Raw genomic sequence first — 44,266 nt, forward strand, 5'->3', positions numbered from 1 at the left:
CACCCATGTCGTGCTTTCGAGGGTTCGCGGACGGATGGTTGCTTCGACACCACCCATCTTACCGCGGCTCAAGAAGATGCGACATGGGTTCTTTCGTTCTATGCCCTCCAATGCTGATTTCAGGCGAATAACCAAGGATCAGAGCAGAGTTTATCGTGCATAAGTACCTAACGCTCTGCTCAATTGCATCGAACTCCAGACGCCAGACGTCTGAACCATCGATAGAAGGCAAAATTGTCTGTTCAAACCAGCTTCTCCATTCCAATAGATCTCCCTGCCCAGAGCTATTCAATAGGGAAACTCCGAGACGAGTGAAGGACCGTAGCAATGGAGTGACCACCATCTGCGCATTTGTGGCATCAACGAACAGGCGACTCGCAGCCGGCCTTATGCCTCCGCCACGAACGTCGACCGCGAACCCTCCGCGCCCCAAGAAAAATTCTTCTCGCTCGGCTGTCCCGGTCATAGGATCCCAGGAAACAATACCCGCTGGCAATCGAATCCCGTATAGGGCTAGTGCTTCAGTTGAATGGAAAAAACTAAACTCTCTCGCTAGGTCAACTTCGCGATCTGCCCATTCCATCCCCCCACGTAGTAGCGCCTCAGCGGCCACCTTATCAGCATACCAAGGGATGGAATTCCGAGTGTCGTTCTTCAGCGATCTAAGGATCGCGAGTTGCTCGTCAGATGAGAAATTGCTCCAAGCATGTGAAAAATATGGACTATCGAGCCCGTCGAAGGGGTTAGTCAATGTCGCAATCCCATCAGCAATCCTGGCAATTAAATCGGAACGAGTTATCTTCAAATTAGATCTTCGGGCGCGATAGAGTTGGTTCACCTCCCCAACAAAAGAGGCAGCGCCTGAACAACTAAGATAACGTCCGATCTCCAGGTAACCACTTGATAGGCGAGCTTCGCCGGCCTCTCCGCGTAATAACCAGACCCATGCTTGTCCATCCAAATGTGAAGCGAACTCATATTGATCCAGCGGTACACGCACAGGGACAAGGAGGGAATCTAATACTTTCGTAACACCCTGCTCATCAGTGTGTATCCGCATATCCCTGCCGAACTTGTCCAGTGCGCTGGGCTTGAGCTCTTCGTTACGCCATCTCCGTGTTGTAATCACGTTAACTTCACCGGAACTGCCGCGATATATACGCGTTTCGTATTCCACGTTTACAGCGAACAGATCAAGCACCTTCAATACATCGATTTCGATGTCGGGGCGCAGATGCACGGTGATCCTCGTCCCCGGAAATCTCGGCGGCCCTTCTTCGGCGTCGCTGACAGGGCGTGCGGGAAAGTCGGTGCGCTCGGGCTCGGGGAGTTGCTGGATAGTGGAGTACTTTGTCGGGCCCTCAATCTCAATGTGGAGCGGCTGGCTTCCTACGCGGTAGGTCTCCACCTTGAACCTGTCCGCGACCATAAAGCAGGAGAGGATACCGATGCCAAACTGTGAGGTTGCCTCCAACTCGACGCCGGCTTCCGCGAGCCGCTGTCGCTCCACGTCGAACTCGGGGGATTTGTAGTAACTGCGGCCGACGCGCATGAAGTAGTTCTCGACGATCCGCCGCGACATCCCCATTCCGTTGTCTTGGAACACGATGCGCGGGTCCTTTGAATTGTCGGAGTAATCCCACACCGCGATGCGGGCCTCGTACGGCGCGCCGGCGGCCTTCGCGTGCGCCTCGCGGGTACGACAGGCGTCGAGGGCGTTCTGGAGCAACTCGCGGAGGAAGAGACTGGGGTCCGGGTACAGGCTCTTGTCCATCAGCAGCTGCATGATCCGCTCGTAGTCCAGCTGGAAGCGGAACGCGCCCGCCAAGTAGCTCCGGTCCTCCATCTCCACCTGCCGCCGGTCCACCACCGGCGGCAGGTTCAGCTCGTAGCGCTCGGCGACGGGCTTCGGCGCCTCCCTGACCAGCACGCGGCAATCGCGCAGTTCGGCGTCGATCCAGTCCAGGAACTCCATCACGGCCACGTAGAACGCCGGGTGTGTGCACGGAGCCGCGTACCTCACCTCGTGCTCGTCCACGTGCCAGCCCTTCACCTGAAGGTGCTTGTTCCACTCCTCCCACGACTTCTCTTCGGTGAAGGCCAGGTGCTGGAAGACGGACACAGGCGTGCGTGACCGGTCGAAGTCCATGATGTCGGCCAGCCGGAGACAGCACGCCAGATATTGTTCGTTCACCGGGACGCCGGGGAGTGGGCGGTTGGTCGCTAGACGGGCGACCGCCTTCTCCGGATTGCGCGGGTCGTTGCTCTCCAGCACACCCCACCCGTGGCTCTCGCAGACGCGCAGCACGGCGGGCGTTAGGTCCGTTCCGCGGAACTCCAACTTTCCCGCCAAGTGCTTCCTGACCACGTCCGCCGCGCGCTCCGGGTGCAGGCGGCGGAAGTATTCCGCCAGCAGCGCATCTTGGAGCGTGGCGGCGCGCAGGTGCTCGCCAGCCGCACGAGCCTTTGCCAGCAGCGCTGCGCGCTCTCCCTGTCCCGCCTCGAACCGTCGGTACCCGTCCGACACGAGCGCTGCCGTCTTCTCCGCGTCCGAAACGTACATCCCGGAGTCGTGGAGGAGCGCAGAGAGCGCCAGGATTGTTAGTTCTACCGCGTTCAGCCGCTTTAGCGTCTTCACGGGGATGAACCTCCCCATCAGGTCGATCAGGTTGCGGCTGTGCTGGATGTCGTGCTCCGTATATTGCCTGAACGTCTGCGGTATCTGCTTGAGTAGCGGTCCGATCGTCTCTGCCGCGCCGAGCACCATCGCGACGAGCTGCTCTACCTCAGCCTTCGAGATGTCGTCCCGCCCCGCGCTTCGGCGAAGGTGGTTGAGCAGCGGGAGATTGGCGATCTGGTCGGCGTAGTGGGCCATGAGGGGCTGAATCAACACAAGGATGTTAGGGGAGGCGACTGAGAACCGCTCGGATGGAACGAGAAAAGCTAGAGCGAGTCCTCGCGAGGAGCAACAATTGAGAGCGTGGCTCATGCTACTACGCTCGTGTGCCGACCGCCTCGCCGCTCACGCGCTTCTTCACAGCCCCCGCCCCGCCCACGGCTCGTTCGCCTCCAGGCAGTCCATCAACTCGATGTAGATGCGGCGCGCGGCCTCGGTGAAGTCCTCGTCGCTGGCGTCGGCGAAGGGGAGGAGGGCGGCGCGGATGCGCTCGGAGAGGGTGCCGGTCTCGATCACCCGCTCCACCAGGTCCAGGTACGGCGCCTCGGCCGGCTGGACGACCGTGCGCGCGCCCTCCAGCAGCCGGCGCAATACGTCGCGCACGTCGGCGCGCCCCGTCTCGTCGCGCTCCACCTCCAGGTGCGGGGCGGCGACCACGGCCGCGCTCCCGCGGTGGATCGACTCGCGGAAGTCCTCCACCAGCACCTCGTGCGGCGGCAGCCGGGTCCGCCCGGCGAGGAGCTCCCCGGTGAGGTGCTGCAGCGCGGAGCGCACGAAGGCGGCGACCGCCACGTCCATCTTCACGCACTCCTGCGTGTCCAGCACCCGCACCTCCATCGCCCGGCGGCTGAAGCGCAGGATGGCGCCGCGCGTGTTGAAGAACTCGTGGCGGATGTGCTCCGTCCCCGGCTTCTTCAGCCGGTCGAGCGCGGCGTACATCGGCTGCAGGACGTCGCGCCGGTACGCGGCGAAGCTGTCCACGTACTCCGGCACGATCTGGCCGCAGCTCTCGGGGATGCGCGCCTGGTGCCGGAGGATCCACGCCATGCGCGCGTCCGCCGCCTCCTGCAGGTCTCCGTCGTGCATCGGGCTGCTGGCGGCCAGGGCGGGGAGGTAGGGGACGAGGAGCGCGGCCGCCGTGTGCATCGCCATCGTCTCGCGCTCGCTCCCGAAGGGGAGGTTCAGGTGCGCGGCGTGCACGTTCATCCACCCGTGCGTGCGCACGTCGAAGAGCTGCGCGTAGGTGGTGTAGATGCGCAGCCCCGAGCGCGTCCACAGCCGCCCCTTCCGCGGGTCGAACCAGGGGTGCATCCCCGTGGGCATCAGGCGCGCGTCGAACTCGTCGCGCAGCACCGCGGCGAAGCGCTGCAGCCCCTCCACCAGCGCGGCCTCGGCGTCCGCCAGCGAGCGCACCGGCTCCATCGTCTTCACCTCGAAGACGTGGTCGGCGATCTCGTTGGAGAAGCCCACCGCCCCCAGGTCCACGTCGCTCACCCCGCGCCCCGCCAGCACGCGGAAGGCGGGCTCCACCAGGGCAACCACGTTCAGGTCGCGGTCCACCGTGGGGTACTCCAGCTCCATCCCCGCCACCTCGAAGGCCCGCCACCTCCCCCCGCCGCCCGAAGCCGGCGCCACGCGGATCGGCGCGCGCATCCGCCGGAGCGCGGGCTCCGGCTCGTCGTCCCCCGGCGCGTCCGGCGCGGCGGGGGACACCTCCTCCACGCGGCGGACGAAGTACTCCACCAGGTCCTCGTAGACGGCGTTGCCGTCGGCCGTGTCCTCGTAGCCCACGTCGAGGTTGGGGTTGTCGTTGACCTCGATCACCACCGGCCCGCGCGGCGTCTCCTTGAGGTCCACCCCGTAGAGCCCGTCGCCGATCAGCCGCGCCGCCCGGAGCGCCGTCTCCACCACCTCGGGCGGCGCCTCCCCGCGCGGCACGGCCTGCACCTTCCCGTAGCGCTCCGTCCCCCGCGTCTCGGTGCGGATCTGCCAGTGCCCGCGCGCCATGTGGTAGCGCGCCGCGAAGAGGAGCCGCCCCCCCAGCACGGTGACCCGCCAGTCGAACTCCGTGGGCAGCCACTCCTGCGCGATCAGCAGCGGCGAGCGGCGCAGCATCTCCCGCGCGCGCTCGAGGTACACCTCGCGCGACTCGCACTTGTGCACCGCCGCCGAGAACGAGCCGTCGGGGAGCTTGAGCACGAACGGCAGCCCCAGCTCCTCCACCTGCTCCCACGGCGTGTGGGCGGTGAGGATGAGCGTCCGGGGCGTCGGCACCTCCTCGCGGCGGAGCAGCTCTTCCAGGAACACCTTGTTGGAGCAGCGGATGATCGACTGCGAGTCGTCGACCACCGGCATGTCGAGCGCCTCGGCGCGCAGCGCGAACTGGAACGCCGGCTGGCTGACGCCGGTGAGCGCGCGGATGAAGAGCGCGTCGTACTCGGGGAGCTTGCGCAGGTCGCCCAGCCCGATGCGGTGCGCGTGCACGTTCATCCGCGCCGCCACGCGCTCCAGCCGGTCGATCGTCTCGGGGGACGAGGGGCTGAACGGGTCGCCGGGGTCCACGAGGACGGCCAGCGAGGCGCGCACCGTCTCGCGCGGGGCCTCTCTCCCGCGGCGGAGCACGCGCTGCTGGTCGGCCAGCGCCCCGCCCAGCCTCACCCGCTCCTCGGGGTGGAGGTGGTGCGGCGGCACGGCGGCCACCCGCGTCACCTTCCAGCACTCCTCCTCGTGCACCAGCTGCAGCCGCAGCACCGGCGCCGGCCACTCGCGGTAGACGGCCAGCGCCGCCCGCCCGAAGCGCGCGTCCGGGCAGCCGCCCAGGTACACCAGCGTCTCCACCACCTCGTCGGGCCGCGCCTCGCGGTAGCGCTCCTCCCCCTCCTCGCGCCAGCACACCAGCGGCGCGGGGAAAGGGCGCCGCGTCGTCTCCTCCTCGCCGCAGTCCGGGTCCGGCTCGGCGGGCGGCGGCAGGCCCAGGGCGCGGCGGCGCGCGCGCATGTCGCCCGCGTCGACCGTGTCCACCCCCGCCTCCTGCAGGGCGCGGAAGCAGCCGTACGGCTCGGCCAGCCCCTGGATCGTCTCCACGGTGGGGATCACCGGCTGCCCGCGCGCGTCGGCCAGGAGCGAGACGTAGTAGCCCTTGCTCCCGTAGCGGGTGGAGCGGCAGAGGTTCACCACCACCGTGCGGCGGTCGGCCAGCTCCTCGCCGCCCTCCAGGTAGCGGTCGGCGTCGACGACGGACTCGGGCGGAAGGGCGGCGGCGTCCTGCGGATGGGAGACCACGACGAGCACGCGCCTGCGGCTCACGCGCGCACCTCCGCCGGCCACACCTCCAGCAGCACGGCGTCGTAGGTGACGTCGCCCAGCAGGATCGAGTTGATGAGCCGCTCGGCGTTCACCCAGATGCGCGCCTCGGCCGCGTCGGGGAAGTACTCGAACGGGTCGAGGACGACGAGCCGCCGCCCCCACTGGTCGTAGCCGCTGATCACCACGAAGTGGCCGGTGGGGTCGCCGCGCACGTCGTCGTCCACCGACCGGTCGAGCATCTCGTCCCAGCGCTCGCGGGGGTGGCGGTAGAGGTAGGTGGCCGAGAGCCCGGCCAGGATCGGGTGCTCGCGGTCGATGATGCGCTTCAGCAGCGAGGGCGTCAGCTCGTCGAACGCCAGCTCGCCTCCCATCTCCAGGAAGCGGATGTAGGCGCGGGCGGCGCGCAGGCGCTTGGCGTCCTGCAAAAAGGGGAAGCGCGCGTGGATCTTTTCCGCCAGCTGGTCGCGCGGCAGCTGCTCCCAGGTGGGGTCGAAGATGCGCAGGTCGTACGAGTAGATGCGCGCGCGGAAGCCCCGCTTGAGCGCCGCGATGCCCAGGAAGACGGCCAGCGTCCCCCCGTCCTCGTTGCGCTCCAGCGCGTTGACGATCTCGTCCATGTCCACCTGCAGCCCGTAGAAGTCGTAGACCTTCCGCAGGCAGGTGGGCCCGCACGACACGTCGTCGGGCTGCACGAAGCGCCGCACGGGGAGCTCGTGCGAGCTGCGCGAGTCCCGCGTGGCGCGCTCGTCCGGGGCGAGCACCGGGGGCGCGAACGCCATCTTCCCTCTCCTAAGACCGATCCAACCGGCGAAGGCGCTTCCACTTGCGCCGCGAAGCCCCGGCGAGCGGAGCAACGCCCGTACCAGCGGGCGTCTCCGGACACGGGCGCCACCCCGCGTCTCTCCCGATCACGAAAGCCTCACACGGAGGAAACGGAGTCAACGGAGAACAGCAGGGGTTCTCCGTTGACTCCGTGTGAGGCTTTTCGGTAGAGGTTCGAATCACACCCCGCAGCCGGCGGTGGCGAGCACCTGCTTGCGCAGCCCCGACAGCCGGTACACGGTGGTCCAGCCGCCCTCGTAGTACTGGCCGCGCGCGACGATCTCGTAGACGCCGTCGCCGTCCAGGTCCAGCACGGCGGCCAGGGAGTAGCGGTTGAGGATCTCCTCGTCGCTCGTTTTGGGGTGGTACTCCTCCTCCAGCATCACCGTGCGGACGGCGCCCGCGACCACCTTGCGGACGAAGAGGAGCGAGTAGTCGCCCGCCTCCACCCGGATCCCGCGGTCGGTGCGGCCCGAGTGCGCGGAGATGATCATCTCGTCGGTGCCGTCGCCCTCCAGGTCCACACGCGTGGCCCCGGTCATCCGCACGCTCGGGTCGGCGATGCCGTGGCGGGCCAGCATCTGGCGGACGGACGCGACCCAGGGGTCCGAGGCCGGGTACACCTGCCGGGCCGGGCGGGGGAGCGCGTCCCCGGCCCCGCCGACGGCCACCTCGCCGCCCTGGCGCGCCGGCGAGAGCCCCACCGAGTAGGTGTCGGGGCAGGGGTCCTCGATCGACTTCGGCCGGCTCCCCGCCGACTCGCCCAGCAGCCGGCCGGCGCCGTAGACGCGGTAGCGCTCCCGCCCGCGCAGCAGGCGGGCCACCTGCTCCCCCGGCCGCCAGGCGCCGTTCACCGTGCCGCCCAGCAGGTAGCCGCTCTTCGCGTCCACCACCGGCCGCACCCGCGGCTGCGGCGCGCCGCCCACCCCCGCCGCCAGCAGCACCGCGCACCCCGCCAGCCGCACCGCGACGCAGGATCGCCGCATTCTCCACCTCCGTCCCAGGACCACCGCCCAAGATAAAAGTGCGTGGATGCCTCCGCACCCACGCACTTCGCACTTCGCACTTCGCACTGCAGTTCAGGCCTTCGGCGTCTCCTTCGCCGGCACCGTGCGCAGGTACATCCACAGCGCGCGGATCTCGTCGTCGGTCATCCGGCCGCTGGAGGCCCAGGGCATGGAGGCGTCGATCGCGGTGCCGCTGGGGCGGACCCCGGTGCGCAGGGCGCGGAAGAAGTCGGCCTCGCTCCAGTTCCCGAGCGCGGCCGGGGCCGGCGTCAGGTTGGCGGCCGGCGGACCATTCGGGTCGTGCGAGGGCGCGCCCGCCAGGTCGGCGCCGTGGCACCCGGTGCACCCGCCCACCGTCGCCAGGTACCTGCCGTACTCGACGGTGACGCCCGGGGCGGCGGGCAGGCGCGGCGCGGAGTGGTCCATCTTCTCCGCCGGGACCAGCGGGAGCTGGCCGGCCATGTAGAGGGCGCGGCCCAGCGTGCGGATCTCCGAGGCCGGCAGCTCGTTGTCCACCGGCGGCACCGTGCGCAGGTAGGCGATGATGGCGGCCACGTCCTGGTCGGAGAAGTGGTAGAACTCGGTGGACGGCATGATGAAGAGCCCGCGCCCGTCCTGCCCGACGCCGTGGCGGATGGCGCGCTCCAGCGCCGCGTCGTCGTACTTCGCCAGCACGCCGCCCCGGCCTGAGGTGAGGTTGCTGGCGATGACCGTCCCCAGCGGGCCGGCATCGAGGAACCGCGTCCCGCCCAGGTTCGCCCCGTGGCAGTCGCCGCACTTGCCCACCGCGGTGGCCAGGTGCCGCCCGCGCTCCACCAGTCCCGGCGCGGGCTGCACGGAAAGCGGCGCGGCGGCGATCTGCAGCTCGCGCCGGAAGCGCATCTCGCTGGCGGCGTACACCACCGCGACGGCGGCGAGCACCACCGCGACCAGGCCGCCGACGCCGATGCCGGTTCGTTTGATCCACTTGCGCATGAAGGTCGTCTCCGTCGGGGAAAGCGGGAGGGGGAAGCGAAGCGCCGCGGCCCGGGAGGTCGAGCCGGCGCGCGGAGGAGCGGGTGTCGGTGCGGGGCGATGCCCGGAGCGGGCCGGAGCTGCGGAAGCCGGAGCGGCCGGTGGACGCGCTCCGGAGCGCTACAGGGTAAACGGCCGGTGGCGGCGCGTCAAGGAATTCGTGCGGATCTCGAAGCGGCGCGCGGACTTGCGCCCATTCCGCGCCTCCGCGTGCGGCGGCCCGACGAGGGGGAGTGGGACGTGGATGTCCCATGCAGAGCAGCAGAGCCGGCAGAGGAACCCTGGTTCTCTGCTGACTCTGCTGCTCTGCGTGAGACAGGCAGTTTCCCGCCTAGCCCGGTTTCGGCGCCAGCTTGAGGGTCCAGTCGGCCAGCGCCTCCAGGAGCCTGCGGACCCAGGTGCGCGTGGCCTCGTCGGTCAGGCGGCCCTCGGCGTCGAACTTCTCGTGGGCGCGGAAGACGAGCACCTCGGGCTGCGGCAGCGCGGGGGAATTGGTGAAGACGAACGCCTGGCGGAGCTGCGACTGCGCCCGCGCCGTCCCCGTCTGCCCCGGGCTGGCGCCGAAGAGCGCGGCCGGCTTCCCCGCCAGGGGCGAGCGCAGCGGCGGGCGCGACGCCCAGTCGATGGCGTTCTTGAGCACGCCGGGGACGCCGTGGTTGTACTCGGGCGTGGCCACCAGGATGGCGTCCGCCCGCCGGATCGCCTCGCGGAAGCGCTCCACCGGCTCGGGGATCCCCGCGCGCTCCACGTCCTCGTCGAAGAGCGGGATGTCCTTCAGGTCGTGGATCTCGATGGTCATCCCCTCCGGTGCCAGTTCCCGTGCCGCGCGCAGCAGCATCCGGTTGTACGACCCCTCGCGCAGGCTCCCCGCGAACCCCAGCACCGTCAGTGGCCGGCGGGCGACGTTGGTGGTCTCGGACATCTGTCCCCGTCCCTTCTTTTTCAGGTGTCGCCAACGACGAAACGGCGAACTGCTCGAACCACCGGTTTGGGCGTGTCCCTCCGCTGCGCTCCGGGCCGGGCTGCGCGCGCGGTAGGGCACGATACGACCGTGCCCAACCGCGCCGGGCCACCGCCGCCACATAACCCCGTGGCGGCGGCGTCCCGGCCCTCCGGGCGCGCATCCCTCACGCGGGTTTATCGTCGCGCGATTCCTCTCCCGCGACGACTTCGGTAGGGGCGAGCCTGCGAGTCCGTACGATGGCAGCCCCGGCACGTTGGCCCGCCTTCCGCGCACCCGCCGCCATCCTCCGGTCGAAGCATGCCTCGCCCCCGCGAGACCTCGCTCCGCACGTCACGAGCGAAGCGAGGAGGTCCCTCTCCCGCGCAGCGGGGGAGGGACAGGCGTGCCAGGCGCCAGGGAGGGGGCCCCCGCCTCGCGCCGCTCCCCGCCGAAGCGCGTTCGACCTTCCGCACTTCGCACTTCAGTGCAAAGGCGCCAGCCCCGCCTCGATCTCCTCCCGCTGCCCCTCCAGCCACGCCGGCAGCTGCAGCGCAGTCCCCAGCTCCGCCTCGCCCTCGTCCACCGTGAAGCCGGGGCCGTCGGTGGCGATCTCCAGCAGCAGCCCGTCCGGCGCGCGGAAGTAGATGCTGGTGAAGTAGTCGCGGTCCAGCACCGGCGAGACCTCCACCCCCAGCCCCAGCAGGTGGTCGCGCCACTCCATCTGCTGCTCGGCGCTCGCCGCGCGGAACGCCACGTGGTGCGTCTGCCCCACCCCGCCGCGCGCCCGGCGCCCGTTCGGCGGGAAGCCGAAGAGCGTGAACGAGCTGTGCGGCGCCACCGCGTGCCCGTCGTACGCGCCCCAGAACCAGTGCGGCATCGACGGGTCGTCCTGATTCACCGTGCGCTTGATCAGCCGCATCCCCAGCGCCTGCGAATAGAAGTCGTTCGCGCGCTCCACGTCGCCGGTGATGGCGCTCACGTGGTGGATGCCGTCCAGCGCCATGTCGGGGGTGATCGCCGGCACCGGCTCGGGCCAGGTGCGCGCCAGGATCGCCGCCTCGTCGCGGGTCCCCGCCAGGTTCTCCGCCCCCGGCACGATCTCCCGCCGCCCCAGCGCGTCCGCCGGCTCGTCGAGCGTGTAGCCGGGGCCCTTCGTGGCGATCTCCAGGATCTGCCCGTCGGGGTCGGTGAAGTAGATGCTGTGGAACCAGCGCCGGTCGTACGGCCCGCTCACCCGCACCCCGTGGTCGGCGAGGCGCCGCTTCCACTTCAGCAGCCCTGCTTCCGCCTCCACCCCCATCGCCACGTGGTGCACGCCGCCGACCCCCGGGTTCCCCCGCGGCGCGCCGCCCCAGTCGAAGAAGGTGAGCAGCGTCCCCGGGCGCCCCGTGCGGTCGCCGAAGTACAGGTGGTAGGCGCCCGGGTCGTCGAAGTTGACCGTGCGCTTCACCAGCCCCAGCCCCAGCACCCCGCGGTAGAAGTCCAGCGTGCGCTGCGCGTCCCCCGACACCATGGTCACGTGGTGCAGCCCCTGCGTCGCGAGCGGCGTCATCGTATTCTCTCCATCAATGTTTCACTACTGAGATATCCGACCAAAACGAAAGCGGATCACCCCTCCGCCTTCTCCCCCGCCGCCGGCGCCGCGCCCCCGGCCAGGGCGCGCAGCAGGCGGATGGCCTCGCGCTTCTCCTTCTTCCCCAGCCCCGAAACGGCCTGCTTGATGCGCGCGGCGTGCTCGGGGAAGATCCGGCGCACCAGCGCCTCGCCCGCGGACGTGAGCGCGGCGATGCGGGCGCGGCGGTCGCCGGGGCAGTCGCGGCGCTCCACCAGCCCCCGCTTCTCCAGCCGGTCCACCAGGTAGGTGATGCCGCCGCTGGAGACCAGGATGCGCCGCTGCACCTCGCCCAGCAGCATGGGGCCCTTGTGGAAGAGCGCCTCCAGCACCCCGAACTCGGCCGGCGTGAGCCCGTGCCGGGCCACGTCGTCCGCCACCTGCGCGGCGACCGCGTTGTAGGCCCGCGCCAGCGCGACCCACGTCCGCAGCGCCAGCGTCTGCCCCTCCTCGCGGGTCTCCCCGCCCTCGGCCGGTTCGATGCGCGTATTCATCTCAGGACTAAGATATACGCCGTGTCAAGGGAGTCAAGGCTTTCGGCCGGCGCTTCCTCGCAAGTCGATACGCTCCGGGTACAGCGCCGGGTGATGCCATTTGCGGAGGACTGTTCGAGCCCGAAGTCCGTAATTGAATGTCTCACACGGAGTCAGCAAGCGAATCCGCTGGAGCGCGGCACGTCGTTGTAAATACTTGATGTTTCGGTAGAGTCCGCGAAGTGAGCACCAGCTGCAGGGCACCGTGGCCGCGCTGCCTCGTGCGCGTGCAGACGGCCCGAAACCTGCCAGAACCCTGCGCCTACCCCCACGAGCCGCCGGAGCATTCGCGGCTGGAGGCCCAATGCGGCTGCTGACGCTGAAATCGGTACTCGTCGCCACGGACCTCGGTGAGTCTTCCCCATCCGCACTCCGGAGCGCTGCCCGCCTGGCGACCCTCGCCGAGGCCAGGCTCCACCTGGTGCACGTCGCGGATCAGCCGGTCCCCGGTGACGAGTCCAGGCTGAGGGAGCTGTTCGAGGAGACCGCGCCGGACGCTCCTGGACTCGAGAGCGCCCAGGTCGTGGTTGGCACGCCAGCCGAGGCGATCCTGGACCGGGCCGCCCGCGTCGATGCGGACGTGGTGATCCTCGGGCCTCACCGTCGCGGCACCGGCCAGAAGGGAGAGCTGGGGGGCACGGCGGCGAGCGTCGTCCGTGCGGCCCCGTGTCCGTGCCTCGTCACGGCCATGGAGGTGCGCCTGCCGTTGGAGCGGGTCATCGCCGCGATCGACCTGTCGGAGGCAACCAGCGGGGTGCTGTCGGTCGCCCTGTCGTGGGCGTCGGCATTGCGCCCGCGGGGTGGGAAGGCGCGGCTCACCGCGCTGCACGTCACCTCGAGCCCCGGCGAGGACACCGTGCGGCGGGTGCGCGAGGAGGTCGAGCGGGCTCGCGCGCGTGCCCGGGGTGCCGCCTTCGTGGAAATCGACGAGCGGTTGGGTCCTGGCTCCGACCCGGCCGAGGAGATCCTGCGGCGTGCCGCCTCGGAATCCGCCGATCTGCTGGCGGTCGGAACCCGTGGCGTGGAGCACGCGTCGTCGGGTCTGGGCAGTGTGTCGGCGGCCGTCGCGCGCGCGACGCCGTGCCCCCTGCTGCTGGTGCCGCCCGCGACCTGGATGGACCAGGACAGCAGGCGAGCCTGAACTCGTCCCCCTGTAGCCGACCAGCCCTCCAGCTGATGAAGCGCCGTATGCGGTTCGGGGCCGTTCACCGGAGCCGCGTCGATGCTGCCCGTCCGGGTGTCCGTCACCGCGGGCGCGTCGCTCGTCTGCCGCGCCGGGCGGCGGCTCCTCCCCCGGGTCGCGGTGTGTCGCGGGGCCGAGCGGCCCCTACCTTCCCCGCCCACGAGGGCGGATCACTCGCCGGGAACGAGTCGTCCAGCGTGTCGTCGATCGGGTCAGGGTACGGCCGGGGCTGGCGCGGCCCCCGCCGCGGGGCGGCCTTGCGATCGTCGGTCCGCTCCGCGCTCTCCTCGTCCCGCCTCGGCGCGTCGGGGCTCTGCTTCCTGCGGGAGGTCATGGTCTTGCCCATCTCTCGGAGGTAGACCGCCAGCGGAGGGCGCTGCCGACCGCAAGTGCGTTCCGGACTTGCGGTTGGACGTGCACACACCGCCCGGGCCTGCGCGCTGCATGAACCAGACCCCGGGGAGCGGCGCGGCGCGCCGGCGCGGAAGCCCGGCCGGCGCCCGCGAAGCCGGTACGCATCTCGGTCTCGTCGCGGTTCTCGCCGTGCGCCGCCCCGTGCGCGGGCCGCACGTCGGGCGGGCCGCCAGGTCCGAGGACCCGGTCCCCGGCCACGGCCGCCAGCGCGAAAGCCGCCTCCGGGTATCCATCGCGGCCGTCGTCGGGCAGTGGGGATACGAGGTCGAGACGGGCATCGGCGAGCACGGGATCGTCGCCTCGACGACGGTCGGAGACAGCGGCAGGGCCACCGGGTCGCGCGGATTTCGACGCGGTGCCGATCCAGGAGGACGACTTCCTTTCCGGGTCAGCATGCTTCACTACGTGTTCGATCTGATGGGGGTGGCGGTCTTCGCCGTCAGCGGCGCGCTCGCCGCCAGTCGCAAGGGGCTCGACCTGTTCGGCATCGTGGTGGTCGCGACGATCACCGGCATCGGCGGGGGCACACTGCGAGATCTGCTCCTGGACCGTCACCCGATCTTCTGGATGCTCGACCCCACCTACCTCGCCGTCACCTGTGTCGCCGCGTTGCTCACGGTGGCCTACGTGCGCCGTCGGCCCGCCCCGGGTCGCGCCCTCCTCGTCGCGGATGCGCTGGGCCTCGCCCTGTTCGCCATCTCCGGAGCGCGAATCGCGGAGGCCGCCGGATTCGCGCCGGTCATCGTCGTACTGCTGGGAACCATGACGGGAGTGGCGGGCGGGATTCTGCGAGACGTGCTGAGCGCCGAGGTCCCGCTCATCCTCCAGCGCGACATCTACGCGACCGCGGCGATCGCGGGGATCTCGGTCTACCTGCTGCTGCAGACGCTCGGCTTGCCACGGCCTGCAGCGGGCGTGGTGGGGATGGTCTCGGTGGTGCTGCTTCGGCTGCTCGCCATCGTGCGCGGCCTGAGCCTGCCCGTCATCCGTCCTCCCCACGAGCCCTCGTCACCTCCATGAGGTCGTGCTTGTCCACGGCCGCCCCGCACGCGGACGGGTATCGCGCCACAGGCGGGGCCGCGCGCTGCGGCGGCAGCCTCCAGGTGCGGGCGGCCCTGGTCCCACCGCCCCGAAGAGCAGGAGCCGCTCGATCCTGGTCTGCGCAGGCAGGACGACTCTGACCGGGTCGACGCGCGGCGCGCGCTACGCGTTCCGGGGCAGCACCGTGTAGACCCTCGTGATGAAGCCCTGCAGCTCCGTCATGAAGTCGCGGAGGAACTCGGCCGTGCCGTCGTCGGTGACTTCGCCGTCGCCGGTGATGAGGCCGGGGGTGAACTGGATGTAGGCCTCGGGCGCGTTCATCTGCGGGGAGTTGCAGAAGCCGAGAATGCTGCGCAGGTGCTGCTGCCCGACCGCCGTCCCGATCTTTCCCGGCGAGGTGCCGATGACGGCGGACGGCTTGCGCGCGAAGGCGTTCTGGCCGTACGGGCGGCTCGCCCAGTCGATGGCGTTCTTCAGCCCGCCCGGGATCGAGCGGTTGTACTCCGGCGTGACGAAGAGCACGGCGTCCACCGCCGCGATGGCCGCCTTGAAGTCGCGGGCCACGGGGGGATAGTCCGCGTCGTAGTCGTAGCTGTAGATGGGGAGCCGCGACCAGTCGATCTCCTTCATCACCAGTCCCTCCGGGGCCAGCCGCGTCAGCGCGCGGGCGAGCTTCCGGTTGATCGATTCCCTGGCCAGGCTGCCGATGAGATATCCGACGGTGTAGGGGGTCATGACACTTCCTCCGGGCCGGGTTGCGGGGACCGGGTGCGCCGCCAGGACCGTGCCATGCCCCACCCCTCCTGCCGGAAGGCGGGCCATCGCACCGCCAGCTGCATCCCTGCCTATCTGCAGAGCGGCAGCAGCAGGACCGCGAAGAGCTGCCACACGATGGCGACCGCCGCGACCGCGCCGGTTCCCAGCGTGAGGGCCATCCGGAACCGCCGCTCCGGCACCGCGCGCTGCCGGCGGTAGCGCCGCAGCGCGTGCAGCACGACCAGCGCGGCCGCGATCACCGTCACCCCCACCAAGCCGGCCTGGAAGGCGGTCCGCGTGGCGGCGTCCGCCCCGCCCAGCCCCAGCTGGCAGGCGACCGCCGTCGGGGCGTAGACGGCCAGCAGATGGACCGCCCACACGAAGAACCCGAAGACGGTGTCGAGCAGCGGCAGCACCGTCCGCTCCTCCCGCGTCTCCGCCCCCGCGGCGCGGTCAGGGGAAGGCATGGGGGAACCCCGCGACCAGCAGGAGGACGAGCACCGCCGCCGCGGCGGTGAACCGCCACCAGAGCAGGCAGACGTGCAGCGTGAGGCTCCGCCAGGAGTCCATCATCCCCAGCACCAGGCGCGCGCTGCACCAGAGCGCCATCGCGGCGCCGACCGCGACGTGCAGCCCCGTGTAGCCCAGGATCGTCCACACCGCCGCCCCGTAGGCGTGGCGGGTGGGATCGGCGAGCTCCGGCAGCCACTCCCGGCCCACGGCCAGCCCTCCCGCCGCGACCAGCGCCGAGACCGCCAGCGAGGCCATCGCGAGCGTACGCCGGTCGCGCCGGTTGAGGCGCGCCGCGGCCTCGAACGCCGCCCACCCCGCCACGACGAGCACGGCGCAGAGCGCGGGCTCCGCGAAGGCGGGGAGCTGCGACCTGTCGGGCGGCCAGTGCGGCGGCTGCGTGGTCCAGAGGAAGAGGTACGCGAAGACGAAGGAGGCGGCCACCGCCGCGTCGGAGACCAGGAGCACCGCCATCGCCCACCAGCCGACGCTCCGGCTGCCGCTGGCGTACAGCGGCAGCGCCACGCCCCGGCCCGCGTCCGCCGGCTCCCGCGGCAGCGCCCGGTCCAGCGACCACATCCAGTACAGGTACGCGGCCGCGGCGACGATGCTCGCGACGATGCCGACGCTCACCAGCTTGACGGTCATCGCCCCGAAGACGACGGCCGTGGCCACGGCGGCCACGAAGGCCGTCCAGCCGGGGCCCGGGATGCGGAGGATCTGCTCCGGCTCGGCCGTCACCGGCGAGGTGACCAGCGCCTCGCGCTCCACGGTGGGCGCGTCGGGGAGGTAGCCGCGGCCGGACTCCTCGTCGTCCTGGAGCCTCGGCTGCTCCCAGAGCGGGTAGCGGGTGGTGACGGGGACCAGGCTGCGGAAGCCGTGCGGCGTCGTGGTCGCCACCCACTCCAGCGACGGCGCGCCCCAGGGGTTGCCGCCGGCCGGGCGGCCCCGGCGGAGGTGGCGCACGAAGTCGAGCGCGACCAGCAGCACGCCCGCCGCGAAGACGAAGGAGAAGACCGTGGCGGCCAGGTTCAGCGCGTCCCAGCCCATGCCGCCCGGATACGTGTACACGCGCCGCGGCATCCCGCGCAGCCCCGTGAGGTGCATGGGGAGGAACGCCGCGTTGAAGCCCACGAACATGAGCCAGAACGCCCAGCGCCCCACGCGCTCGGAGAGGAGCCGCCCCGTCACGGCCGGCGTCCAGTAGTAGATCGCCGCGAAGAGCGGGAAGACCATCCCCCCGATCAGCACGTAGTGGAAGTGCGCGACCACGAAGTAGGTGTCGTGCACCTGCCAGTCGTACGGGACGGCGGCCACCATCACGCCGGTCACCCCGCCGATGGTGAAGATGCAGAGGAAGCCCAGGATGAAGAGCATGGGCGCGCGCAGCACCGGCCGCCCCTCCCAGAGCGTGGCGATCCACGCGAAGACCTGGATCCCCATGGGGATGGCGATGGCCGAGCTGGCCGCCGCGAAGAAGGAGAGCGACAGCACCGGGAGGCCGGTCGTGAACATGTGGTGGACCCACAGCCCGAAGCTCAGGAACCCCACCGAGAGCGCCGACAGGGTGAGCCAGGTGTAGCCGACCAGCCGCGCGCGCGCGAAGGTGGGGAGCATCATCGACACCATCCCCGCCGCGGGGAGGAAGATGATGTAGACCTCCGGGTGCCCGAACAGCCAGAAGAGGTGCTGCCAGAGGAGCGGGTCGCCGCCCCGGGCGGGGTCGTAGAACGGCATCCCGAAGGCGCGCTCCAGCTCCAGCAGGATGTCGGCCGCGATCACCGTCGGCATCCCGATCATGATCATCGCGGCCGTGACCAGCATGTACCAGGCGAAGATCGGCATCCGGGAGAGCGTCATCCCCGGCGCCCGCGTCTTCAGGATCCCCACCACCAGCTCGACCGCCGCCGCCACGGCGGAGATCTCCACGAAGCCGAGCCCCAGCACCCACACGTCGGTGTTGAGCCCGGGCGAGTGCTCGGGGCCGGTGAGCGGCGGGTACATGAACCAGCCGCCGTCCGGCGCCACCCCGAAGAACAGGGAGGAGAAGACCATCACGCCGCCCAGGGCGTAGCACCAGTAGCCCAGCGACGACATCCGCGGGAACGGCATGTCGCGCGCTCCCAGCATCCCCGGCAGGAGGAGGACGGCCACCGCCTCCACCACCGGCACCGCGAAGAGGAACATCATCACGGTGCCGTGCATGGTGAAGAACTGGTTGTAGGCGTCCGCGTCCAGGAAGGTGCTGCCGGGACGGGCGAGCTGGATGCGCATCAGCAGCGCGAGCACCCCCGCGGCCAGGAAGAAGACGAGGCCCGTGGCGATGTAGAGGAGGCCGACGTGCGTGTTGTTGACCTCGGTGAAGAAGCCGAAGCGGCGCGGGAACGCCCACGCGGCGCGGAGCCGCTCCAGCCCGTCCGGCCCGCTCGACTGCGGGTGGAGCGCGGGGACGGCAGCCGTCGAACTCGCGGCCGCCGGGCTCGCCGCGCTCCCCTCGGGGGGCGGCGTCATTTCAGCGACTCCAGGTACGCGGCGAGGGCGCGCAGCTCACCGCCCCGGAGCCGGTCGTAGGACTGCATCTGGTTGCCAGGCTTCAGGTGCTGCGCGCTCGCGATCCAGGCGGCGAGGTTGCCCACCCCGCCGGGAAGCGTCCCCGCCCCGATGCTGCGCCGCGCGCCCACCTGGGTGAGGTCCGGCGCGGTGCGGCCGTCGGCCACGCCGCGCACCGCGTGGCACCCGCCGCACCCCAGCTCCACGAAGAGGCGGCGCCCGGCGCGCAGCTCGGCCGTGGGCGGCTCGCGCGCCGGCTGGCCCAGCCGGGCGAGCCACGCGTCGAACTCCGCGCGCGGCAGCACGACCACGTCGAAGGCCATCAGCGCGTGCTGCCGGCCGCAGTACTCGGCGCACTGGCCGCGGTAGACGCCGGGCCGGTCCGCCTGGAGCACCAGGCGCGTGATCCGGCCGGGGATCATGTCCACCTTTCCCGCCAGGTTCGGCACCCAGAAGCTGTGGATGACGTCGTCGGCGTGCAGCAGCAGCTCCACTGGCTCACCGGCCGGCAGCCGGAGCTCGTTGGCGGAAGGGAAGGCGGCCGGGGCCCCGCCCCGCCGGTACGACATCTCCCACCAGTACTGGTGTCCCGTGACCTGCACGGTGAGCCGGTCGGGCCGGGTCGGCGCGCGCATCCCGTGGCCCACGCTGAAGACGTAGGGGAGGAGCGCCGTCAGGGTGAGGAGCGGGAGCGCGACGCCGCCGCCCCAGAGGAAGAGCCTGCGGTTCACCGGCCCCTCGCGCGGGCGCAGGAAGGGAAGGAGCGCGAGCACGCTCACCAGCAGGACCACCACCGCCGCGATCCCGTACATCACGATCCCCAGCCGGTGGATGGACGCGGCCGAGGGCCCCGCCGGGTCGTGGACGGACTGCGGCCCGGCGCAGCCGGCCAGGAGCGCGAGGAGGAAGGGGGCGAGGCGCCGCGGGTCAGCGTTCATCCGGCGGCTCCAGCGTGTAGAGGTAGGCCGCCACGTCCCGGGCCTCCGCCAGGCTCATCCGCACGTCGGGCATCCCGGTGCCGGGGACGAAGGCGGGCGGGTCCTGGAGGAAGGCCACGAGGTTCCCCGGCGTGTTGGGGAGCTCCCCGGCGATGAAGCCCCGCCGCGCCATCCCGGCCAGCGGGGGGCCGGCCACCCCGATGGCACCGCGCACTCCCGGGATCGAGTGGCACCCCCCGCAGCCGTGGGCGCCGCCGGCGAGCAGGGCCTGTCCCCGCGCCGGGTCGCCGCCCGCCACCCGCTTCCCCTCCGCGGCGTTCTCCGACCGGTCGCAGCCGCCCGTCACGGCGCACGCCAGGAAAACGGCGCCCGCGAGCACGGGGAGCCGCGTGCGCACGTGCGTCACGGCGTGCCGCCCTGCAGCGTGCGCACGTACGCCGCGATCGCCCGGACGTCTTCGTCGCTCAATGGGGACGGGTGCAGGTCCGGCATGGGCGGGTTCGGGTTGCGGATGAACGCCGCGATGGCCGTCGTGTCCCGCCGCGTGCCGGGCACCAGCGCCGGGCCGCCGCCGCCGCCCTCGCCGTGCGACCCGTGGCATCCCGCACAGTTCTGCTCGTACAGGTCCACGCCCGCGACGCTCCCCGCCGGGATCACGCCCCGGGCGCCCACCCGCGGCAGCGAGATCGAGAGCGGGCCGTACGGCGGCGCCTCCAGCGCCATCACCACCACCTTGGGGCTCCCGGAGACGCCGAACGTGGACCGCGAGACGTTGCCGGAGGTAGTGGCCACGTACTGCGTGCCGTTCACGCTGTAGGTGACGACGCCTCCCGCGATCGCCCCGCCGGTCTGCGTGGTGAAGAGGATCTTCCCCGTCGCCTTGTCGAACGCGTAGAAGTTGCCGTCCAGGTCACCCGTGAACAGGAGGCCGCCCGCCGTCGGCGTCACGCCGGCCACGACGGGCTTCGGCGTGCGGTACCGCCAGCGCACCCGTCCGGTGGCGCCGTCCACCGCGGTCACCCACCCCGTCGAGGCTTCCGCGGAATCGCCCTCCAACCCGGTGCCCATGTACAGCTGCCCGGGCTTGTACGCGAGCTGCTCGCCCTGGCCCAGCGTGAAGGTGGCGCACCAGTCCACGGTCCCCACGAAGATGGTCCCGCTGGCGGCGTCGTACGCGGGTCCGTTCCACTCCACGCCGCCCAGCGCGCCGGGACAGGCGCGGATCCCTTCGGGCGTGGGCTTCTTGTCGGCGTTCAGGAGGGTGGTGATCGGCGTGGTGAACTCCGCCCGGTGCGTCGAGCGGTCCACGCCGAACAGGTTGCCGTCCTTGCCGGCGATCGCGACGCGCGGCCGGCCGCCACGAGGCGTGTAGAGCATGGGGGCGGCGCTCATGTCCCAGTCGAACCCGTCGTGCGGGACGGCCTGGAACCACCACTTGAGCGCGCCCGTCGCCGCGTCGAGCACCACCACCGAGTTGGTGAACAGGTTGTCCCCGGGGCGCGCGTCGGGCGCGAAGTCCGGGGCGGGGTTCCCCACCGGCACGAAGAGCTCGTTCGCGAGCGTGTCCAGCGTGTACGTGGTCCACATCGCCCCGCCGCCGCGCTCGGCGGTCGCGGGGATGTGCCAGGTCTCGGCGCCGCGCTCCGAGCCCATGGGGATGGTCCAGAACCGCCACTTCTCCCTCCCCGTGGCCGCGTCGAAGCCCATCACCCGGCCGCGGATCCCCCAGTCTCCCCCCGCCAGACCGATGAAGACCGTTCCGTTCCACGCGATCGGCGCGCTGCTCAGGAACTCGGCCACCGCGGGGTCGCCCACCTTCACGTCCCACACTTTCTCGCCGGTCGCGGCGTTGAACGCGGCGAGGCGCGTCCCGGGCATCCCGCGGTAGAGCCGGCCGCCCAGGTACGCCGCGCCGCGGTTGACCGCGATGGGGTCCTGCACCCCGGACGCGTCGACGTGGCGCCAGAAGACGGCGCACGTCGTCGCGTTCATGGCGACCGTGGTGTGGGAGGTGGTGAGGAACATGGTGTCGCCGACGACGACGGGCCCGGTCTGGAACGGCCCCTCCTCGCCCATGCGCAGCTCGCAGACGGTCTTGAGCTGCGCGACGTTGCGGGTGTTGATCTGGTCGAGCGGGGAAAAGCGCTGGCCGTCGTGGCTGTTGTTGTAGCCGAGCCAGCCGACGCTGTCCGAAGGTGATCGCGGGGAGTCGCCGCAGCCGGTGAGCGCGAGTCCCGCCACGAGGAGGGCGCGGGCTGCGAGACGCCCGCCGGTCGGGAACGGGCGCGGGGGAAGCTCGTTCATGGACGTTCACCCGCGTGAGGTGAGAACGGCCCCGTCGCTCCGGTGCGCCACCGGAAGCGTGCAGTGCGTGCACGCATTTCCAGGGCCGTGGCGCCCCCAACATGCACAGGCGCGGCGAGCGGTGAAACCGCGCACGCGGCAGGGAAAATCCGCGAGTCGCGACGCCGGAGGGGATCGCCCGCGGTGAGATGCCGCGGGGTGTATCGCACAGCCTCCCGGCCGCAGGGGAGGGGCGCGGTTTTCCGCCGAAGCGACCTCGTGGCGGGCTCCGCGCCGGGTGCAGTTCCCTGGTGTGCGGGTGGCATCTGCGATGCGTCACCTCCGCGCGCCCCCGCCGACGTACGCGACGCCGGCAGGGGGGCGGAGCGACCTCACGCTTTCCGCGCGTGCATCACCCTTCTCGACAGCGAGCCGTCCGTGAACGTGACCATCGTCGGGCCCGGGAACATGGGCCGGGGCATCGCGACCCGCCTGCTGGCGGGCGGCCACTCCGTCGTCCTCGTCGGGCGGGACCGCGAGCAGGCCGAGGCGCTCGCCCGGGAGCTCGGATCGCACGCGACGGAGGGGAGCGGCGTCCGCGCGGCGGAGGGACCCGGGGAAGCGATCCCCGCGAGCGACGTCGTCGTGCTGGCCCTGCCGTACCAGGCGACGCTGGCGTTCGTGCGGGAGTCGGGCGGGCTTCTCGCCGGCAATGTCGTGGTGGACATCTCCAACCCGCTGAACGAGCGCTTCGACGGCCTGGTCACCGAGGGCGGTCCCTCGGCGGCGGAGACGATCCGGGGGATGCTGCCCGGCGCGCGGGTGGTGAAGGCGTTCAACACCACGTTCGCGGGGACGCTGGTGACGGGGACCGTCGCCGGCCGCCCGCTCGACGTGTTCATCGCGGGGGACGACGAGGAGGCCAACGAGCGAGTCGCCGGGCTGGTGCGCGCGGGCGGGATGCGCGCGATCCCGCTCGGGCCGCTGGAGCGCTCCCGCCAGCTCGAGGCGCTCGGGTTCCTGGGCATCGCCTCGCAGGAGCGGCTCGGCACCAGCTTCATGTCCGGCTGGAAGCTCCTCCTCCCCGGCACCCCCGCGGACGAGCCGCACCACGGGTTCCCGAAGAACGCCGTCGTCGGCGTGTTCGACAACCCCGCCGCGGCGGCGGGGATCGCGAGCGCGTGCGCGGCGGCCGGGGTGGAGGACGCGGTCGAGGTTCTCTACGGAAGCCAGGGGAAGACCCACATCGCCCGGTCCATGGAGGGCGGCAGAGGGGTGCTGGAGATGCTGATGGGCTACGAGCACGAGCACGCGGAGCGGCACCTGCGGGAGCTGGACGCGGGGCACGCCGTGGTGGTCGTCCAGACGGACGACGAGGCCATGGCGCAACGCGTCGGCGAGGTGATGGCCCGGCACGGCGGCCGCTTCGTCAACCGCTACACCCGGTGGGCGGCCGTCAGCGTGGTGCCGTAGTCCCGTGGAATCCGGAGGCGGAGCGGCGGGTCCCCACGAACGTCCTGTTCGGCAACCTGGTCGGTGAGCTGGATGCTTCCGGGAGGGATTCGAGCGTCCCATCCCGCGACATGAACCTGCGTACCGTCAAGGGGCCAGCCTCCGCTACGCGGCGAGGAACGCTTCGACCCGATCTGTGGCGGTGACGCACCCCACTGCGCGGAACCCGCTTCCGGGCCGGCCAGCGGCTCGTGGCCGCCCTCGCCGATCGGACAGGATCCGGAAGCAAGCCGGGGAAAATGGTAGGAAGCCGGCCCGCCGCCATCCGGACGCGACGAAGCCCGCGGCTCCCTCCCGAGCCGCGGGCCTCTCGTCTCGTCCGAACCGGCCGGGTCAGCGGTTGGGCGCGGCGCCGCGGGTGCCGGGGCCGCGGAACTTGCCCTCCGCGAAGCCGCCGGTGTTGTAGCCGGCGTGGCCCCGCTCGTCGGTGGGGCGGCCGCGGGAGTCGTGGCGGCGCATCGGCGGCGCGTCGGGGCCCTCGGCGAAGCCCCACGAGCGCTCCGGCCCGCCGCGGCCCAGCGCCGGGCTGTGGGCGTTGTACTGCCGCAGGTAGGCGCTGTCGTAGCGAACCCCGCCCGAGCGCTCCCAGCGCGGCTCGTAGTCCACCTCGTAGCGCACCCGCTGCGCCGAGCGCATCCCGCCGCCGCCCTCGTACGCCTCGTGGTAGATCCCGTGGCGGTCGTAGCGGCCGTCGGGCCAGTCGTAGCGCCCGTCGAATCCGCCGTGGCCGCCCAGCTCGTACTGGTGGTGCAGCCGGTGGTCGCCGTAGGGCGCCTGGTGCGGGCCCGCGTCCATCCGGTACCCGTGGTAGGTGCCGTCGCGCCAGTTGGGGTCGGAGCGGTCGTCCCACCCCCACCCCGGGCCCATGCGCAGCCCCCGGTAGTCCAGTCCGTAGCGTGGCATGCTTTCCTCCTCCGTTTGAGCTTCCGCCGCGGAGGAAAGCAAGATTCCGGCCCGCGCATACGAAGAAAATCCTTGCCTGTCCGCGCCGTCCACCGCACAGTTGTGCCGCGGTCACGGCAGGACGGCCCGGCAGGCCCCGCGTCGGGCCCCGGTCTTCACCCCAGCAGGGAGGAAAAGCCATGAATCGTTCCACGGTCCAGACGGTCGCGCTCGTCTTCGGCGTGGTGTTCATCCTGGTCGCCATCCTCGGCTTCCTCACCGACGGCGGCACGAGCATGGGGGTGGAGGATCCCGGGCTGGTCCTCGGCCTCTTCCCCGTGAACGTGCTGCACAACATCGTGCACCTGCTCTTCGGGGTCTGGGGGATCGCGGCGTCGCGCCGGTGGGACGCGGCGGTGCAGTACTGCCGGATCGGGGGGATCATCTACATCGTGCTGACCGTCCTGGGCCTGATCGCCCCCACCACGTTCGGGCTGATCCCCATCGGCGGCAACGACATCTGGCTGCACGCGCTGCTGGGGATCGCGCTGGCCGCGGTGGGCTTCACCGCCCGCCGCCCGGCGGGGGCCCCCACCTCCTGAGCCGCCGGAGCGCCGCGCAGGCGGGGAAGACCGGGGTCCGGGCGCCGCGCCCGGGCCCCGGCCCCGTTTTCGCCCGGGGCGCGGCGGATTATCTTCCCCCGCGACCCGTCTCCCGACCTTTCGCCCGAGCCACGAGCCATGCCGCAGCCCGTCGTCCAGGTCGACGCCTTCACCGAGCGCCCGTTCGCCGGCAACCCCGCCGCCGTGTGCCTCCTCCCCGCCGCGCGCGACGAGGGGTGGATGCAGCGCGTGGCGATGGAGATGAACCTCTCCGAGACCGCCTTCCTGGTGCGCGCGGACGACGGGTTCGGCCTGCGCTGGTTCAGCCCCGCGGTGGAGATCGACCTGTGCGGGCACGCCACGCTGGCCAGCGCGCACGTGCTGTGGGAGGACGGGCGGCTCCCCGCGGGCGCCGAGGCGCGCTTCCACACGCGGAGCGGCCTGCTCACCTGCCGGCGCGAGGGCGCGTGGATCTGGATGGACTTCCCCGCCAAGCCCGCCGAGCCGGCCGGCGACATGCCCGAGCTGGGGCGCGCGCTGGGCGTGGAGCCGCTCTACGTGGGCCGCAGCCACTTCGACTACCTGGTGGAGGTCGACTCGGAAGACGCGGTGCGCCGCGTCCAGCCCGACCTGGCCGCCCTGCGCGCCCTGAAGACGCGCGGCGTGATCGTCACCGCGCGCGCGGCCAACGGCGGCGGCTACGACTTCGTCTCGCGCTTCTTCGCGCCGGGCGCGGGGGTGGACGAAGACCCGGTGACGGGCTCCGCGCACTGCGTGCTGGCGCCGTACTGGGCCGCCAGGCTGGGGCGCGCCGACCTGACCGGCTTCCAGGCCTCGCGCCGCGGCGGCGTCGTGCGCGTGCGCCACGCCGGCGAGCGCGTGCACCTGGGCGGCCAGGCCGTCACCGTCATGCGCGGCGAGCTGCTGGACTGACGCACGTCCATCGGGCGGCCTCCGTGACGGGCGGCTGAAGCCGCGGCAACTACGGCAGGAAGCCTCCTGCGGAGGCTGCACGGCGGCCATTCGCGCCGGACCGCATCCTTCCCGCGCGATCCCCACCCCATGGTCCTCCCCCTCTCCTACTTCTTCGCCGTTGCCGCGAAAGCGGGGATCGCCGCGACGGCCGCCGCGTGCTCCGCCTACGACCTCCGGCGGGCGCGCGCCGGGCGGCCGATCTCGACGAGGATCAGGAAGCGCGTGGGACTGGGGCTCGGGGCGGCGGCGGTGGCGGCGTACTTCGCGGGCGCCGTCACGGGCCCGCCCCGCCCGCCGAACGTGTGGACGCGCTTCTACAACGTCTGGGACCAGTACCACTACTTCGTCGGCGCGAAGTACTTCCGCGAGCTGCGCTACGACGGCCTGTACCGCTGCTCGGCCGTCGCCCTGGACGAGCTGGGCACCATCCGCTACGCGGGCGAAGACGGTCGTGCCGCCGCCGCCGACCTGCGGGCGGAGGTGCGCGCCCCAGGCCGGCTGATCCGCAGCCTGGTCGACGACAACTCGCTCGTCCCCGCCGCGGGCGCGCTGGCGGACCCCGGCGCGTGCCGCGCGCGCTTCACCCCCGCGCGCTGGGCGGCGTTCCGCGCGGACGTGCGCTTCTTCCGCCTCGCCGCCGGGCCGGACGTGTGGTGGCGGATGCAGCGCGACCACGGCTTCGTGGGGCCGCCCGCCTGGATGATCGCCGGGAGCACGCTGGCGCGGCTCCGGCCGGCGGGGACGCGCTGGCTCCAGTGGATGGCCGCGCTGGACCTGCTGCTGCTCGGGGGGATGGTCGCGGCGCTCTGGTGGGCATTCGGGTGGCGGGTGGCGGCCGTGGGGGCGGTGTTCTGGGGATGCCAGGCGTTCTCCACCTTCTTCTCCACCGGCGGCTCGTTCCTGCGGCAGGACTGGCTCTTCCTGCTGGTCCTCTCCGCCTGCCTCGCCCGGAAGCGGCGGTTCGCCCCGGCGGGCGCGGCGCTGATGGCGGCGGGGCTGATCCGCGTCTTTCCCCTGCTGCTGTTCGTCGGCGTCGGAGCCGCGGCGGCCGGGCGGCTGGCGCGGCGGCGGCGCGTGCCGCGGAGCTGGCTGCGCTTCGCGGCGGGGGCGGCGCTCGCGGCGGCGGTGCTGGTCCCCGCGGGCGCGCTGGTGGCCGGCCCGCGCGCGTGGCCCGAGTTCGTCTCCGCCGTGCGGCGGCTGGACCGTACGCCGCTCGCCAACCACCTGGGCCTGCGCGTCGTCCTCTCGCACGGCGTGGGGAGCGGGCCGGAGTCGGGCCGGATGAAGTACGCGGTGGATGCGTCGCGGCCGGACCCGTTCGCCCGCTGGAAGTCGCTGCGGCTGCGCAGGTGGGAGAGGCTGCGCCCCGCCGGCTATGTGCTGGCCGGCGCCTGCCTGCTGTGGCTCGCGTGGGTGGCGGGACGGAGTCGCTCGCTCTGGATCGTGGAGGGGATTAGCCAGGTCTGCATCGTCCTCCTCGCGCAGCTCACGTCGTACTACTATTCCTTCCCCGTGCTGGCCGCGCCGCTCACCCGCGCGCGGCGGGGCCTCGAGGCGCCGCTGCTCGCCTTCGCCGCGGCGTCGCAGCTCGTCGCCGCCGCCTTCCGCTACCCGGACGACCGCTACGCCGCGCTGAGCGTCCTGGCGCTGCTCTTCACCCTCGGCCTCGTGGCCGCGTTCCGCGGCGAGGATTCCGGCCGGGAAGACGAACGAGGTGAACATTGAGAACTGCCGCTCTCATCCTGCTGCTCGTCGCGGCCGGCCTTGGCTGCGCTCGCCGGCAGGCCCCGGTCGAAGCCGCGCCTGCGCCCGCTCCCGCGCCCGCGCCGGCTCCGGGGCCCGCCCCCCGCCCGCAGCCGCCCGACCCGCTCGAAGCCATCCGGGTCTGCGTCGTCGCAGACGGGGAATTGAGGGAGGTGGAGGTCATGGTCGGTCCGGCCACGAGCGCCACGAGCTTGAGGTCCCACCCTGCAATCGCGAGGTCCGGTCCCTACGCGGCGGACGCGCCGTGGTACGTCAGCCACGAGCCGATCGTCTACGAGGGCAGCCTGTACGTGAAGTACGGATTGCCGAGAGTGCTCGGCGTCGACGAGCTCAAGAGGATCGGAACGTTCCGGGGAATTCCCGTCTTCGGGGAAGTGGAAGCGAGCACCCGCCCGGACGTTCTCTACCTCCCGGTGCGTCCGGGATGCGAGTTCCATCCCTACCAGATCAGCGGGGTGAAATGACGCACCGCCAGAACATCTCCAGCGGCGCCCCGTGGGAGCCGATCGTGGGCTACTCGCGGGCGGTGCGCGTGGGGCCGCACGTGCACGTGGCCGGCACCACCGCCATCGGGCCGGACGGCACGCTGGTGGGCAGGGGCGACGCGTACGCGCAGGCGGTGCAGGCGCTCAAGAACATCCAGGCGGCGCTGGAGAAGGCCGGCGCGCGGCTGGAAGACGTGGTGCGCACCCGCACCTTCGTCACCGACATCTCGCAGTGGGAGGCCGTGGGCCGCGCGCACGGCGAGTTCTTCCGAGACGTCCGCCCCGCCGCCACCATGGTCGAGGTCACCGCCCTCATCGACCCCGACATGCTGGTGGAGATCGAGGCGGACGCGTACGTCGTCGGGGAAGGCTGATCTCCTACCGAATCCGGCAAAAGACTTTACCTCACGCAGAGTCAGCAGAGTCAACGGAGAGGTCCTCTGCTGACTCTGCTGACTCTGCGTGAGGCTTTGGTGTTTTCCGGACCTGGTGTCATATCAGCCGGTACGGAACAAAGGATGGAACGTGACGAGGGCCCGGTCATCGCGACCGGGCCCCTCGCCGTCACTCCACCCTCGCGCCGGCAGCGCGGCGCACCGCCACCGTGCGCTCCAGCTCGTCTCTCGCCTGGAGCACCTTGCGGCGGATGTCGGGGGGGAGGTCGGCGCGCTCGGCGAGGAAGCGGTCGACGATCGCCAGCGCCTCGGCGCTCGTGTGCCCGCCGGCGAAGGCGTTGATCCAGCGCGGGAGGAAGAAGATGCGGCGGTTGTCGCGGATCCACTGCAGCCGGTCGAGCGCCGGGCGCAGGTAGCCACGGGTGAGCGCCGCGTGCGCGGGGTCGTTGAAGGCGCCGAGCGACGCCGTCACCCACTCCTCGTTGAGCCGCGGGTCGTCCAGGTAGCGGCGGAAGTACGCCTCCTTGGCCGCCGGGTCGCGCTCGGCCGCGCCCGCCACGAACGCCCGCCGCTCGGCCTCGGGGGTGGAGTCGCGCGCCACCTCGGCCCGGTAGAGCGCCATCGCGTCGGGCTCGGCGAGCGAGACGAGGCGCTGCACGATGCTCCAGCGCGTGGGCTGCTTCACCGCCCCGCCGTCGAAGGGGCGCGTGCCGGCCAGGTACCCGCGCAGCACGGCGCGGGCGGCCGGGGTGCGCGCCGTCTCCACCAGCGCGTCCAGGCTGGCCTTGCGCATCCCGTACGGCAGCGCCGCGTCCGAGGCCCGCCTGGCCAGCAGCTCCTCCCAGGCGGGGAAGAGCCGCGCGGCGTCGGCGTCGGCCGCGTAGCGGGTGAGCGCGGTGGCCGCGCGGTCCAGGATAGTCGCGGCGATCTGCTCGTCGCGCTCGCGCGGCAGCTCGCGCAGGGCGAGCTCGGCGAAGCGCGCGGGCGGCAGCTCCGTCTCGCGCACCCGGTCCCACAGCGCCCCCCAGAGCATCGCCCGCAGCAGGTCGTCCTCCACCTGGCCGACGTGCTCCTCCAGGTACGCGGCGCTCCGGTCGTCCGGCAGGAAGAGCCCGTAGCCGTAGTCGCCGTCGTTCGCCCACACGTAGTCGGGCGCGGGGAGCCCCGCCGCGCCGCCCACCTCCGTCGCCTCGCCGGTGAGGGAGACGGTGAGCACCACGTCGTCGCGGTCCGCATAGGCCAGGCGCACGCGCACCTGCATCGGCCACCAGCCGCCGGGGTCGCCGGGGAGCGCGCGCGCCGGGCGCTGGGCCAGGGTGAGCCGGCGGATTCTCCCGCCGTCGGTCTCCAGGCGCGTGTCGACGCGCGGCATCCCGGCGCGCAGAATGTACTGCTCGCCGAAGGCATTGAGCGACCTTCCCGACGTCTCCTCCAGCGCCGCCAGCAGGTCGCGCCAGGTGGCGTTGGCGTAGGCGTGGCGGGTGAGGAAGAGGTGCAGCCCCGCGCGGAACGCCGAGTCGCCCACCAGGAAGTCGAGCTGCTTGAGGACCGAGGGCGCCTTGTTGTAGACGATCGGCCCGTAGTTGCTCTTCGCCAGGTCCAGGTTGGCCAGCTCCTGCCACACGGGCGTGGTCCCCGAGGTGGCGTCGACCCCGTACGCCAGCGGCTTGTTGCGCAGGAAGAAGGTCTTCCACGCGCCGGTGCCGGGGCGCAGCTCGTCCTGCATCTTCGCCGCCATGTAGGTGGCGAAGCCCTCCTTGAGCCAGAGGTCGTCGAACCACTCCATGGTCACCAGGTCGCCGAACCACTGGTGGGCCACCTCGTGGAAGATGGTGGCGTCGCGCCCCAGCTTCTGCGGCAGGGTGGGCGGCTCGCGGAAGACGAAGCCGCTCTCGTTGTAGAAGATGGCCCCCACGTGCTCCATCCCCCCGAACGGGAAGGCGGGCGCCAGCAGCAGGTCGGCCTTCCGGAACGGGAAGTCCACGCCGAACCAGCGCTCCAGCCAGCGCACCGCCTGGGCGTTGGTGGCCAGCAGCGTGTCGGCGTCCACCTCGCCGCGGCGCGAGGCGCGGCCGTAGAGCGTCATCGGCACGCGGTCGGCGGCCGGCGGGGCCCACGCCGTCCACGGCCCCGCGGCGAAGGCGGCCAGGTAGGTGGAGATCGGCTCCGTCTCGGCGAAGCGCCAGGCGACGGCGCCGCGGGCGGAGTCGCTCGCCTCCACCGGCCCGTTGGCGACCACCGTCCACCCGGCGGGCGCGGTCAGCCGCATGCGGAAGCGGGCCTTGAGGTCGGGCTGGTCGAAGCAGGGGAAGAGCTGGTTGGCGTCGGAGGGGACCAGGAGCGTGTAGAGGTAGCGCGACCCGTCCGTGCTGTCGTCGTAGCGGATGATGGACGCCCCGGCCGCCGCGATCTTCGCCCGGAAGTCGACCTCCACCGTGTTGGCGCCGGTGCGCAGCCACCCGGCGGGGATGCGCAGGTGCCCGTTCTCCCACGCGTGGTCGCGCACCTCCGCCCCGTTCGCCCGCACGCCGCCGAGCCAGGGGCCGCGGAAGTCCAGCACCAGGTCGCCCGCGCCGGCTTTGCGCTCGAAGGCGATGCGGACGGAGCCGGGCGCCGTGTCGCGCTGGGTGAGGTCGAGCGCCAGCTCGTAGCGCACGCCGGAGAGCGTGGCCGCGCGCGTGCGCGCCAGCTCCAGGGAGATGCCGGGCTGCATCAGCCGATCGGGGCCGGGTGTGGGGGGCGACTGGGCCGCCGCGCCGCCGGCCAGCAGCAGCGCGGCGGCGCAGAGGCTCGCGAGTCTGGCGCAGCTCATGGGCGTCCTCGGTCGAGCATCACAGGTGCCACGGGTGGAAGCCCCGAATCTGGAGCCTCCACCCGTGGGACGGCAACCACAGGGGAACGGCAGGGGGACAGGGGATAGGGAACAGGGGACAGCCTGCACGACTTCTACGCACTTCCGCACTCACGCACTCCCCGACGGGAGCAGCCAGAGCACCACGGCGGCGCAGGTGGGGAGGGCGCCGGATGCCCCGGCGCGGAAGCGGGGCGGCACCTCGTCGGCGCCGTAGGCCTCCACCGCGTCCACCCGCGCGGGGTCGATGCGGTCGAGCTCCGCGGCGGGGCGGAGCACTCCGTCCACCCAGAGCGCGGCCCGGCAGCGGCGGCCGTCCTCCAGCGCCGGGACGGTGAGCTCCAGCCCGCCCGCCGCGGGGCGGGCGACCTCCAGCCCCAGCAGGCCGCGCAGCTTCTCCGCCGTCCCGGCGCCGCGCCGCTCCGCGAACGTCTCGGCGGCGAGGAACGCGCCGACGCCCTCGCGCCGCCGGGCGAAGTACCCTTCGTCGATCAGGCGGCGCTCGCGCGCGGCTTCGGCCTCGTCCCAGAGCGGCGGGGCGGGCACCAGCACCACGCTGTCCCTCGCCGGCGCCGGCTCGGCCCGCAGGTGCAGGCTCAGCCGCACGTTGGTGCCGATGTCGGCCGGGAGCGTCACCGGCATCGAGCGCAGCACGCCGTCCGCCCCCCGCGCCTGGATCTCGTAGCGGCCGTTCCCCGGCGCCTGCAGGCGGAAGACCCCGCGCGCGCTCGTGGCGGTGCTGTCGACCACCGTCCCCGCGGTGTCGAGCAGCACCACGGGGATGTGCGCCAGCGGCCGGCCGTCGTCGCCCACGAGCTGGCCCCGGAGCGGCTGCGCCCCCAGCGGCGCGGCGGCGAGCACGGCGGCGAGGAGCGGGAGGAGGAAGCGGATCGGGCGCATGGAAGTGTCCTGCAAGGGAAGGCCGCGGCCGGGGTACGACATCAAGGTAACGACGAGAGAAGAAAACATCAGGCCTCACGCAGAGACGCAGAGACGCGGAGAACCCCCGGCAGTTCTCCGCGTCTCCGCGTCTCTGCGTGAGAAAAAGCCTTCGAGGCCTCGGTCAGGCCGCCGGCGTCTTGAGCCACACCACGACGGCGCCGCAGGGGGCGCGGCCGCCGCGGTTGACGGGGCTGAAGCGCAGCGGCACCTCGTGGCCGTCGTAGACCTCCACCGCCTCCACGATGCCGGGGCTGATCCCGTTCAGTACCTCGGCCGGCATCCGCACCCCGTCGATCCACAGCGACACGGTGCACCGCCGCCCACCGCCGCCCTGGGTGAGCACCCAGCCGCTGGAGCCCGACGGCCGGGCGAAGATGCGGCGGATCCCCTCGAACCGGTCGACGGTGCGCGCTCCCGGGAGGCGGGCGAACTGCTCGCCGGTCATGAACACCCCCGTCCCCACCTTCTGCCGGTCGTAGAAGCCCGCGTTGCGCAGGTAGCGCTGCTCCTCGGCGCCCACCACCACCAGCGGGGCGAGCGCCACCGCGCTGTCGCGCCGCGCGGCCGCGGCCACCCGGCCGGAGCGCGTGTACATCTGCACCCGCACGGGATCGCGCCCCTCCACCCGCACCTCGCCGGTGGCCACCACGTCGCCCGCCAGCTCCGCGCGCACGGTGTACGCGGCGGGCGCGGGCGCCTGCAGCTCGAACCAGCCGTCGCCGCGCGTCTGCGTGCGGCCCACCTCGCTCCCCGCCGAGTCGACCAGCACGATCGTGGCGCGCGCCACCGGATGCCGCGAGCGGCCGTTCAGGAGCACGCCGTTCAGCAGCAGCTGCGCGGAGAGCGGCGCCGCGGCCAGGAGCCCGGCCGCGCAGAGAAGGGAGAGAACGATGCGTCGCATGCGCTGTATCGGTGGATTGGAAGATCAGGAGTTGACCGGCGCCTTGAGCCAGAACACCACGGCGCCGCAGGGCGGGATGCCGGCGCGGTTGACGGGGCTGAAGCGCAGCGGCACCTCGTCGCCGTCGTAGACCTCCACCGCCTCCACGTCTTCGGGGCGGATCTGGTTGAGCATGTTGGCCGCCATCTGCATCCCGTCGACCCACAGGGACACGATGCAGCGGCGGCTGCCGCGGTGCGCGGAGCCCTGCTGGTACAGGATCCAGCCGTTCGTCCCCGCCGGGCGCGCGAAGACCTGGCGCAGCCCCTGGACGCGGTCGATGATGCGCGCCCCCGGGCGCGTCATGAACTGCTCGCTGGTGAGGAAGACGCCGGTGCCCACCCGCTGCCGGTCGTAGAAGCCCGCATTGGTCAGGTAACGCCGCTGCGCCTCCGCCACCGCCTCCAGCGGATCCAGCCGGATGGCGCTGTCTCCGCGCGCGGCCGCGGCCAGGGAGGTCGTGCGGGTGAGCATCTCCACCTCCACCGTCTCCCCCGGCGGCAGCCGCACCGTGCCGGTCACCAGCAGGTCGCCCGCCAGCTCGGCGCGCACGCGGTACACCCCGGGCTCGGCCGCGCGCAGCCGGAAGCGCCCGTCCGCGCGGGTCTGCGCGCGCGACACCTGGCCGCCCGCCGAGTCCAGCAGCACCACCACGGCGCGCGACACCGGCTGGCGGGTGCGGCCGTCCAGCAGCATGCCGTCGAGCTCCTGCGCGGCGAGCGGCGCGGCGGACGAGAGCAGCGTGGCGGACGCGAGCGCGGAGAGGAGGAGTGTCGGGGTGCGGCGCATCGGGGGAGTCCCGTCGGGTGGGGTGGAGGGATCGCCAGGGCCCTTTCGCCTTCAACGTCTTCCGCCGGCCGATCCGGACGCGGGGCCCGGTCCCGCTCAGCCCTGCGGCCGCTTGAGCCAGAACACCACGGCGCCGCAGAGGTCGCCGTCGCGGGCCCTGCGCGGCGCGAGCCTCCGGGCGTGCACGTCCAGCGGCTCCATGAGGGGGACGAACCGCATCGGGATCTCGCGGCCGTCGTAGACCTCCACGGCCTCCACGTCCTCGGCGCGGATGTCGTTCAGCACCTCCTCCGTGCGGGGGAGCCCGTCCACCCAGATCGACACCCGGCAGCGGCCGCCCATGCGGCGCTGCAGGAGCACGTAGCTGTTGGCGCCCGCCGGGCGGTAGAAGATCCCCCGCAGCCCCTGCAGCGCGTCGATCGTGCGCGCCCCCGAGCGGGCCGCGAACTGCTCGCCGGTGAGGAAGACGCCGGTGCCCACCCGCTGCCGGTCATAGAAGCCCGCGTTGGTCAGGTAGCGCCGCTGCACCGCGGCGGTGGCCTCCAGCGGCTCCAGCGCGATCGCGCTGTCGCCCCGCGCCGCGGCGGTCAGCGGCCCCGCCTCCGTGCGCAGGTCGATCTGCACCGTTCCGCGCTCGCGGAGGAGCACCGTCCCCTCGGCCAGCCGCACGCCCTGCCGCTCGGCGCGCACCCGGTAGAGCCCGGCGCCCGCCGCCCGCAGGCGGAAGCGCCCGTCCGCGCGGGTCTCCATCGACGCGGCCACCCGCCCCGCCGAGTCCAGCAGCGCCACCGTGGCGCGGGAGACCGGCTCCGCGCTGCGCCCGTCCAGCAGCAGCCCGTCCACCACCTGCGCGGACGCGGCCGCCGGCGCGAGCAGCGCCGCGGCGGCCAGGGAGAGGCGAAGCTGTTTGCGCATTTCGATCCGAGGGAGAAAAATCTGCGGCTTCATCCGCGGGCCGGACGACCACCACGCCGGATTCGGCGGCAGCGCCGGCGTCAGCGCTTCGGCGCCCTGAGCCAGAGGACGACGGCGCCGCACGTCGAGCCGCTGCTGGCGCGCGCGAGCGGGACGAAGCGCGGCGGCACCTCGCTGCCGTTGTAGACCTCCACGGCCTCCACGTCCTCGGCCTCGAGGTCGTCGAGCACCTCGGGGTCGCGCTGCAGCCCGTCGATCCAGAGCGACACCCGGCAGCGGCCGCCGAAGCGGTGCTGGTAGATGACGTAGCTGCTGCCGTGCACGGCGTTGGCGGGCTCGTGCCGGTAGAAGATCCCGCGCAGGCCGCCCAGCGCGTCGATCACGCGCGCGCCGCCGCGGGCCGCGAACTGCTCGCCGGTGAGGAAGACGCCGCTGTTGAAGCGCTGCCGGTCGTAGAAGCCCGCGTTCACCAGGCGCCGCCGCTGCACCGCCGCGGTGGCCTCCAGCGGCTCCAGGGCCACCGCGCTGTCGCCGCTCGCCGCCGCCGCCAACCGCCCCGCGGAGCGCAGGTCGATCTGCACCGTCCCGCGCTCGCCGAGCACCACCATCCCCTCGGCCAGCGCCGCGCCCCCGCTCTCGGCGCGCACGCGGTAGAGCCCCGCCGCGCCGCGCAGGCGGAAGCGGCCGTCCGCGCGCGTCACCTGGCTGGCCACCGTGCGCCCGGCCGAGTCCACCAGCGCCACCGTGGCGCGGGGGATCGGCGCGCCGCTGCGCCCGTCCAGCAGCACCCCGTCCACCACCTGCGCCGCGGCGCCCGCGGGGACGAGGAGCGCGGCAGCCATCAGCCAGCCGCGAAGGTGTCTCAGCATCCAGGCTCGACTCAGAAAAGGCCGCGCATCACCGGCATCCGTCAGAAACGAATGGATCGACCCCGTCCGGACACGCTTGGACAAACCGCAGTGCGTTAGTGCTCAGTCCCTAGTGCTTTAGGGTTGGCACTGAGGACCTAAGGACTAAGGACTAAGGACTAAGCACTAAGCACTAAGCACTTAGCACTCAGGACCCGGCACTCAGCACTCCCCTCACGGAATCGGCGTCTTCAGCCACACCACCACCGCGCCGCAGACGGTGCCGTTGCCCGCGTTGCGCACCGCGTTGGGGACCGCGACGTCCTGGAGCCCGGCGGCCGGGTCCTCCCGGTTGCGCCGCTCCGGGTCGGTCATGGACTGCCCGCCCATCTCCGAGTTGGCGACGGCGAAGCGCATCGGCACCTCGTCGCCGCTGTAGACCTCCACGGCCTCCACGTCGTCGGGATCGATCCGCTCCAGCTCCTTCACCGGCCGCTGCATGCCGTCCACCCACAGGAGCGCCACGCAGCGCCGCCCGAAGCGGTACTGGTAGAACGTCCAGTCGCCCTCCCCCCACCGCTGCTGCGGGGTGGGCCGGGCGTAGATGCCGCGCAGCCCCTGCAGCATGTCGAGCACCCGCGCGCCGGGGCGTCGCTTGAACTGCTCGCCGGTCAGGAAGGCGCCCGTCCCCACCCGCTGCCGGTCGTAGAAGCCCGCGTTGTTCAGCCGCCGCTGGGTGGCCGCCGCCGTGGCCACCAGCGGGCGCAGGCGGATGGCGCTGTCCGAGGCCGCGCTGGCGGCGGCCACCTGCTGGCGCGGCCGCCCCATCGACAGCGCCACCGTCTCCACCCGGCCGCGCTTCAGCTCCACCTCGACGGGGGTGGGCACCAGGATCAGCGAGTCGGCGCGCGGGTGCGAGAAGCTGACGGCGTAGCGCCCGTCGGGGACGTTCTCCAGCCGGAACGCGCCCGCCGAGTCGGTGACGGCGATGTGCTCGGTGCCCACCAGGAACACCGTGGCCTCCGCCAGCCCCCGCGCCCGCGTGCTGTCGTAGACCACGCCGCTCACCGCCGCCCCGCCCGCCGGCTGCTCGGCGATCACCACCTGCGACGCCGTCCGGAGCCCCGTCACCTCCGCCCCGTCCTCCTTCACGGCCACCAGGCCGACGGCGGACTGCGAGCGCAGGTTCTGCGCGTCGGGGGCGGCGGTGCCCATCACCGGCATGCGGATGTGGAAGCGGCGGACGAACCACACCCCGTCGGGCTGGCGGTCGAACTCCAGCCGGCCGCCCCAGGCGTGGCGCACCACTTCGCCGCGCGCCCCCCACCGGGTGCGGTCGACGTCCTGCTGCGGCACCTGCACGCGCGTGTACTCGAAGTCGAGCGACTTCAGCTCCGCCGTCTTCTCGTCCAGCCACAGCACGCCCTGGATGTCCGGCAGCCGGCGCCCGCGCACCGGCTCGAACGCCAGCCCCAGCAGCCCCGGCTTCTCCGCGTCGCGGTGCAGGCGGAAGCAGTGCCCGTCCAGGAACGGCTCCGAGAGCAGCACCTCGGCGTCGGGCGCGTAGTAGACCATCTCGCGCCCGTCGCGCTGCACGTACCCCTGCTCGGCCAGCCGGTCGGCCGGGAGCGAGCGGAAGGGGGTCACCTGCTGCATCCGGGCCGTGCGGGCCTGCTCGCGCTTGACGGTGAGCGAGGCGGCGTCCATCTCGCGGCTGTAGGTGCGCACGGTGAAGACGCGCGGCTCGTAGCGGCGCGTCCACTCGGCCGCCGTGAGCGCCTTGCGCGCCTCCTCCCACACCGTGGCCACCCGCGCCTCCGCGTCGGGGCGCACGCTGCACGCGCGCTCGCCCGCCTGCGCCACGATCCCCTCCAGCTGCACCACCTCGCCCTTCGCCAGCAGCTCGAACGGCTTCGTCTCCCCCAGCCCCAGCTCGATCGGGGTGGACACGGTGGCCACGCGCCCCACCCGCTCGGCGCGCACCCGGTACGTCCCCTGTTCCTGCGCCCGCAGCGTGAACTTCCCGTCGGGACGGGTCTGCGTGGTGGCGACCGGCTTCCCCGCGCTGTCCAGGAGCGACACCATGGCGCGGGAGACGGGGGCGCGGGTCGACTCTTCCAGCAGCACCCCGTCCACGGTCTGCGCCGCGAGCGGGCGGCCGCAGCAGAGCGCCGCGGCGGCGAGGAGAAAGGTTCTTGCGTGGCGCACGATCTTGCCTCGGTGAGGGAGAGGGGACGAAAGCACCTGCGTGGCATCGGGATAGGGACCGCGTGGGACGACAAACGTGCGTGTGGCGGCGTCTCGCGTCAACCGCGAGCCGTCACCCCGAACGTCGTCCACGAACCGCAACTGCTTTCGTCTCACGCAGAGCCGGCAGAGTCAGCAGAACACATCACCCGACGCGGTTCCCTCCCGTTGACTCCGCTGACTCCGCGTGAGTCCAGGCCGTTCGGGTCAGCTTGCCGGCTGCTTCAGCCAGACCACCACGCCGCCGCAGGGCCGGCCGTCGGCGCCGGCTCCCCGAGCCGGGGCGCGAGCCGCGCGGGCGCGTGTCACGGCTGGTTCGACGGCTTGGTCCAGATCACCAGCGCGCCGCAGTTCCAGTCGTCGCTGTAGTAGGGGTTGAAGCGTCCCGGGATCTCGTAGCCGCGGTAGAGCTCCACCGCCTCCACCTCGTCCACGGTGAGCCGGTTGAGGATCTGGTTGGACTCCTGCCGCCCGTCCACGAAGAGCGCGTAGTAGCAGCGCGTCCCGCGGTACGGCCGGTAGAGGGAGAACGCCTCGGAGGTGTGGGGCTCCACGTAGATGCCGCCCATCGCCATGATGCGGTCGAGCAGGCGCGCCCCTGGGAGCCTGGCGAACTCCTCGTGGGTGAGGTGCTTCCCGAAGCCGAGCCGGCGGCGGTCGTAGAAGCCGTACCGCTCCAGGCGCGGCCGCACCGGCTCGCCCACCGCCTCCACCGCGCGGAGCGCGATGGCGCCCCCCGGCTCGGCCGCCGCCGCCACCGGCCGGGGCGGCCGGCCCAGCGCCAGGTGCACCGTCTCCGCGCCCCGCGGCGTCACCTCCACCGGCAGCGAGGGCGCGGCCGTCGCCAGCTCCGCCGTGCGCGGGTGCTCGAAGGTGAGCACGTAGCGCCCCTCCGGCACCCCGGCGATCGTGAAGGCGCCCGCCGAGTCGGCGCGCGCTTCGTGCGCCGTCCCCGCCAGGAACACCCGCGCCCCCACGAGCGGCGCGGCGCGCGTGCTGTCCCACACCACCCCCGCCACCACCGCGCCCGGTTCCGCCGCGAGGCCCGCCGGCGCCCCGTCGTCCGCCACCTCCACCACCTCGGCGCCGTCCTCCTTCACCGCCACCAGCCCCAGCTGCCTCCGGTGGTTCAGCAGGTTGCCGCCGTCGGGGCGCTCGTTCCCCACCATCGGCATGAAGATGCGCCAGCGCCGCACGTACCAGGCGCCGTCGGGGAGCCGCGCGAACTCGATCCGCCCGCCCCACTCCACGCTCTGGCTCCGCGGGCCGATCCCCGTGTAGGCGTAGTCCACGTGCCGCAGCTCGGCGGAGCCCGCGTCCAGCCACAGCACCCCCTGCACGTCGGGGAGCCTGCGGCCGCGCACCGGCTCGAACGCCAGCCCCAGCAGCTCGCCCCGGCGCTCCAGGCGGAAGCAGTGCGAGTCCAGGAACGCCTCCGAGAGCAGCACCTCCGCGTCGGGCGCGTAGAACACGTTCTCGGCGCCGTCGCGCCGCACGTAGCCGCCGTCGGCCAGCCGCTCGGCCGCCACGCTGCGGAACGGCGAGACCTGGCGCACCCGCGCGGGGCGCACGCTCTCGCGCAGCACGGTGAGCGAGGCCGGGTCCAGCTCGCGGCTGAACGCGCGCACCGTGAACACGCGCGGCTCGTTGCGGCGCGACCACTCGGCGGCCGCGAGCGCCTTGCGCGCCTCCTCCCACACCGCCGCCACCCGCGCCTCGCGGTCGGGGCGCACGCTGCACGCGCGCTCGCCCGCCTCCACCACCAGCGCGTCCAGCCGCACCGGCGCCTCGCGCGCCAGCAGCTCGAGCGCCACCGTCCGCCCCGCCTCCAGCGCGACCTCGTCCGAGACGGTGGCCGCCCTCCCCACCCGCTCCGCGCGCAGCCGGTACGTCCCCGCCGCCGGCGCGGTGAGCGTGAAGCGGCCGTCGGCGAGCGTCTGCGTCCCCGCCACCACGCGCCCCCCGGCGTCCAGGAGCGACACCATCGCCCGCGCCACCGGGGCGCGGCTCCCCTCCTCGCGCACCGTCCCCTCCACCGTCTGCGCCGCGGCGGGCGCGGCGAGGAGGAGGGCGCAGCAGGCGGCGGCGGAGCGGACGGCGGCGGTCGGGAGGCGCGGGGACGGGGCGTGGCGCATCGGCGGCACCTCGCGGGCGTGGGAGACGGGCGTCCCGGGAGTGGACGGAGGGAGGGCGCACCGCGTTGAACGTCTCCTGCAAACGAGTTGTGACGCGCCGGACGCCCTCCGCGCGGGATGGGCCAAGCCGCGCGTCCAACCCCGTCCCCGTTGCCGGCGTCCAAGAGTCCGCCGCGCACGCGCGGGCGCCGGACGCGGGTCCGGGGGCGGGCGGGGAGGCCGGCGGGGCGGAAACGGTTGCCGCCACGCCGATCCAGTGCTAAAATGGCAGCACTCTTACGCTTCGCTCACCCGCGTCCCGCTTCCCGCGCCACCCTTCCCCGAAGGCGAGAGCGACCGATGTCTTCCACCGCGAAGCCCCGCCCGACCCTCCTCGCCGCGCTGGCCCTGCTCGCGTGCGGCGCGCTCGCCCCGGGGGCGGCCGCGGGGCAGGCGCACTCCGCCGGCCAGACCCCGCGCGTGCAGGCGGTGCCCCGCACCGGCGAGATCGAGCTGGACGGGAAGCTCGACGAGCCCGTGTGGCAGAGCGCCCCGCCGGCCACCGACTTCACGCAGCAGGACCCCAACGAGGGGAAGCCCGCCACCCAGCGCACCGAGATCCGCTTCGTCTACGACGACGAGGCGCTCTACATCGGCGCCCGCATGTTCGATTCGCTGGGCGCGGCCGGCGTGCGCACCCGCCTGGCCCGGCGCGACCAGGACGTCGAGAGCGACAACGTGATGTTCGTCTTCGACACCTACCACGACCACACCGGGCGCACCATCATCCAGATCAACCCCTCGGGGGTGAAGTACGACGCCGGCCAGGCCTCGCCCTACGCCGACCCCTCGTGGGACCCGGTGTGGGCCGCCGACACCGGGGTCGACTCGCTGGGGTGGACGGCCGAGCTGCGCATCCCGCTCTCGCAGCTGCGCTTCCCGCGCGACTCGCTGCAGACCTGGGGGATGCAGATCTGGCGCTACGTCGAGCGGCTGAACGAGGTCTCGATGTGGTCGTTCTGGGGGAAGAACGAGTCGGGCGGTCCCGCGCGCTTCGGGCACCTGGAGGCGCTCCGGCTGCACGGCGGCGGCGGGCGGCGGGTGGAGCTCCTCCCCTACGTGGTGGCGCGCCGCTCGTACGAAGACCCCAGCGAGCCCGGCTCGCCCTTCGAGGACCGCGGCGAGAGCAGCATGCGCGTGGGCGCCGACGTCAAGGCGCTGCTCACCTCCACCTTGACGCTCGATGCCACCATCAACCCCGACTTCGGGCAGGTGGAGGTGGACCCCGCGGTGGTGAACCTCTCCGACGTGGAGACCTTCTTCGAGGAGAAGCGCCCGTTCTTCGTGGAGGGGAGCGGCATCTTCGGCTTCGGCGACTTCAGCTGCTTCTTCTGCAGCAACGTCTCGTCGATGTCGCTCTTCTACTCGCGGCGCATCGGGCGGCGGCCGCAGGGGTTCGTGCGGCAGCCGGCCGCCTTCACCGATCTCCCCGACGCCAGCACCATCCTGGCCGCCGCCAAGATCACCGGCCGCACCGCCGGGGGGCTGCAGGTGGGGCTCCTGGACGCCTTCACCCGCCGCGCCGAGGCGCTCGCCATCTCGCCCGAGGGCGACCGCTTCAGCGAGGAGGTGGAGCCGGCCAGCAACTACTTCGTGGGGCGCGTCAAGAAGAACTACCGCAACGGCAACCTCACCCTGGGACTGCTGGGCACCTCGGTGCTGCGCTCCTTCGACTCCGACGCGCTGGGCGACTTCCTCCCCGGCCACGCCGAGGCGGTGGGCTTCGACTGGTTCAACTCCTGGAAGAAGCAGACCTACTCGTTCTTCGGCAACCTGGCCTTCAGCAACGTGGGCGGCGACTCGCTCTCCATCCTGCGCCTGCAGCGCTCCTCCGTGCGCTACTTCCAGCGCCCCGACCGCGACCACGGCGGCAACGGGCTCTTCTCCGACCGCTTCGACCCCGGCCTCACCTCCCTGCGCGGCTTCGGCGGCTACGCGCGCCTGGCCAAGGACGCGGGGAGCTGGCTGTGGGAGACCGCGGTCAACTTCCGCAGCCCCGGCTTCGAGGTCAACGACCTGGCGTTCCTCTCGCGCGCCGACTACGTGTGGATGAACGCCAACGTGCTGCGCCAGTGGAACACCCCCACCCGCCGCTACCGCCGCTTCCTCTTCATCGTGGGCGGCCAGCAGCAGTACAACTTCGACGGCGACCTCACCGACCGGCAGGTGCACGGCTACCTGGGCGGCCAGTTCACCAACTACTGGAACTGGAGCACCTTCGTCATCGTGCGCCCCGAGCTCAACGACGACCGGCTCACCCGCGGCGGCCCGGTGGTGCGACGGGCGTCCTCCTGGAACTACTTCGTGAACCTGAGCACCGACTCGCGCAAGAAGGTGGTGCTCTCCACCAACCCCAGCGTCGGCCGCAACGCCGAGGGCGCCACCGGCTACAGCGCCAACCTGAGCGTGCGGGTGAAGCCGGCGCCCAACATCGAGGTGTCGGCGGGCCCGGCGTTCAGCCACAACGAGAGCCGCGCGCAGTTCGTCACCGCCTTCGCCGACCCCGCGGCCGCCGAGTGGGGCGGCCGGCGGGTGGTGTTCAGCGACCTGTCGCAGAACACCCTGTCGATGAACACGCGGCTCAACTGGACCTTCACGCCCACGCTCACGCTGGAGCTGTTCGCGCAGCCGCTGGTGGTGGCGGGCGACTTCGACCGCTTCAAGGAGTTCGCCGCCCCGCGCGAGCTGGACAAGGTGGTGTACGACGCCACGCAGCTCACCCCGATCACGGGCGCGGACGGGCGCGTGGTGTCGTACTCGCTCGACGCCGACCGCGACGGCGACGAGGACCTGCGCTTCGGCAACCCCGACTTCAACTTCCGGTCCTTGCGGGGCAACGCGGTGCTGCGCTGGGAGTACCGCCCCGGCTCCACGCTCTTCCTGGTGTGGCAGCAGGAGCGCAGCGTCACCGAGCCGTTCGGCGACTTCGCGCTCGGCCGCGACGGCGAAGCCGTCTTCGACGGCCGCCCCAACAACATCTTCGTCGTGAAGATGAGCTACTGGTTCGGCCGGTAGAGACAGAGCATCACACGGAGGAAACGGAGGACCCCTTCCCTTCTCCGTTACCTCCGTGCAAGACCAAGGCTGCCGAAGACCTGTCTCACGCAGAGTCAGCAGAGAACTACTCCGCTGACTCTGCTGGCTCTGCGTGAGGCCGCTGTTTTGTTTTCCGGATTTTATGGGGAATCGAAGAGGGCGGCGCCGGAACACTCCGCGCCGCCCTTTCGCATTTCCGTACCTCGTACTTCGTACCCCGTACTTTCGTACTCACGCACTCACTGCCCCAGCCACTCCGCCCCCGCGTTCTCCGAGATCACCGCGCCGTTGCAGTTGGGGCCGGCGTACACCACGCCGGCGCCGTCGATGCTCACCGGGAGCGCGGAGCTCTCGACCGAGCGGGGGAGCGCGCCGATGCAGAGGTGGCCCATCTCCAGGCTGGACACCTCGAAGCCGTAGTGCTTCCCCCCGGGGTCGCGCCACCGGGCCAGGTAGTCGTCCGCCGCGGGGTCGATGAGGTTGCGCGTGTAGGCGCCGTGCGACGCCATGTGGTCGCCCTGCAGCTCGTAGACCGTGCGCAGCCCGAGGACCGCCTCGCGCACCACCGCGCTGTCGGCGGCCGAGAGCCCCCGGTGCGCCTCGGCCTCGGCGTTCATCGCCAGCCGCGACGTGGCGAGCGCGGCCGCCATCCCCAGCAGCATCAGCAGGAAGATCCCGCCGCCCAGCACCACCCCCACCACCAGCATCGGGTGCGTACCCGCGGAGCGCGGGCCCAGCATCGCCCGCACCGGCACCTCGCACGCGGGGCACGCCGCCGCCTCGCGCGACACCGGGCGCCCGCACCCCGGGCAGGGGACGATCTCCTCGCGCGGCCCGCCGCCGGGGCGGGGGCGGGCGGAAGAGGCGTACGCGGACTGGTTCAGGTGGCGGAACAGCGGCATAAAGCGAACTGCGGAAGAGCGGAGGGAAGCCCCGCCCGCCGGCCCTCAGGGGGCCAGCAGGGTGAACGGGTGGACGGGGACGTTGCGCAGGACGGTGAAGACGAGGAAGAGCGCGGCGATGGCCCAGGTCACGCGCCCGGGCAGGTACGGCCGCGGGAGGCGGCGCGTGCCCGTGACCGCCTCCAGCGCGCGGCTGGCGAGCACGTACGCCAGGAACGGCGCCGCGGCCACCAGCAGCGCGTTGTAGCCCAGCGCCTCCAGGAAGTGCCCGTGCAGGAGGCTGTGCCCCGCCCGCAGCGCGCCGCACCCGGGGCAGTAGATGCCCGTGAGCACGAACAGCACGCAGCGCGGATACCAGCCCACCTCCAGCGGGTTGAAGCGGTACAGCACGGCCGCCGCCGGGACCACGGCCCCGGCG

General features: G+C 72.3%; 34 protein-coding genes. 9 read left to right on the forward strand and 25 right to left on the reverse strand.

Annotated features, from left to right (window positions below; genetic code table 11):
* Positions 1–58: 58 nt before the first annotated feature.
* The 8 genes from VF746_16050 to VF746_16085 form a co-directional block, all read right to left on the reverse strand.
* Entirely contained in the window at positions 59–2,875 is a 2,817-nt protein-coding gene (locus tag VF746_16050; GenBank protein HEX8693936.1) for a hypothetical protein, read from the reverse strand.
* A 159-nt stretch (positions 2,876–3,034) separates the two neighbouring features.
* The gene (locus tag VF746_16055; GenBank protein HEX8693937.1) at positions 3,035–5,983 is read right to left on the reverse strand and encodes a glutamate-cysteine ligase family protein; all 2,949 of its coding nucleotides are present in this window, start codon (positions 5,981–5,983) and stop codon (positions 3,035–3,037) included.
* On the reverse strand, positions 5,980–6,762 hold the full coding sequence (locus tag VF746_16060) for a hypothetical protein (protein HEX8693938.1): 783 nt from the start codon (positions 6,760–6,762) through the stop codon (positions 5,980–5,982). Before VF746_16060 ends, VF746_16055 begins: the two co-directional genes overlap by 4 nt.
* 222 nt (positions 6,763–6,984) lie before the next feature.
* Positions 6,985–7,791: a hypothetical protein gene (locus tag VF746_16065; protein ID HEX8693939.1), complete on the reverse strand. Its 807-nt coding sequence runs from the start codon at positions 7,789–7,791 to the stop codon at positions 6,985–6,987.
* A gap of 93 nt (positions 7,792–7,884) precedes the next feature.
* A complete protein-coding gene (locus VF746_16070; protein ID HEX8693940.1) occupies positions 7,885–8,787 on the reverse strand; it encodes a cytochrome c in 903 nt (300 codons plus the stop codon).
* 370 nt (positions 8,788–9,157) lie between these two features.
* Positions 9,158–9,748: an NADPH-dependent FMN reductase gene (locus VF746_16075; protein HEX8693941.1), complete on the reverse strand. Its 591-nt coding sequence runs from the start codon at positions 9,746–9,748 to the stop codon at positions 9,158–9,160.
* 502 nt (positions 9,749–10,250) lie between these two features.
* A complete protein-coding gene (locus VF746_16080; GenBank protein HEX8693942.1) occupies positions 10,251–11,321 on the reverse strand; it encodes a VOC family protein in 1,071 nt (356 codons plus the stop codon).
* A 56-nt stretch (positions 11,322–11,377) separates the two neighbouring features.
* The gene (locus tag VF746_16085; protein ID HEX8693943.1) at positions 11,378–11,875 is read right to left on the reverse strand and encodes a MarR family transcriptional regulator; all 498 of its coding nucleotides are present in this window, start codon (positions 11,873–11,875) and stop codon (positions 11,378–11,380) included.
* A 343-nt stretch (positions 11,876–12,218) separates the two neighbouring features.
* Here VF746_16085 and VF746_16090 point away from each other — a divergent pair, with 343 nt between their 5' ends.
* Together VF746_16090 and VF746_16095 are read left to right on the forward strand one after the other, a co-directional pair.
* The gene (locus VF746_16090) at positions 12,219–13,055 is read left to right on the forward strand and encodes a universal stress protein (protein HEX8693944.1); all 837 of its coding nucleotides are present in this window, start codon (positions 12,219–12,221) and stop codon (positions 13,053–13,055) included.
* A gap of 486 nt (positions 13,056–13,541) precedes the next feature.
* Positions 13,542–14,531 carry a TRIC cation channel family protein gene (locus VF746_16095; GenBank protein HEX8693945.1) on the forward strand — a complete coding sequence of 330 codons (990 nt, stop codon included), beginning with the start codon at positions 13,542–13,544 and terminating at the stop codon, positions 14,529–14,531.
* A 183-nt stretch (positions 14,532–14,714) separates the two neighbouring features.
* On the opposite strand, the gene VF746_16100 is transcribed toward VF746_16095, so the two are convergent.
* The 6 genes from VF746_16100 to VF746_16125 form a co-directional block, all read right to left on the reverse strand.
* Positions 14,715–15,287: an NADPH-dependent FMN reductase gene (locus tag VF746_16100; protein ID HEX8693946.1), complete on the reverse strand. Its 573-nt coding sequence runs from the start codon at positions 15,285–15,287 to the stop codon at positions 14,715–14,717.
* A gap of 110 nt (positions 15,288–15,397) precedes the next feature.
* Positions 15,398–15,775: a hypothetical protein gene (locus VF746_16105; GenBank protein HEX8693947.1), complete on the reverse strand. Its 378-nt coding sequence runs from the start codon at positions 15,773–15,775 to the stop codon at positions 15,398–15,400.
* Positions 15,762–18,329 carry a cytochrome c oxidase subunit I gene (ctaD, locus tag VF746_16110; protein ID HEX8693948.1) on the reverse strand — a complete coding sequence of 856 codons (2,568 nt, stop codon included), beginning with the start codon at positions 18,327–18,329 and terminating at the stop codon, positions 15,762–15,764. Before ctaD ends, VF746_16105 begins: the two co-directional genes overlap by 14 nt.
* Positions 18,326–19,306, reverse strand: a complete 981-nt coding sequence (gene coxB, locus VF746_16115) for a cytochrome c oxidase subunit II (GenBank protein ID HEX8693949.1) — start codon at positions 19,304–19,306, stop codon at positions 18,326–18,328. Before coxB ends, ctaD begins: the two co-directional genes overlap by 4 nt.
* Positions 19,296–19,712, reverse strand: a complete 417-nt coding sequence (locus tag VF746_16120; protein HEX8693950.1) for a c-type cytochrome — start codon at positions 19,710–19,712, stop codon at positions 19,296–19,298. Before VF746_16120 ends, coxB begins: the two co-directional genes overlap by 11 nt.
* A complete protein-coding gene (locus VF746_16125; protein HEX8693951.1) occupies positions 19,709–21,610 on the reverse strand; it encodes a PQQ-binding-like beta-propeller repeat protein in 1,902 nt (633 codons plus the stop codon). Before VF746_16125 ends, VF746_16120 begins: the two co-directional genes overlap by 4 nt.
* A gap of 417 nt (positions 21,611–22,027) precedes the next feature.
* Between VF746_16125 and VF746_16130 the strand changes: the two genes are divergently transcribed.
* Positions 22,028–23,062, forward strand: a complete 1,035-nt coding sequence (locus tag VF746_16130) for an NAD(P)-binding domain-containing protein (protein ID HEX8693952.1) — start codon at positions 22,028–22,030, stop codon at positions 23,060–23,062.
* 372 nt (positions 23,063–23,434) lie between these two features.
* Here VF746_16130 and VF746_16135 read toward each other — a convergent pair whose 3' ends face one another.
* A complete protein-coding gene (locus VF746_16135; GenBank protein HEX8693953.1) occupies positions 23,435–24,004 on the reverse strand; it encodes a hypothetical protein in 570 nt (189 codons plus the stop codon).
* Between the two features lie 179 nt (positions 24,005–24,183).
* Between VF746_16135 and VF746_16140 the strand changes: the two genes are divergently transcribed.
* The 5 genes from VF746_16140 (at position 24,184) to VF746_16160 (ending at position 28,183) form a co-directional block, all read left to right on the forward strand.
* Complete coding sequence (locus VF746_16140) at positions 24,184–24,585, forward strand: DUF4383 domain-containing protein (protein HEX8693954.1); 402 nt, start codon at positions 24,184–24,186, stop codon at positions 24,583–24,585.
* Positions 24,586–24,723: 138 nt separating this feature from the next.
* Positions 24,724–25,518, forward strand: coding sequence for a PhzF family phenazine biosynthesis protein (locus VF746_16145; protein HEX8693955.1), 795 nt, complete (start codon positions 24,724–24,726; stop codon positions 25,516–25,518).
* Between the two features lie 129 nt (positions 25,519–25,647).
* Positions 25,648–27,285, forward strand: a complete 1,638-nt coding sequence (locus tag VF746_16150; protein HEX8693956.1) for a hypothetical protein — start codon at positions 25,648–25,650, stop codon at positions 27,283–27,285.
* A 191-nt stretch (positions 27,286–27,476) separates the two neighbouring features.
* A complete protein-coding gene (locus VF746_16155; protein ID HEX8693957.1) occupies positions 27,477–27,788 on the forward strand; it encodes a hypothetical protein in 312 nt (103 codons plus the stop codon).
* Positions 27,785–28,183: a RidA family protein gene (locus VF746_16160; GenBank protein ID HEX8693958.1), complete on the forward strand. Its 399-nt coding sequence runs from the start codon at positions 27,785–27,787 to the stop codon at positions 28,181–28,183. The genes VF746_16155 and VF746_16160 overlap by 4 nt, the downstream gene beginning before the upstream one ends.
* 190 nt (positions 28,184–28,373) lie before the next feature.
* Here VF746_16160 and VF746_16165 read toward each other — a convergent pair whose 3' ends face one another.
* The 8 genes from VF746_16165 to VF746_16200 all read right to left on the reverse strand — a co-directional run bounded on the left by VF746_16165 (position 28,374) and on the right by VF746_16200 (position 39,871).
* Complete coding sequence (locus VF746_16165; protein HEX8693959.1) at positions 28,374–31,016, reverse strand: M1 family aminopeptidase; 2,643 nt, start codon at positions 31,014–31,016, stop codon at positions 28,374–28,376.
* Positions 31,017–31,166: 150 nt separating this feature from the next.
* Positions 31,167–31,955 (reverse strand): carboxypeptidase-like regulatory domain-containing protein, encoded by a 789-nt coding sequence (locus tag VF746_16170; GenBank protein HEX8693960.1) that lies wholly within the window; start codon positions 31,953–31,955, stop codon positions 31,167–31,169.
* A gap of 163 nt (positions 31,956–32,118) precedes the next feature.
* On the reverse strand, positions 32,119–32,898 hold the full coding sequence (locus VF746_16175; protein ID HEX8693961.1) for a carboxypeptidase-like regulatory domain-containing protein: 780 nt from the start codon (positions 32,896–32,898) through the stop codon (positions 32,119–32,121).
* Positions 32,899–32,922: 24 nt separating this feature from the next.
* Entirely contained in the window at positions 32,923–33,726 is an 804-nt protein-coding gene (locus VF746_16180) for a carboxypeptidase-like regulatory domain-containing protein (protein HEX8693962.1), read from the reverse strand.
* Between the two features lie 96 nt (positions 33,727–33,822).
* Positions 33,823–34,641 carry a carboxypeptidase-like regulatory domain-containing protein gene (locus tag VF746_16185; protein ID HEX8693963.1) on the reverse strand — a complete coding sequence of 273 codons (819 nt, stop codon included), beginning with the start codon at positions 34,639–34,641 and terminating at the stop codon, positions 33,823–33,825.
* Between the two features lie 80 nt (positions 34,642–34,721).
* Positions 34,722–35,510 carry a carboxypeptidase-like regulatory domain-containing protein gene (locus VF746_16190; GenBank protein HEX8693964.1) on the reverse strand — a complete coding sequence of 263 codons (789 nt, stop codon included), beginning with the start codon at positions 35,508–35,510 and terminating at the stop codon, positions 34,722–34,724.
* Positions 35,511–35,723: 213 nt separating this feature from the next.
* Positions 35,724–37,697, reverse strand: coding sequence for a carboxypeptidase regulatory-like domain-containing protein (locus tag VF746_16195; protein HEX8693965.1), 1,974 nt, complete (start codon positions 37,695–37,697; stop codon positions 35,724–35,726).
* A gap of 344 nt (positions 37,698–38,041) precedes the next feature.
* On the reverse strand, positions 38,042–39,871 hold the full coding sequence (locus VF746_16200) for a carboxypeptidase-like regulatory domain-containing protein (protein ID HEX8693966.1): 1,830 nt from the start codon (positions 39,869–39,871) through the stop codon (positions 38,042–38,044).
* Between the two features lie 339 nt (positions 39,872–40,210).
* Between VF746_16200 and VF746_16205 the strand changes: the two genes are divergently transcribed.
* The gene (locus VF746_16205; GenBank protein ID HEX8693967.1) at positions 40,211–42,925 is read left to right on the forward strand and encodes a DUF5916 domain-containing protein; all 2,715 of its coding nucleotides are present in this window, start codon (positions 40,211–40,213) and stop codon (positions 42,923–42,925) included.
* A 260-nt stretch (positions 42,926–43,185) separates the two neighbouring features.
* Here VF746_16205 and VF746_16210 read toward each other — a convergent pair whose 3' ends face one another.
* Both VF746_16210 and VF746_16215 read right to left on the reverse strand, forming a co-directional pair.
* Entirely contained in the window at positions 43,186–43,848 is a 663-nt protein-coding gene (locus tag VF746_16210; GenBank protein HEX8693968.1) for a hypothetical protein, read from the reverse strand.
* A gap of 45 nt (positions 43,849–43,893) precedes the next feature.
* The coding region (locus VF746_16215; protein HEX8693969.1) for a DUF2752 domain-containing protein at positions 43,894–44,266 on the reverse strand (373 nt) is incomplete at its 5' end.

Source organism: Longimicrobium sp., from assembly GCA_036389795.1.
Lineage (GTDB): Bacteria > Gemmatimonadota > Gemmatimonadetes > Longimicrobiales > Longimicrobiaceae > Longimicrobium.

Bases quoted from the DNA above. Each gene is read 5' to 3' on its own strand.
- VF746_16175 (HEX8693961.1), bottom strand. From the start codon at position 32,898: ATGCGACGCATCGTTCTCTCCCTTCTCTGCGCGGCCGGGCTCCTGGCC.
- VF746_16075 (HEX8693941.1), bottom strand. From the start codon at position 9,748: ATGTCCGAGACCACCAACGTCGCCCGCCGGCCACTGACGGTGCTGGGG.
- coxB (HEX8693949.1), bottom strand. From the start codon at position 19,306: ATGAACGCTGACCCGCGGCGCCTCGCCCCCTTCCTCCTCGCGCTCCTG.
- VF746_16160 (HEX8693958.1), top strand. From the start codon at position 27,785: ATGACGCACCGCCAGAACATCTCCAGCGGCGCCCCGTGGGAGCCGATC.
- VF746_16205 (HEX8693967.1), top strand. From the start codon at position 40,211: ATGTCTTCCACCGCGAAGCCCCGCCCGACCCTCCTCGCCGCGCTGGCC.
- VF746_16095 (HEX8693945.1), top strand. From the start codon at position 13,542: ATGAACCAGACCCCGGGGAGCGGCGCGGCGCGCCGGCGCGGAAGCCCG.
- VF746_16200 (HEX8693966.1), bottom strand. From the start codon at position 39,871: ATGCGCCACGCCCCGTCCCCGCGCCTCCCGACCGCCGCCGTCCGCTCC.
- VF746_16185 (HEX8693963.1), bottom strand. From the start codon at position 34,641: ATGCGCAAACAGCTTCGCCTCTCCCTGGCCGCCGCGGCGCTGCTCGCG.
- VF746_16190 (HEX8693964.1), bottom strand. From the start codon at position 35,510: ATGCTGAGACACCTTCGCGGCTGGCTGATGGCTGCCGCGCTCCTCGTC.
- VF746_16085 (HEX8693943.1), bottom strand. From the start codon at position 11,875: ATGAATACGCGCATCGAACCGGCCGAGGGCGGGGAGACCCGCGAGGAG.
- VF746_16210 (HEX8693968.1), bottom strand. From the start codon at position 43,848: ATGCCGCTGTTCCGCCACCTGAACCAGTCCGCGTACGCCTCTTCCGCC.
- VF746_16080 (HEX8693942.1), bottom strand. From the start codon at position 11,321: ATGACGCCGCTCGCGACGCAGGGGCTGCACCACGTGACCATGGTGTCG.
- VF746_16100 (HEX8693946.1), bottom strand. From the start codon at position 15,287: ATGACCCCCTACACCGTCGGATATCTCATCGGCAGCCTGGCCAGGGAA.
- VF746_16145 (HEX8693955.1), top strand. From the start codon at position 24,724: ATGCCGCAGCCCGTCGTCCAGGTCGACGCCTTCACCGAGCGCCCGTTC.
- VF746_16170 (HEX8693960.1), bottom strand. From the start codon at position 31,955: ATGCGCCCGATCCGCTTCCTCCTCCCGCTCCTCGCCGCCGTGCTCGCC.
- VF746_16140 (HEX8693954.1), top strand. From the start codon at position 24,184: ATGAATCGTTCCACGGTCCAGACGGTCGCGCTCGTCTTCGGCGTGGTG.
- VF746_16050 (HEX8693936.1), bottom strand. From the start codon at position 2,875: ATGGCCCACTACGCCGACCAGATCGCCAATCTCCCGCTGCTCAACCAC.
- VF746_16165 (HEX8693959.1), bottom strand. From the start codon at position 31,016: ATGAGCTGCGCCAGACTCGCGAGCCTCTGCGCCGCCGCGCTGCTGCTG.
- VF746_16150 (HEX8693956.1), top strand. From the start codon at position 25,648: ATGGTCCTCCCCCTCTCCTACTTCTTCGCCGTTGCCGCGAAAGCGGGG.
- VF746_16090 (HEX8693944.1), top strand. From the start codon at position 12,219: ATGCGGCTGCTGACGCTGAAATCGGTACTCGTCGCCACGGACCTCGGT.
- VF746_16180 (HEX8693962.1), bottom strand. From the start codon at position 33,726: ATGCGCCGCACCCCGACACTCCTCCTCTCCGCGCTCGCGTCCGCCACG.
- VF746_16070 (HEX8693940.1), bottom strand. From the start codon at position 8,787: ATGCGCAAGTGGATCAAACGAACCGGCATCGGCGTCGGCGGCCTGGTC.
- ctaD (HEX8693948.1), bottom strand. From the start codon at position 18,329: ATGACGCCGCCCCCCGAGGGGAGCGCGGCGAGCCCGGCGGCCGCGAGT.
- VF746_16060 (HEX8693938.1), bottom strand. From the start codon at position 6,762: ATGGCGTTCGCGCCCCCGGTGCTCGCCCCGGACGAGCGCGCCACGCGG.
- VF746_16135 (HEX8693953.1), bottom strand. From the start codon at position 24,004: ATGCCACGCTACGGACTGGACTACCGGGGGCTGCGCATGGGCCCGGGG.
- VF746_16065 (HEX8693939.1), bottom strand. From the start codon at position 7,791: ATGCGGCGATCCTGCGTCGCGGTGCGGCTGGCGGGGTGCGCGGTGCTG.
- VF746_16125 (HEX8693951.1), bottom strand. From the start codon at position 21,610: ATGAACGAGCTTCCCCCGCGCCCGTTCCCGACCGGCGGGCGTCTCGCA.
- VF746_16105 (HEX8693947.1), bottom strand. From the start codon at position 15,775: ATGCCTTCCCCTGACCGCGCCGCGGGGGCGGAGACGCGGGAGGAGCGG.